Raw genomic sequence first — 43,917 nt, forward strand, 5'->3', positions numbered from 1 at the left:
GCCGCGTCGCAGGACGCGGCCGGGTCGGGGTCAGTAGACGTCACGCACGTATCTCCGTTCGGCGGACAGCGCCGCCAGGTAGGCGTCCGCACTCCGCGGGGCCATGTGGCCGTGTTCGGCGACGATACCGCGCAGGGCCTCGTCCACGTCGCGGGCCATGCGGGCCGCGTCCCCGCACACGTACACGTGCGCCCCGCGCCGGATCCAGTCCCACAGCTCGGCGGCCTGCTCGCGCATCCTGTCCTGCACGTACACCTTCCGGGGCGAGTCCCGGGAGAAGGCGGTGTCCAGCCGGGTGAGCACCCCGTCGGCGGCGAGGGCGTCGAGCTCGGTCCGGTAGTAGAAGTCGGTGGCCTCGTGCTGCTCGCCGAAGAACAGCCAGTTCGGTCCCGTCGCGCCGCTGCGTGCGCGGTCGTGCAGGAAGCCGCGGAAGGGAGCGATGCCCGTGCCGGGGCCGATCATGATCGCCGGTGCGTCGGCGTCCTCCGGCGGCAGGAAGCCGCGGGTCGGCTGCACGAAGACGTCCACCTCGCCGCCCGCGTCGAGGCCCGCGAGGTGCGTCGAACAGGTGCCGCCGCGGCGCCGTCCGTCGTGTTCGAAGCCCACCACGGAGACGGTGATCGAGACGCGGTCGGGATCCTCCCGCGGGCTCGACGAGATCGAGTACAGCCGCGGCGTCAGCGGTCGCAGCAGGGCCTCCCACTCGGCCGGCTCGGCCTCGACGGGGTGCGCGGCGAGCAGGTCGAGCAGTTGCCGGCCCCAGGCCCAATCGGCGAACGTCGTGGGCTCGTCGAGGACACCGCGCAGTTCGTCGCCCGCCTCGCACCGGTCCGCGACGAAGCGCAGGAGCTCCGGGGTGATCCGGGTCAGATCCTTGCGGTCCAGGTCCGGGGAGTCGCGGGACACTCCCGTGCGGGCGCAGAACTCCTCCACCACGGCGCCCGAGTTCACCGGCCAGATCCCGAGGGCGTCGCCGGCGCGGTAGGTGAGCGCGGCGGACGGGAGCGCGAAGGTGAAGCGGCGCACGTCCTTCGCCGACCCCTCGCCGGAGAGGGACTCGGACTGAAGCAGTCGGGTGCGCAGCGGGTTGGTCCGGGAGTGCCCCGTCGGCTCGGCCGCGGGCGGCCGCGGCGGTGCGGCATCCGGATCCAGCGCGGCCACCACGGCGGCGAGCCAGGCGGCGGCGGTGTCGGCGTAGTCGGGCTCGCAGGAGGCGCGAGGTGCCAGCCGGGTGGCCCCGAGGTGTTCGAGCCGGGCGTCCAGCTTGCGCGCGAAGCCGCAGAAGTCGGCGTACGACGGGTCGCCGAAGCCGAGCACGGAGAAGCGCAGATCGCCCAGTTCGCCGGGCTCCGCGGCGGCCAGCGCGTCCCACAGCGCGACGCCGTTGTCGGGGGCCTCGCCGTCGCCGGTCGTGGCGACCAGGAACAGCACCGTGCCGGAGAGTTGCGCGGGCGAGACCCGTTCGGCGCCGAGGACCGTCGCCGTCATGCCCGCGCCGCGCAGCGCCGTGGCGCAGTCGTCCGCGTAGGCCTCCGCGGTGCCCGTCTGGGACGCCCAGACCACGGTCGCCGTGGCCCCCGGGGCCCGCGCGTCAGCGGGGAGCGCGCCGTACACGCCGGCCAGGACGCCCTCGAGCCAGGCGCGGGCGGTCGGGGCGAGTGGCGCGTCGCCGGGCACCGTCGGCACGCCCGACGGTGGCGCGACGCTCAGGCCCGTGAGCAGGCCGCCGAGGAAGCCCGACGCCTCGGCGGTCAGCTCGCCCGGGCCGGAGGCGTACGGCGCGAGCGCCGCCGCGAGCGGGGACGCCGGAGTCTCGGCCGGGGCGGGCGGATCCGCCGGCACCGGCGTGAGAGCGACGGCGCTCACTTTGAACTCGGGCTGCAGGGACTCGGGGTCGACGGCGTCGTTGGTCACCGCGTTCACGGCCACATCCTCTCCGAAGGCGTCGGCGAAGTGCATGGGGGCGAAGCAGACTCCGGGGCGGACGGCGTCGTCCACGGCGACCGGCAGCGTCGCGCCGCCGCGCCGGCTGGAGACCCGCACCGACGCGCCGTCGGCGAGGCCGAGCCGCCCGGCGTCCTCGGGGTTGAGCTGGAGGAAGGGTGCGGGGTTGAGCCGGTTGAGCTTCGCGACGCGGCCCGTCTTGGTCATGGTGTGCCACTGGTGTGCGAGGCGCCCGGTCGTGAGGATCAGCGGATACTCGTCGTCGGGCAGCTCCGCGGGCGGCAGGTACGGCCGCGGGAGGAAGCGCGCCCGACCGGACGGGGTGGCGAAGACGGGGCCCCGCGCGGCGTGTGCGGGGTCGATGTACCGGATCGGGTTTCGGTCGGGCCCGCCCGGCGCGGCGGGCCACTGCACGGGTCCGCGGGCGAGGCGTGCGTGGTCGACGCCGCGCACGTCCCAACCGGTCCGCGGATTGTGAAAGACCTTGAGCTCGTCGAAGACCGCCGCGGCGTCGGGGTAGTCGAAGTCCGCGCCGTACCCGAGCTCGGCGGCGATGAGGCAGATCAGCTTCCAGTCGGGCAGGGCGTCGCCGGGCGGCGGCGTCGCGGCCGCGGTGCGGGTCAGGGAGCGCTCCGAGTTGACCATCACGCCGTCGGTCTCGGCCCACAGCGCCGCGGGGAGCACGACGTCGGCGTACGCGGCGGTCTCCGTGCCCGTGTAGGCGTCCTGCACGACCACCAGCTCCGCCGACCGAAGGGCGTCGATCACCGTGGAGCGGTTGGCCATCGACGCGACGGGGTTGCTGCAGATGATCCACGCCGCCTTCACCGACCCGCCCGCCAGCTCGCGGTACATCTCGACGGTGCCCTGCCCGGCCTCGGCGCGGATCGTGCCTTCGGGCAGGCCCCAGAGGGCCTCGGCGTGTGCTCGGTCGCCGTCGTCGAGGACGGAGCGCTGTCCCGGCAGACCCGGCCCCATGTACCCCATTTCGCGGCCGCCCATGGCGTTCGGCTGACCGGTGAGGCTGAAGGGACCCGCACCGGTGCGGCAGATCGCGCCGGTGGCGAGGTGCAGGTTGCACAGCGCGATCGTGTTCCAGGTGCCGTGGGTCGACTGGTTCAGGCCCATGGTCCACAGGCTCGTCCAGTTCGCGGCACCGCCGATGAGCTCGGCGGTGCGCTCGATATCGGCGGCGGCGAGGCCCGTGATCTCCGCGACACGGTCCACCGGGTAGTCCTCGAGAAAGGCGGGCATGGCGTCCCAGCCCTCCGTGTGGGCGGCGATGAAATCCGTGTCCAGCGCGTTCTTCTCGGTCAGTAGTCGGAGAAGGCCGTTGAGCAGCGCGAGGTCGGTGCCCGGCCGGACGGCCAGGTGCAGGTCGGCCTTCGCGGCCGTGGCGGTGCGGCGCGGGTCGACCACGACGAGCTTCGCGCCCGCCTTGACCCGGTCCATCATCCGCAGGAAGAGGATGGGGTGGCAGTCCGCCATGTTGGCGCCCATGACGAGGAAGACATCGGCGTGGTCGAGGTCGTCGTAGCTGCCGGGCGGGCCGTCGGAGCCCAGGGACTGCTTGTAGCCGGTGCCGGCGCTCGCCATGCACAGCCGCGAGTTGGATTCGATCCACTTCGTGCGCAGGAAGCCCTTGGCCAGCTTGGTCGCGAGGTACTGCGCCTCCAGTGTCATCTGCCCGCTCACGTACAGGGCGATAGCGTCGGGTCCGTGCTCGTCGCGGATGGCCCGTAGTCGCTCGCCGGTCGCCGTGATCGCGTCCGCGAGGCCGACGGGGCCGCGGGGCGCGTCCCGATCCGTGCGCAGCTCCGCGCGCGTCTGGCGGCCGCCGGCGGCGAGCAGATCGACGGTGGTGGTGCCCTTGGTGCACAGTCGGCCCCGGTTCGCCGGGTGGTCCTTCGTGCCGACGGAGCCGGTGACGGCACCGTCGCGCACCTGCAGGGTGAGGCCGCAGCCCACCCCGCAGTACCCGCACACCGTCTGCACATCCATGCCGCAACCGTGCCCGCGCGGTGTTTCCGGGTTCGGGCCGGATTGTTACGGCGACGTCACCGGCTGCGCTCGCACCCGGAGGCGGCGACGTGCGACGGGCTCGGACCACCGTCCCGTGTTTAGAATATGGAATGTTGATCGTGAAGATCATGGATTTCATCGGGAAGAGCCTCGTCGCGGCGTTCGTGATCGTGGTCGGGGTGGCGCTGGTCGTCGGCCTCGTCCTGCTCGTCGTCAACGGTTGGGCGGACTACTCGTTGCAGATCACCGTCCTGGCACTAGCGGCGTCGGTGCTCGTCGCGGGTGAACGGGTGGCGGGCGCGATCAGAGGGCGAGAGGATCGCCGCTAGCCCTGGCCCGATCATTCCCCGACTACCCGATCCTGCGGCCGATGCGCCACGCGCCGAGGAGGACGAAGACGAGGAACAGACCGGCGAACAACACCCAGATCGCCCACTCCGGGACCTGCGCGGACGCGATGTGGGGGATGAGTCCGTACTCCTCCTGGACCGTCGCGCGGGCCTCGTCGGAGGTGCCCACCAGGGCATCGAGCGGCGCGCGGGTGAAGGGCCCGCGCATCAGCGTCGCGGCCTGGTTCAGCGGGAGCAGATTCATGAACGTCACCACGCCGCTCGGCAGGGCGCCGACCGTGATGTAGGCGCCGGCGAGAAAGCCGCCCGCGGTCCCCACGATCGTCGCGACCGAGGTGAAGACGCCGGCGGAGCCGATGAACGTGACCACCAGGCTCCAGATCGCCGAGAACAGCAGGCAGAAGCCGACCAACTGCGCGAAGGCCTGGGCGAAGGCGCCCACCGAGAGCGCCGCGGAGTGGACGACGCCGAGGTAGACGTCCGCGAGCACGAACACCGTGGTGCTCAGCGCGACGGAGACCACGAAGGCGCCCAGGAGGTAACTCAGGATCATCTGGAGCCTGCTGATCGGGGAGACCAGGAAGTCTCGGAAGACGTTGCCCACCCTGTCGTTGACGAACACGACGAGCGCCGAAAGGCTGGTCGTCGCGGTGGTGATCATGACCAGGTTGGCGATCACCCAGGAGTAGACGAAGGCGTCCACGTCGTCCGCGCTCGCGGCGGGGAGCGACTTCTGCAGCGCGTCGGTCTGCACGCCGCCGAGGAAGGCGGAGAACAGCACGAACAGGATGATCGGTGAGAGCAGTGAGAAGAACACCGCCGCCGGATCGCGGAAGAAGACGACGACGTTGCGCCGGGTGAGATTCGCGAGCATCAGCGGCCACCGTTCCGGGTGATGGCCAGGAAGACGTCGTCCATCGTCCCGTGCCGGAACTCGAAATCGGCGATGTCGTGGTCGAAGTCGCGCAGCAGGGCCATGGCCTCCCGGCTCGACTCGACGGTGACCCGACGCTCGTTGCCGGCGCGCTGCGCGCGCGGGCCCACGACCTCGTCGAAGCGGCGGGGATCCCGCAGGGTGACCCGCAGTTCGTCCTTCGCGTGGGCGCTGCGCAGCTCCGTCGGCGTGCCGGCGGTGACGATCCGGCCGTGATCGATGATCGCGACGCGGTCGGCCCGCTCCGCCTCCTCCATGTAGTGCGTGGTGAGGAAGACGGTGAGCCGCAGCCGCTTCTGCAGGTCGAGGATGGTCGACCAGACGCGGTCGCGCGAGTCCGGATCCAACCCCGTCGTCGGTTCGTCGAGGAACAGGATGCGGGGCTGGTGGATCAGCGCCCGCGCGATGTCGGCGCGCCGTTTCTGCCCGCCCGAGAGGGCCTTGTACCGGCGCGTCAGGAACTCCTGGAGCCCGAGCAGCGACGACAGGCCCGCGATCCGCTCCTTCGCCGTCTTCGCGTCGATGCCGTAGAAGGTCGCGCGCAGCGCCAGGTTCTCCTGCACCGACAGCACCGGGTCCAACAGGGACTCCTGGAAGACGACGCCGATCGCGCGGCGGATGTCGAGGTCCTGCTTGCCCACCTCCAGGCCCGCGACGTGGATCGATCCGGACGTCAGGGATTTCAGCGTGGTGATGCAGCTGATCGTGGTCGACTTGCCCGCGCCGTTGGTGCCGAGGAAGGCGAAGGTGCTGCCGCCCGCGACGTCGAACGAGACGCCGTCCACGGCGCGCACGTCGCCGTAGCTCTTGACCAGGTTCCGCACGCTGATGACCGGCGGCGCACCGGGACCGGGGCCGGGCTTCGGGAGGCCGGCGGGTGCGGGGCGCCCCGGCGGGGGCGGCGGCACCACCGGGTTCTGCGTGGCCGGGTGCGGCGCGGCCGGGAGAGCCGGCGGGCGACCCGCCGCCTGCGAGGCCGGCACGCGCTCGGCCGGAGCCGCCGGAGCCGCCGGAGCCGGGGCGGCCTGGGCGGTCGGCGCGGACAGGTCCGAGGGAGCCGGGGGAGCCGGGCGTGTCGACGGAGCCGGGCGCGCGGACGGGGCCGAGGCGGCCGGTGACCGGGCGGGCAGCGCCGGACGGGAGACGGGCAGCGGCCGCGACGCGGTGACCGACGGGCGCGACGCCCGCGTGCGCACCGGGAGCGTGGCGGGAATGCCGGGCGGCACGGGCGTCCGCCGGCGCCGCTCGCGGAGCGTGGTGGTGGTCCGCTCCACCGGCCCGCGGGGGGAGGTGCCGCTCATGAGGCCGCGCTTTCCGGAAGCTCCAGGGACGACGGTGCGGGAAGGTAGCCGCAGTCGATGAACCACTCGAAGTAGCGGCGCAGCAGGGCGCCGTCGATCGGCGGGCACGCGATGCCGCTGCCGGCCAGGCCCTCCCGCACGTTCGCGTCGTCGAAGGTGGCATCGGGCATGTTGTCGAGCGGTGTCGCCGACAGGAACGGCGCCAGCGCCGCGGCGGTCTCGTCGCCGTCGCGCTCGGCCAGGTCCGCGGCGCGCTCGCACCACTGCCCGAAGGGCAGTTCCTCTCCGGCGTAGCCGAAGTCGGACATCCACCGCACCAGGTCCGGCACCGCGACGGTCTCGGGGGAGACCACGTGGAAGGTGCGACCCGCGAGTTCCTGCTGCCCGGCGAGGTGCGCGATCGCCCCGACCACGTAGTCGACGGGCGTGATGTCGGTCGCCATGTCCATCGTCGGGGCCGCACCGAGGGCGACGCCGAGCCGGATCGTCTGCCACAGGAAGTCCGACAGCTGGCACGCGCCGGTGCGGCTGTGGCCGGCAACGCGGCCCGTGCGGTAGACGTACGTCGGGACGCCGCGCGACCGTGCCTCGAAGACGAGTTGCTCGCCCACCCACTTGGACTGGGTGTAGCCGAAGGTGAACCGCGGGTCCTGGACGGGGCTGCGGTCGTCCTCGGCGAAGACGGTGTCCTGCGGGTAGGAGAAGCGGGAGAAGACGTACGTCGTCGAGACGAAGTGCACGGGCTTGACCGGGCCGTCGCAGGCCAGGGCGAGCACCTGGACCGTACCGGCGACGTTCGCGGACTTCAGCGTCGCGTACGGCCGCAGGAAGTTCACGTCGGCGCCGCAGTGCATGATGCCGTCGGCCGTGGCCGCCAGGTCCGCCCAGGCGGCGTCGCTCAGGCCGAGCCGCGGGCGGGTCAGGTCGCCCGGTACCGCGACGATCCGGCCCGCGTGGGCGTCGTCCCAGATCCCGTAGTCGCGCATCGTCGCGCGGATCCGGTCGAAGCCCTCCTCGGGTGAGCCGGCGCGGACCAGGCAGTGCATCGTGGCCGACGTCGTGGTCAGCAGCTCCGCGAGCAGGAACGAGCCGACGAAGCCCGTCGCACCCGTGACGAAGAGGTTCCGCGGGTCGGTCGCGCTCCGCACGGGGGCGCCCGGCGCGGGCCGGATGTGCTCCGGGAGCACCACCTCGTCGGCGAGGACCAGACTGCTCTCGAAGCCTGCGCCGCCCTGCTCGAGGATCGCCGCGAGCCGCTCGATCGTGAGCTCGCCGGCGAACAACGCCGGCAGCGGCACCACGCGCCCGAGCTTCTCCCGCACCCGGAACACGAGCTTGGTGGCGAGCAGTGAGTGCCCGCCCAGGAGGAAGAAGTCGTCGCGGACGCCCGGCGCCGTCCGCAGCGACAGCAGGTCGGTCCAGATGGCGGTGAGGTCGCGTTCCAGGTCGGTGCGGGCGGCGACGTGCTCCGTGCCGCTCGCGGCCGCGAGCGCGACGGGCGCGCCGCCGCGGGCAGCCAGGGCCTTGCGGTCGATCTTGCGGTTCGGCGTCAGAGGGAAGGCGTCGACGACCGCGAAGGCGCTCGGCACCATGTACGGCGGCAGGGTCTCCCGCAGGCCCGCGAGCAGGGCGCCCGTATCGCCCAACTGCTCGGCCGGGCACTCGAGGTAGGCGGTGACCGCGGCCCCGTCGGCGTCGACCGCGGCGATCGCCCGGACGCCGGGCAGGGCGGTCTCGAGGGCACTCTCGATCTCGCCCAGCTCGACGCGGAATCCGCGCACCTTCACCTGCGTGTCGATCCGGCCGCCGAAATCGATCCGCCCGTCGCGGAACCGGCGCACCAGGTCGCCCGTCCGGTACGCCCGCACCGGAACCGCGCCGGCCAGGGCCACGAACCGGTCGGCCGTCAGCTCGGGCCGATCGTGGTAGCCGAGGGTCACCCCGTCGCCGATGATGCACAGCTCGCCGAAGACGCCGTCGGGGACGGGCGCGGCGGTGGCGTCGGCGATCACGATCCCGGTGCCGCGGATCGGGTGCCCGATCGGGATCGCGCCCGTGGCGACGTCGGCGTCGGTGACCCGGTGCACCGTCGACCAGATGGTGGTCTCGGTGGGGCCGTACATGTTCCACAGTTCGTCGACGCGGGCGAGGAGCCGGCCGGCGAGCACGGCGGGCATCGCCTCGCCGCCGCACAGCGCCCGCAGCCCGCGCGTGCCGGACCATCCGGCGTCGAGCAGCAGGTGCCAGGTGGTCGGCGTGGCCTGCATGACGGTCACCGCGTGCTCCTCGAGCAGCGCCGCGAGGCGGTCGCCGTCGCGGGCGTCGTCACCGTCGGCGATCACGACGCGCGCCCCCGCGGCGAGCGGGAGCAGGAGCTCGAGGATCGCGATGTCGAACGACGGGCTGGTGACGGCCAGCAGCGTGTCCGCCGCCGTCATGCCCGGCTCGGCGCGCATCGCCTCGAGGAACGTGACGACGTTGCGGTGCGAGACCCGCACGCCCTTAGGACGTCCCGTGGACCCGGAGGTGTAGAGCATGTACGCCGTTCGGGTCGCGGGATCGCCGCCCGACGGTGCCGGGACCGGCCCGGCGGGCGCGTCGGCGACGTCGATCCACGGGAGGTCGAGGCCCGGCACTTCGGCCAGGTGTGCGGCGGAGGTGACGAGCGCGGGGATCCCCGCGTCGGCGCAGATGAATTCGAGGCGTTCGGCGGGGTAGGCGGGGTCGAGCGGCACGAAGGAGTAGCCGGCCCGCAGCGTCGCGAGCATGGCGACGACGACGTCCGCCGATCGCGGCAGCAGCAGCCCCACTGGCGTCTGCGGCGGGGCGTCGAGCCGTTCCGCGATCCGGGCCGCGAGGCGGCCGACGCGGGCCTCCAACGCGGCGTAGGTGATCCGCTCCGTCCCGACGACGATCGCCGTGCGGTCCGCGGCGCCGGCCGCCGCGGCAAGCACGTACTCGTCCAGCGCGGCGGTCGCCGGCTGAGCCGGCGGCGGTTCGATCGCGAGCGGCGCGGTCGAGAGGGGGAGTGTCGAGATCTCCCGTTCCCCGCGGGAACCGGGCCCGGTCAGTGCGTCGAGCACCGCGACGAAGCCGTCGATCAGCGCGTCGGCGGTCTCCTGGTCGAACAGATCGGCGGCGACGTCCAGGGTGCCCGTCATCGTCGTGGGCGTGGTGGTCACGTTGAGCAGCACGTCGAACTTCGCGCAGCCGTTGTACAGGTCGCGCATCGCCATCTCGGGCGCGCTGCGGTCCTCCTGCATGTTGAGGATCGCCTGGAACAGCGGCGGGCGGGCGGGATCGCGGCCGAGGTCGAGGGCCGACAGCACGCGGTCGAAGCGCGCGTCCTGATGCGCGAAGCCCTCGCGCACTTCCGCGTTCACCCGGGCGAGCAGGCCCTTGACGGTCGCGCCCTCGCCGAGGGTGACCGGCAGCGCGAGCGTGTTGAGGAACGGGCCGATCACGCGCTCGGTGCCGGGCCGGGAACGCTGCGCGACGGGGACGCCGATGACGACGCCGTCCTGCGCGGACCAGCGGGACAGGACCGTCGCGTACGCGCAGAGCACGGTGACGAACGGGGTGACGCCGTGCTCGGCGCTGAAGGTGCGGACGGCCGCGGCCCGTTCGGCGCTGAGTGCGAACTCCGTTCGACGGCCGCGGTATCCCTGGCGCGCCGGCCGGGGGTGATCCGTCGGCAGGGTCAGCGCGGCCGGCGCACCGTCGAGGCGCGCGGTCCAGTAGGCGATGTCCGCGGCGTCGGCGTCCACCTCCGCGTGCTCGCGCTCCCACAGCGCCACATCCGCGTACTGGAACGGAACCTCGGGGAGCTGCTGCAGCCGCCCGACCAGCCGGCCGGTCGCGAGTCGCCCGAGCTCGGCGAAGAGGATCCCGGTGGAGTAGCCGTCGGCCACCATGTGGTGCAGCGTGATCTGCACCCACGTGCCGCCGGAGGTGCTGCGCGCGAGCGTCGCCCGCAACAGCGGCTCCCGCGCGATGTCGAAGGGCGTCCGCGCGTCCTCGGCGAAACGCTCCCACATCCGTTCGTCGTCGATCCCGTCGAGGAAGGCGACCGCGGGCCGCTCCGCGGGGACGATCCGCGCCACCGGCTCGCCGTCCTCCATCCCGAACCGGGTGCGCAGCACCGGGTGCCGCTCGATCACCTCGGCCAGGCAGTCCGTGAAGACGTGCACCGGGACGTCGATCGGCAGCCGTGCGACGCCGGACATGACGTGCATGGCGGTGCCGGGGTGGAACTGCTCCAGGAACCACATGTTCTCCTGGGTCGCCGAGAGCCGGACGGCGTCGCCCTCGCGCACGCGCGCCGTGATCGGCGGCGTGGCCGGTGTGGCCGCCGGCGTCTTGCCCAGCCGGGCCAGCAGCGCGCGACGTTGCGCCGGGCTCAGTGCCGCGAGGCGGTCTTCGATCTCGGTCATCGGGGGCCTCCGGCGTTCGGTTCGGTGGTCTCGGACTGGGCGAGCAGGGCGGCGACCGCGTCGTCGTCCAGGTCCGCCAGCAGAGCGGCGAGGTCGTCGACCTCGGCATCGGGTTCGGCGTCGCCCGACGGGATGTCGAGGGTGGCGAGCAGCTCGGCGGCGATCGTCGCCACCGTCGCGCCGTCGAGGAGGAAGGCGATCGACGGGGCCGCGCGGAACTGCTGTTCCACCCGGATCCGCAGTTCGGTGGCGAGCATCGAGTCCACGCCGAGGCGGCCGAGCGGCTCGTCGTCGGGGATGTGCTCCTCCGCCATCCGCAGCACGCGCGAGACGGTGAGCCGCACCCCGTCGGTGGCGATCGGCGCCCGGTCCTCCGCGGTGGCGGCGCCGAGCCGCTCGAGGATCGATTCGCCCTCGTCGTCCCCGTCGTCCTCCCCGCGGCCCAAGTGGGCGACGAGGATCGGGGTGAGCGCGTAGCTCCCGATGACCGTGGGCCAGTGCGCGGAGACCACGCCCTGCTGCACCTCGCCCGAGCCGAGCAGCTCGGCGAGGAGCGTCATGCCCGTCTCGGGATCGATGAGATCGATCCCGCGCTGCCCGTACAGCTCCCGCAGCCCGAGGCTGGCGATCATGCCCGCGTCCCACGGACCCCAGTTGATCGACAGGGCCGGAAGGCCCTGCGCGCGACGGTAGTGGGCCAGCGAGTCGAGGAAGGCGTTGCCGGCGGCGTAGTTGCCCTGCCCGGGCGACGGGATCACCGCCGAGATCGACGAGAACAAGGTGAAGAAGTCGAGTGGCTCACCGGCGGTCGCCTCGTGCAGCGCCCAGCCGCCGAGCACCTTCGGGCGGACCACCCGCTCGACCTGCTCCGGGGTCATCCGCACCAGGATCTGATCGTCGACGGCGCCGGCGGAGTGGATGACCCCGCGCAGGGCCGGGACGCCCATCGCGTGCAGCCTGGCGATGCACTCGGTGAGGGCCCGCGCGTCCGTCACGTCGACGGCCGCCACGTGCACGGTCGCGCCCGCCGCCTCGGTGGCCCGGACCGCGGTCACGGCGTCGCGCTGCGCGGCGTCGGTGAGGGAGTCCCATTCGTCCCGCGGCGGCAGCCCGGAGCGGCTGGTCACGATCACGTGGCCCGCGCCGCGCTCCGCGAGCGCGACGAGCACGAGCCGGCCGAGCGCGCCGAGGCCGCCCGTGACGAGGTAGGCACCGTCGGGCCGCATCCGCGCGGGGATCCGCCCGCCGGACCGGGCCGACGGGTGGAGGCGCGCGACGAGCCGCGCGCCGTCCCGGAAGGCCACCTGGTCCTCGTCGCTGCCGGCGACGGTGAGCTCGTCGAACAGTAGGTCGGTGCTGCCGTCGCGGTCCTGCGGATCGAGATCCACCAGGCGGGCCTGCAGGCCGCTCAGTTCGTGGTGCAGTACCCGGCCCACGCCGAGCATCGAGGACTGCAGGAGCCCGGTCTCGGACACCCCTGCGACGGGCTGCGCACCGTCCGTGACCAGGAAGGTCGGCGCCGCGAGGCCGCGCTGCTCGAGCTCGGCCGCGAGGTGCATCACGGAGAGGACGGCGTCCTGCGCGGTCCACCGGAGCGGGTCGGCCGCGTCGGGCCGGGCGTCGAGCGACCACAGGTGGACGATGCCCCGCAGGCCACCGACCGGAACGGTCCGGTCCAGCGCGTCGGCCAGGGCGGTGCGGTCGGCCGGCGGTAGGGCACCGTCGGCGACGGCGCCCGCGCGGAGCAGGACGGGGGTGCCCCCGGCGGCCGAGAGCCGCTCGGCGAGGCGGTCCGCGAGACCCGTGCCGTCGGCGAGGAGCAGCCAGGCCCCCTCGGCGGAGGAGCGCTCGTGGTCGTCGGTCGGCTGCGGCTCCCAGGCCTGCTCGTACACCCAGTCGGTGCCCACCCGCTGCGGCGCCGCGCCGGCGTCGTCGAGGATCCGGACGGTGAAGCCCTCCACCTCGGCGAGCACGCGGCCGTGTTCGTCGGCGAGGACCACGTCGCCGCTGATCGTGGCGGGGTCGGGTGAGGTGCGGGCGGTGGCCCGCGCGACGACGGGCCCCTCGGGCCGGGCGTGGATCACCACCCGATCGACGCCGACGGGGATCAGCTTGGCGCCCTCGGCGCGCTGGAAGGCCAGCGGGAGGAGCAGTTGGAAGGCCGCGTCGAGGACGCTCGGCTCGAGGACCGGCGCGCGCTCCGCGACCGGCTCCGCGGCGACGTCGCGGATGCGGGCCGTCGCGACACCGTCGCCGACGGTCACGTCGTGCAGCAGGCGGTACGCGGGCCCGTACGCGAAGCCCGCGTCCCGGAAGCCCTCGTACAGTGCGTGTTCGGTGACCGTCGCGCCCGCGACCGGCCTGACGTCGAGGCGGGGCGCGACGGACGGCGCGGGGCGCAGTACGGCGGTCGCATGCCGGGCCCACCGGCCGGCCCCCGGCACCCTGCCGTGGATGGCGATCCGGCCGGAGTCGGCGTCGAGGCTCGTGTCGATGAGGTAGGTGCCGCCCCCGCCGTGCACGAGCGCCGTCTCGAACGCGACGTCGAGCAGCGTGCATGCGGTGGCGCCGTACTCGTCGCGCGCGACCTCCGCCGCGATCTCGAGGTACCCGGCACCGGGGAAGAGCGTGGCGCCGTGCACCACGTGGTCCGCGAGGGACCGCGGCGCGGTGCCGTCGAGCAGCCGCCGCCAGGACGGGAGGGCACCGTCGGAACGGTTGCCGAGGTAGGGCTCGACGGTGTCCGCCAGCCGCTCCCGGCGGCCGGCGTCGCCCTCGGACCAGTACCGGGCCGTCTGCCACGGGTACGCCGGCAGGGGCCGCATCGGCGCGCGGGGCGCGAGCGGGGAGAAGTCGACGTCGACGCCGCGCACCCACAGGTCGGCGAGTGCCGCGGCGAAGGACTCGGCGTCGTCGCCGTCGCGGCGCAGCGACGCGGTCGTCGTCACCGACCGCCCCCGGGCGGCGGCGACCTCGGCGATCGCCCGGCCCAGCACCGCGGTGGGGCCGATCTCCAGGAACGTCGCGGCGCCGTCGGCGAGCAGCACGTCCGCCGCGGCGCCGAACAGCACCGGGCGGCGGATGTTGCGCCACCAGTACTCGGCGTCGTGCGGCTGCGAGCCGTCGGCCGGGACCGGCGCGCCGGTCACCGTCGAGTAGAGCGGGATCGACGGTGCGCCGGGGTTGAGCCCGGCGAGGGCGGCCCGGACGTCCGCCTCGAGCGGGTCCATGGCGCGGCTGTGGTAGGGGACGTCGCCGGGGACGAGCCGCGCGAAGACGCCGTCGGCGCCGAGCCGTTCCGCGAGCGCCTTGAGCGCGGGGAGCGCCCCCACCAGCGCGACCGAATCCGGGCTGTTGATCGCGGCGAACTCGACCTCGCCGCGCGCGACCTCGGGCAGCTCGGCCGCGGCCGCCTCGCCGAGTGCGACGGCCAGCAGCCGGCCGCCCCCGCTCGCGGTGTGCTGGAGGCGGGCGCGGTGCACGATCACGGTGATGGCGTCCGCGAAGCTCAGGGCGCCCGCCTCGAGGGCGGCCGCGACCTCGCCGGCGCTGTGCCCCACGATGAGGTCGGGCCGGACGCCGAAGGACTCCCACAGCCTGGTCAGCGCGTACTGCACGCCGAAGTTCGCGATCTGCGCGACGACGGACTCGGCCATGCGGGAGTCCGCCTCGGGGGCCAGCAGCGCGGCGGTGAGCGACCAGCCGGTGAGCGGCGCGATCGCGGCGTCGCAGCGGTCGATCGCGGCGCGGAAGACGGTGTTGTGCTGCAGCAGGCCCCGGGCCATGCCCCACCACTGCGGGCCCATGCCGGTGTAGACGAAGGCGAGCGGACGGGCGTCGTCGAGCGCGGAACCGGACCGGGCGGCCTGGTGCGGGGTGCCGTCCGCGGCGGCGCGCAGCGCCTCCGCGGCCTCGGCGTCCGTGGTGGCCACCACCGCGAGCCGTGCTGCGCGGTGGGCGCTGCGCCGGTGCGCGAGCGCCCCGGCGAGCGGGACGGCACCGTCGGACTCGACGAGCCCGGCGTAGGCGCCCGCGAGCTGCGTGAGGGCGGGCTCGCTGCGCGCCGCGAGCGGCAGCACGACCGCGACGCCGTCGCGCACGGCGCCCCCGGTGGGCGCGCTCGGCACGGGGGTGTCGACGGGGACGGACTCGAGGATCGCGTGCGCGTTGGTGCCGCCGAAGCCGAACGAGTTGACGCCGGCCCGGAGGGTGCCCTCGGGGCGCAGGTCCGCCGGCTCGGTGGCGATCCGGATCCGCAGCTCGTCGAGGTCGATGGCCGGGTTGAGCGCGTCGAGGTGCAGATGCCGCGGTACCCGCCGGTGACCCAGCGCGAGCGCGGATTTGATGAACCCGACCACGCCCGCGGCGGCCTCGAGGTGCCCCAGGTTCGTCTTCACGGAGCCGATCACGAGCGGTCGGTCGGCGGGGCGGTCACCGCGGTAGACCTCGCCGAGCGCGTTGGCCTCGATCGGGTCGCCGACCGGCGTGCCGGTGCCGTGCGCCTCCACGTAGTCGACGGTGTCCGCGTCGACACCGGCGTTCGCGAGCGCGGCCTCGATGGCGCGCTTCTGGCTCTCGCCGTTCGGGACGGTGATGCCGTTCGTGCGCCCGTCCTGGCTGACGGCGGTGCCGAGGACCGTCGCGTAGATCCGGTCGCCGTCGGCGCGGGCCTGCGCGAGCGGCTTGAGCACGACGAGCGCGGCGCCCTCGCCCCGGACGTAGCCGTTGGCCGCCGCGTCGAAGGCGCGCGAGGTGCTGGTGGGGGAGAGGAAGCCGCCCGTCGATGCGGCCACCGTGAAGTTCGGGCTGAGCATCAGGTTGACGCCGCCGGCCACGGCGAGGTCGCTCTCGCCGTTCCAGATCGACTGGCACGCCAGGTGGATCGCGACGAGCGACGACGAGCACGCCGTGTCGACGGACATGCTCGGTCCGAGCAGGTCGAAGGCGTGGGAGAGGCGGTTGGACAGCATCGTCATCACGACGCCCGTCGCCGTGTGGGCGGCGACGGTCGGGGGCTCCGCGGCGGACGTGGAGAACTGCATCTGGCTGTAGTCGAGCGTGAAGCCGCCGGTGAAGACCGCGGTCTGCGAATGCTCCAGATCCTCGGCGCGCAGCCCGGCGTCCTCGAAGGACTCCCACGCGACCTCCAGCAGCAGTCGCTGCTGCGGGTCCATCGAGCTCGCCTCCACCGGGGAGATCCCGAAGAAGGCCGGATCGAACTCGTCGACCGGGTCGGTGAGGAAGCCGCCGCGGCGCACGCGGCTCTTACCCGGTGTGCGCTCGGACTCGTAGTACCGGTCCGTGCTCCAGCGATCGGCCGGGATGTCGACGATCGCGTCGCGCCCCTCGTCGAGCAGCGCCCAGAAGTCGGCGGCGGAGCGCACTCCACCCGGAAGGCGGCATCCGATCCCGACGACCGCGATCGGTTCGCGGTGCGTCCCGGCTCGATGCGCTCGCCCCTTGATGGCCTCGTCCCTCACGGCGATCCCCCTATCCCCTGGCCGAATACGATGCGACGGTCACTCCCCAGTCACCGTGCTGTCACTGTGTCGTTCGGTCCTTAAGGCCCACTTGTTACGCGCCAGTCGGTGCGGGGCGGCGTCGACGCGGGCGCGGACGGGTCCCGCGAGCCGGGCCCCGCCGACGTCCGATCGAGCGTCGTCGCACGAGTAGACCCCGGCGCCGGGGCGCCGCGCGCGAGTGGCCGACTACTCGAATCCGCCCGCGGGCGCTACCCGGGCGCCCGCCGATTCCGCGCACTCGCGCCCGGTCCGGTGCCCGCCCGCGGGCGCCGGTCGGTAGGCTGGAGTCGTTTGCCCCCGGCACACCGGTGGGTCGTTTTCGCGTGAGAGCAGGCAGGGACTGTGGCTGAATTCATTTACACGATGAAGAAGGTGCGTAAGGCGCACGGCGACAAGGTCATCCTCGATGACGTGACGATGTCGTTCTACCCGGGCGCGAAGATCGGCGTGGTCGGTCCGAACGGCGCCGGCAAGTCGTCGATCCTCAAGATCATGGCCGGCCTGGACCAGCCCTCGAACGGCGAGGCCTTCCTGGACCCGGAGGCCACCGTCGGCATCCTGATGCAGGAGCCGAAGCTCGACGAGACCAAGACGGTCAAGGAGAACGTCGAGGACGGCCTCGGCCAGACCATGGTCAACCTGCGTCGCTACAACGAGGTCGCCGAGCTGATGGCCACCGATTACACCGACGAGCTCATGGAGGAGATGGGCAAGCTGCAGGAGCAGCTCGACGCCGTCGACGCCTGGGAGGTCGATTCGCAGATCGAGCAGGCGATGGACGCGCTGCGCTGCCCGCCGGGCGACTCGACCGTGGAGAACCTCTCCGGCGGTGAGAAGCGCCGCGTCGCGCTGTGCAAGCTGCTGCTGAGCAAGCCCGACCTGCTTCTGCTCGACGAGCCCACCAACCACCTCGACGCCGAGTCGGTGCTGTGGCTCGAGCAGCACCTCGCGAGCTACCCGGGTGCCGTCCTGGCCGTGACCCACGACCGGTACTTCCTGGATCACGTCGCGCAGTGGATCTGTGAGGTCGACCGCGGCAAGCTGCACCCCTACGAGGGCAACTACTCCACCTACCTGGAGAAGAAGGCCGAGCGCCTCGAGGTGCAGGGCAAGAAGGACCAGAAGCTGCAGAAGCGCCTCAAGGAGGAGCTCGCCTGGGTCCGCTCCGGCGCCAAGGCCCGCCAGACGAAGAACAAGGCCCGCCTGGAGCGCTACGACGAGATGGCGGCCGAGGCCGAGAAGCACCGCAAGCTCGACTTCGAGGAGATCCAGATCCCCACGCCGCCGCGGCTGGGCAACGTGGTGGTCGAGGTCTCGAACCTCGACAAGGGCTTCGACGGCCGCGTCCTCATCAAGGACCTGAGCTTCACCCTGCCGCGCAACGGCATCGTCGGCGTGATCGGCCCCAACGGCGTCGGCAAGACCACGCTGTTCAAGACCATCGTCGGGCTCGAGGAGCCCGATTCGGGCGAGGTGAAGGTGGGCGAGACGGTCAAGCTCAGCTACGTCGACCAGAACCGCGCCAACATCGACCCGAAGAAGACGGTCTTCGAGGTGGTCTCCGACGGCCTCGACTACATCACCGTCGGCCAGAACGAGATGCCCTCGCGCGCCTACGTCAGCGCGTTCGGCTTCAAGGGCCCGGACCAGCAGAAGCCCTCGGAGGTGCTCTCCGGTGGCGAGCGCAACCGGCTCAACCTGGCGCTGACCCTCAAGGAGGGCGGCAACCTGATCCTCCTCGACGAGCCGACCAACGACCTGGACGTGGAGACCCTGTCCAGCCTGGAGAACGCGCTGCAGCAGTTCCCCGGCTGCGCCGTGGTGATCTCCCACGACCGGTGGTTCCTCGACCGGACCTGCACGCACATCCTGGCGTGGGAGGGCAACGTCTCCGAGGGGCAGTGGTTCTGGTTCGAGGGCAACTTCGAGGCCTACGAGGCGAACAAGATCGAGCGCCTCGGCGCCGAGGCCGCCCGCCCGCACTCGGTGACGCACCGCAAGCTCACGCGCGACTGATCCCGGTCCGCAGAACGTCGACGCCCCCGGCCCGTGCCGGGGGCGTCGTCGTTCATTACTCGCCCGTAGCCCCCACCCCCGCCGTAGTGTGGTGCCCGGAGCTCACTGGCTCCGTCACACCTTGGCAACGGCGCCGCGTGCTGACCCCGCATTTGGCGTGCCGCTGCCACGACCCCGCAGGAGGAGCACGCCCGTGGCGCAGTCCGCGATCGATCCGTCCGTCTTCACTCGCGTCGCGTCCGTCGTGGCCGCGCAGCCGCCCGGAAGGTCACCGTCGGACTTCGTGACCTGGCTGTCGGAGGACAACGCCCGGATCCTGGGATCCCGGGTCGACGGTGCCGGCACCGGCGTCCTCGCCGAACCCGACGCGAAGCTGCTGGCCGTCATCGACGCGATGCCCGCCCCCGAGCCCGGCGCGATCGCCGTGGTGGAGCTGGCGCAGCCGCTCGGCGATGCGGCCGGCTCGCCCTTCCTGCTGGCCGCTGCGCCCGCGGACGGCGGCCCGGTGGAGCTGTTCGCGATGGCGCTGACCGTGCTCGGCCTGCACCACAACGTCTTCGGCATCCCCATGGTCGGCGCGAAGATCGAGCGCGTGCTGGCCCGCATCGGCGTGGACCGGACGGACCCGGTCAATCAGCGCCTCATGGAGTACATCCAGACCTACCCCCGCCTGCGGCTCGTCGTCGCCGATGAGGACGAGCTCGCCCGCGTCTTCGGCGCCCTGCGCGACCTCGGCGACGACGACCTCGCGCTGTTCCTGCGCACCGACAAGCTCGCCCGGTTCGCGCGCGCGCTCGTGTACCTGCCCCGCGACCGGTACACCTCGCGGGCGCGCGGAGTGCTCATCGACGTGCTCGAGGACGAGACGGGCATGCACGTGGACCGGTTCACCGCCCGCGTCACCGAGTCGGCGATCGCGCGGATCCAGTTCGTGCTCCTGCCCCGCGGCGACGACACGGTGCCCGTCTTCCAGGCCGCCGACGAGGCCCGGATCCGGGCACGGCTCGGCGATGTGAGCCGGACCTGGGACGAGGACGTGCTCTCGGCCGCCGCGGCCGCGGGCGCCGACGCCGCCACCGTCGCCGCCTACCTGCCCGGCATCTCGCCGAACTACAAGGAGGACCAGACCCCGGAGGTGGCGCTGCTCGACATCCGGCGGATCGACGCGCTGCCCGCGCAGGGCAGCGACCTGGTCTTCTACGATCCGCCGCAGGGGCGCGGCGCCAACCTCGGCTTCACCATGTACATGACCGGCGGGCAGGTCACGCTCTCGCAGGTGCTGCCCGTGCTGCAGTCCCTGGGGGTCGACGTGCTCGACGAGCGGCCCTACACCGTCCGCCGGCCCGACGGTGCGCTGTGCTCGGTCTACGACTTCGGGTTGCGGGTCTCGCCCGTGCTGCGCGCGACCGCGGCCGAGGGCGTCTCCGAGGCCGACCTCCCGGCGCACCTGGCGCAGCTGCGGGGGTTGGCCGGCGAGGGCGCGGCCGCGGTGTGGCGCGGCGAGGCCGAGGTCGACCGGTTCAACGAGCTGATCTTCGCCTTCGGCCTGGACTGGCGGCGGGTGGCGCTGCTGCGCGCGATCGGCCAGTACCTGCGGCAGTGCGGCTTCGCCTACAGCCCCGGTCATATGGCGCAGGTGCTGCTCGAGCATCGCGATGCGGTCCTCGCACTCGGCCGGTTGTGGACGGCGACCTTCGACCCGATCGCCGCGGACGCCGACGCGGCGGAAGCCGCGGAGGCCGACCTCACGGCGGCGTTCGCGGCCGTCACCAGCCTCGACGCCGATCGGATCCTGCGGGCCTACCTGCACGTCGTGCAGGCGACGGTGCGCACCAACTTCTACGCCGACAAGCCGGTGATCTCCATCAAGCTGGAGCCCGGCCGCATCCCCGAGGCGCCCAAGCCGCGCCCGCGGTTCGAGATCTTCGTGTACTCGCCGCGCGTCGAGGGCGTGCACCTGCGCTTCGGCATGGTCGCCCGCGGCGGGCTGCGCTGGTCGGACCGGCGGGAGGACTTCCGCACGGAGATCCTCGGCCTGGTCAAGGCCCAGGCCGTGAAGAACGCCGTCATCGTGCCCGTGGGCGCCAAGGGCGGCTTCGTCGTCAAGCAGCCGCCGGAGCTCACCGGCGACGGCGCCGCGGACCGCGACGCCCAGCGCGCCGAGGGCGTCGCGTGCTACCGCATGTTCATCTCCGGCCTGCTCGACGTGACCGACAACCTCGGCCCCGACGGCGCGGTGCTCCCGCCCGAGCGGGTGGTGCGCCGCGACGCCGACGACACCTACCTGGTGGTCGCCGCGGACAAGGGCACCGCGTCCTTCTCCGACATCGCCAACGACGTCGCCGCCGGTTACGGCTTCTGGCTCGGCGACGCCTTCGCCTCCGGCGGCTCGGAGGGATACGACCACAAGGGCATGGGCATCACCGCCCGCGGCGCCTGGGAATCGGTGAAGAAGCACTTCCAGGAGATGGGCGTCGACACCCAGGCGGAGGACTTCACCGCGGTCGGCGTGGGCGACATGAGCGGCGACGTCTTCGGCAACGGCATGCTGCTCTCGGAGCACATCCGGCTGGTCGCGGCGTTCGACCACCGCGACATCTTCCTCGACCCGAACCCCGACGCGGCTATCGGCTTCGGCGAGCGACAGCGCCTGTTCGACCTGCCCCGCTCCTCGTGGAAGGACTACGACGCCACCAAGATCAGCGAGGGCGGCGGTGTCTTCAGCCGCGACCAGAAGTCGGTGCCGATCAGCCCGCAGGTCCGATCGGCGCTCGGCCTCGCCGACGACGTCACCGAGATGACGCCGCCGGAACTCATGCAGGCGGTCCTGCTGGCCCCCGTCGATCTGCTGTGGAACGGCGGCATCGGCACCTACATCAAGGCGTCCACCGAGACGAACCTGGACGTGGGCGACCGCGCCAACGACGCGATCCGCGTCGACGGACAGCAGGTGCGCGCCAAGGTGATCGGCGAGGGCGGCAACCTCGGCGTCACCCCGCTCGGCCGCATCGAGTTCGATCGCAGCGGCGGCCGCATCAACACCGACGCCATGGACAACTCCGCGGGCGTGGACTGCTCGGACCACGAGGTCAACATCAAGATCCTGCTGGACCGGCAGATCGCGGCCGGCGCGATCGCCGCGGACGAGCGGCACGACCTGCTGGTCTCGATGACCGACGACGTCTCGCGGCTGGTGCTCGCCGATAACGTCTCGCAGAACACCGCGCTGTCGGTGGAACGCTCGCTCGCCCCGAAGATGGTCGACGTGCACGCGCGGATCCTGGCGGACCTGTCCCGCAATCGCGGCGTCGACCTGCGCCTGGAGGCGCTGCCGACGCGCAAGGAGACCGACCGGCTGCAGGCCGCGGGGCTGGGCCTCAGCTCGCCGGAGCTGTCGAACCTCATGGCCCACGTGAAGCTGGCCGTGAAGGACGACGTGCTCTCCGGTGACCTGCCGGACAACGACGTGCTCGTCGCCAAGCTGCCCGAGTACTTCCCGGACCACCTCCGGGAGCGCGCGGGCGACGCCGTCTTCGCGCACCCGCTGCGCCGCGAGATCGTCGCCACGCAGACGGTGAACGAGATGGTCGACAACGCGGGCGTCAGCTTCGTCTACCGCCTCGCGGAGGAGACCGGCGCCGGCGCCTCCGACGCCGTGCGCGCGTTCGTCGCGGTGAGCCGCGTCTTCGACCTGCCCCGCACCTGGGCGGAGCTCAAGGCGATCCCCGTCTCGGCGAGCGAGACCGCGGCGCTGCTCGCGGAGAGCCGCCGCGTGCTCGACCGCGGCGCCCGGTGGATGCTCACCAACCGGCCCCAGCCGATCGCGATCGGCGCCGAGGTCAACCGCTACGCGGACCGGATCGCCGCGCTCTCGGCCGCGATGGGCTCCTGGGACCTCCGGTACGACCGGCACGCCTGTGCGTCGTCCGAGCGCGCGATCGCCGCGGGGGTGCCGGAGGAGCTCGCGTACACCGTGGGTCGGGCGCTGTACCGGTTCAGCCTGCTCGACGTCGTGGACATCGCGGACATCGCCGAGCGGGAGGACGACGAGGTCGGGCAGTTGTACTTCGCCCTCATGCAGCGCCTGCGCGTCGACGAGATGCTCGCGGCCGTCGCCGAGCTGCCGCGCGGCGACCGGTGGAGCGAGATGGCGCGGCTCGCGCTCCGCGACGACCTCTACGGCGCGCTGCGTGGGCTGACGGTCGAGGTGCTCAACTTCACCGATCCCACCGAGCCGGCCACGCAGAAGATCGGCGACTGGGCCTCGCACAACGCGCGTCGGCTCGAGCGCGTCGGCGCGCTGCTCGGCGAGATCCTCGATCCCGCCGACGGGAACAGCGCGATCGTGAGCGACGAGTCGCGGCTCTCCGTCGCGACCCGGGCGCTGCGGTCGCTGCTGCGCCACGTGGGGTAGGCCCTGCGCGGTCCGCTAGCGTGGTGTCGTGACCGATTACAGCTTCACCGCGGCGGGCGTCACGGGAGTGCGCGCCGTCTCCGACGACGGCGTCGCGAGCCTGACCGTGCCGGTGGACGTGCGCTGGTCCGATATGGACGTCTACCAGCACATCAACAACGCCCGCATGGTGACGCTGCTCGAGGAGGCGCGGATCCCGCTGCTCTTCGCGCCGGACGCGCCGACCCGCGACCTGCTCGACGGGCTGTTGCTGGCCACGCTCGAGGTCGAGTACCGCGGGCAGCTGCGGCATCAGGACTCTCCGCTGGGGATCACGCTGTGGACCTCCGCGGTGCGGGCGGCCGACTTCGTGGTGCACCACGAGGTCCGGCCCGCCGGCGCCGCACTCGACACCGCGCCCGCCGTGGTCGCGAAGGTGCGGCTCGCCGCCTTCGACGTCGCGGAGCAGCGTGTGCGCCGCCTGTCGGGGGAGCAGCGCGACTACCTGAAGTCGTTCGCGCGGTGAGCGATCGACGGTTGACGGTGGCCGGTGCGGGCCCGCGCTCGAACCTCGCGGCCTTCGTCACCCGCCTGCTCCGCACCGACGACTCCGCCGTGATCCGGGTGCGCCGGCGCGATGACGAGCACGTCGAGGTGTGGGGCCGTACAGGATTCGGCGTGCTCGCGGTCCGGGTGCTCACCGGTGCGGTCGCGCCGGAGTCGCTGGTGTGCAGCGCCGCCACGGTGCTCGACTCGGTGCGCCTCGCGCCGTCCGACGAGGGCGGCTACGTGGACGTGGGCTTCGCCCTGGACTCCGCGTGGCGCGGCGCGCTACCGCCCGCGACGGGCTTCGCACACGTGGACGACGTGCCCGCGCGGGCCCTGCGCGCGGTCGCGGAGCGGGGCGTCGAGGTGGGCCGCGAGGCGGGCGGCCCGGCGGGCCCTCCCGCCTCGCTGCTGGACTCCGAGGTGGTCAGCGTGAGTGCGGACGGAACCACCGTGCCGCTCAGCCTGCGGACCGCGTTCGCCCTGGAGGCCATGGGATTCGCCGCCGACGGCGCCGACGAGCCGGTCCGGGTCTCGGCGTCGGCGACATGGGTGCGCGTCGACGCGCGCTTCGGCTCGCTGTACCAGCGCCGTGAGGCGGGCCCGGGGCTACTGGTCTGAATCCCGGTCCGAGCGCTTGGCCTCCTCGTAGAGCACGGCGGTCCGGTTCTGCTGCGCGAGCCGGCGCAGGGTCTGCAGCACCTTGTCCGAGAGGACGGTGCCGACGATCGCCGTCCGCAGCGCCTGCGCATCGTCCTCGGTGAGGGTGTCGAGGTCGGACGCCGCCACGATCTCCGCGGCGTCCGCCCAGCGTTCCAGGGTCTCGCGGCCGCCCACGTCGCAGGTGTCGGCGAGCGCCTTGAGCTGCGCACCGAGCTGGGGTAGCAGCACGTCGCCGTCCTCGATCCGCCACCCCCGTCCCTCGACGAACGCCTGTGCGGCCGCGGTCCAGTCGGCGTCCGCCTCGAACCGTTCCGCGTCCATGAGCGCCTCCTGCGCGACCCCGAGCAGCTCGTGGCGCGGCACCGTCGGGCTGTCGAGGGCGTCGATGACGCGCCGGACCTGCGCGAGGGAGAGGCCGCCGGATTCGACCAGCGCGCGGATGAGGCGGACCCGCTCGACGTGCGCGGGGCCGTAGTCGGACTGGGTCCTGGTGACCGGCTCGCCGGGCGCGAGCAGTGACTCCCGCAGGTAGTACTTGAGCGAGGCGGTGCTCACGCCGGTCTCCGTGGAGAGTTCCGACAATTTCATCCCTCGATCTTGACACGGGATAGCTTCACTCTCCAATATGGGTAGTGGCACTATCCAAGCTTGCTCCGGCAGGGAGAGACTGATGAACCACGATCTGCAGACCGATACCCACGACGGCGACCTGGTGGTGTTCCTCCTGGGCATGCGCCCGCGGCGCACCTGGCGGCTGCGGCAGGCGGCGTTCGTCGGGCGCTCGCTGCGCCGGATGCAGGCCGAGATCGAGCGCGATCGGAAGCGCGGTGGCGCCCTGGGCTACCTCGGTGGCTTCAAGGCGATCGCGCCCGGCGGCCCGCTCCTCGTGCAGTACTGGCGGAGCTTCGAGGAGCTGGAGAGCTACTCGCACTCCACCGATTTCGCGCATCGGCCGGCGTGGCTGCAGTTCTACAAGATGGCCCATGGGGAGGGCCGCTCGACCGTGGGCATCTGGCACGAGACCTACCGGGTCCCGGCCGGCGCCCACGAGTCGATCTACGCGGACCTGTCGGCGCCGGTCGGGCTCGCCGCCGCCGTCGGCGCCCAGCCACTGGCCCGACGGGGCCGCACGTCCCGCGAGCGCATCGGGGCGTGAGGCACCGACGGTGCGCCGTCGGGCACCGTCGGAATCAGGCCAGCCAGCAGGCGGCGTTCGGCGGCAGCAGGCCGTCGACCAGCGGCGCGCTCGCGAGGACGACCTCGCCCCCCGGCAGCTCGACGGGGCTGTCCGAGGCGTTGAGCACGCAGGTGAGGCGGCCGTCGGTGCGCCGGAAGGCGAGTACGCCGGGGCGGGGCGCGCCGTACCACTCGATCGCGTCGCCACGGAACTCCGGCCGCATGCGGCGCAGTTCGATCGCGGTGCGGTACAGGGTCAGCGTGGAATCGAGGTCCTCCAGCTCGGCCTCGGCCGTGAGGTCCTTCCAATCGTCCGGCACGGGGAGCCAGGTGTCCGGGCTCGTCGAGAAGCCGTAGGGGGGCAGCGTCCCCTGCCAGGGCAGCGGCACCCGGCAGCCGTCGCGGCCGCGTTCGGTGTGCCCGGACCGCTCCCACATCGGGTCCTGCAGCGCCTCGTCGGGGAGGTCGACGTTCGGCAGGCCCAGCTCGGAGCCGTTGTAGAGGAACACCGTGCCCGGCAGCGCCAGCTCCACCAGGATCATCGCCCGCGCGCGGGCCGTGCCCAACTCGCCGCCGCCGTACCGTGTCACCTCGCGCGGCACGTCGTGGTTGGAGAGGGTCCACGTGGGGACGCCGTTCACCGACTCGACCGCGATGAGCGAGTTGTCGATCGCCGCACGGATCTCGCGCGCATCCCACTCGGCCTCGGCGAGCCGGAAGTTGAAGCCCAGATGCAGCTCGTCGGGACGGATGTACTCGCCGAACCGGTCGTTGTCCTTGACCCAGATCTCGCCGACGGTGACGCGGCCGGGGAACTCGTCCATCACCTGGCGGATGCGGCGGTGGATCGCGTGCACGCCGGGATCGTTGAACCGCAGGTCGTTCTCGTCGTTGTCCATGATCTGGTTGTTGACCAGGTCCATGTCCGGAAGTCCGGCGGGCTTGGCCATGCCGTGCGCCACGTCGATGCGGAAGCCGTCCACGCCGCGGTGCAGCCAGAACCGCAGGGTGGCCGCGAGGTCCTGGAAGACGTCCTCGTTCTGCCAGTTCAGGTCGGGCTGCTCGGGCGCGAAGATGTGCAGGTACCACTGGCCGGGGCTGCCGTCGGCCTCGGTCACCCGATGCCACGCGGGCCCGCCGAAGATGCTGGGCCAGTTGTTCGGCGGCTCGTCGCCGTTCGGGCCGCGGCCCTCGCGGAAGATGTAGCGGGCGCGCTCCGGGCTCCCCGGACCGGCCGCGAGCGCGGCCTGGAACCACGGGTGCTGATCGGACGTGTGGTTCGGCACGAGGTCCATCGTCACGCGGATCCGGTGGGCGTGCGCCGCCGCGATCAGCTCGTCCATGTCCGCGAGCGTCCCGAAGAGCGGGTCGATGTCCCGCGGGTCCGAGACGTCGTAGCCGTGGTCGGCCATGGGGGAGCGCATCACGGGCGAGAGCCACAGCGCGTCGACCCCGAGGAGCTCCAGATAGCCCAACCGGTCGATCACACCGCGCAGGTCGCCGACCCCGTCGCCGTTCGCGTCCGAGAACGACCGGGGGTAGACCTGGTAGAAGATCGCGTCCTTCCACCACGGGGTATCGGTGTAGTGGGGCGTGCGGACGGGTGGCGTCATCTCACTCCTGTTCAAGCGCCCATGGGGGTGTTCACGAGCATCTGCGCGGCCATCTCACAGTAGGCCCTGAGCTGGGCTTTGCGGTCGGGGCTCATCCGCGCGTCGTCGATCGACGCGATGGCGACGTCCATGCAGCGCAGCCACGCGTCGCGCTCGATCTCGGTGATCCGGAAGGGCACGTGCCGCATCCGCAGCCGCGGGTGCCCGCGCTGCTCGGAGTAGGTGCGCGGGCCGCCCCAGTACTGCTCGAAGAACATCCGCAGCCGAACCTCCGCCGGGCCGAGGTCCTCCTCCGGGTACAGCGGCCGCAGCAGCTCGTCGCGCGCGACCTCCTGGTAGAAGCGGTGGATCAACTCCGCGAAGGTGTCCGCGCCGCCGACGGCGTCGTAGAAGCTCTGCTGGTCCGGCGTGCTCACGCCCTCCAGTCTCGCACGGGCCGCCGCGGCGGCCGTCTCCGTGGTTCTGCGCCCGCTCGTCGTCGGGGCCGACGCGTTACTGTCGAGCCGGTGAGCAACAGTGCGGACGAGGGCGACCGGGATGCCGAGGTCCGGCGCCTGCGCGAGCGCGTCGCCGCGCTGACGGCGGAGGTCGACGAGGCCCGGCGCACGCTCCCGATGTTCCGGGCGATCGCGGCCGCGGCGACCGACCTCATCTACGTCAAGGACCTCGCCGGGCGCTACCTGTTCGTCAACGACGCCGTGGCCCGCCTCTACGGGGTCCGGGTCGCCGACTTCCTCGGCAACGACGACCGGCAGATGTTCGACCCCGCCGCGGCCGCGCAGTTGCGCGAGACCGACCGCGAGATCATGCGGCGCGGTGTCGCACAGGAGCTCGAGGAGTCGACCACCGTCGACGGGCTGGCCCGCACGTTCCTGTCCACGAAGTCGCCGTACCGGGACGCCGCCGGCGAGGTGATCGGCCTGATCGGGGTCTCGCGCGACATCACCGACGCCCGCAGCACCGCGGAGGAGGTCGCGCGGCTGCGCGCGCTGCAGGCCACCGCGACCGCCGCGGCGAACGCGCGGGCGGACGGTGCGGCCGACCTCGCCACGTACCGCACCTTCCAGGCCATCGCGGACGCGGCGCCCGACGCCGTCGTCGTCAAGGACCGTCGGGGTCGCTTCGTCTTCCTCAACCGCGCCGCGCTGCGCGCGCTGCAGGTCACCGAGCTGCCCATCGAGCAGGTGCTCGGGAGCACCACCGACCACTTCCTCGACGGCCCGGCGGCCGCCCGCGTCATGGCCGCGGACGAGGAGGTCATGGCGACCGGCATCGCGCAGGAGATCGACGAATCGCTCCTGATCGGCGGCCGCGCGCGGACCGTCCGCACGCTCAAGGCGCCGTATCGCGACGAGTCGGGGCGCGTGATCGGCCTCGTCGGGGTCTCGCGCGACGTCACCGCGAGCCGGCAGATGGAGGCCCGGTTGCTGCGCGCCGAGGCGCGGTGGCAGTTCGCGCTCGACACCGTCGGGGAGGGCATCTGGGACTGGGACCTCGCGTCGCGGGAGGTCTACTACTCGCCCCGCTGGAAGCGGATGCTCGGCTTCGCGGACGACGAGATCGGCGACACCACGCTCGAATGGGAGCGGCGCGTGCACCCCGACGACTTCGCGTCCGCGCTGCGCGCGATGAATCGACACATGCGCGGGGAGACGGCGGAGTACCACTGCGAGCACCGGATCCGGACCAGGTCGGGCCACTACCTGTGGGTGCGCGGCCGTGGCCGCGTCATCGAGCGCGCCGACGACGGCACGATCGTGCGCATCATCGGGAGCCAGACCGATATCACCGCCGAGGTCGCCGAGCGCCGCGCCCTCCAGGACGCGGCGGAGGAACTGGTGCGGCTCGCCGAGATCGACGAGCTCACCGGCATCGCGAACCGGCGCGGCTTCGCTCGCGCGCTCGACGCCGCACTGCGCGACGCGACGGAGTCGGGCGACACCGTGCACCTCGCCCTCATCGACGTCGACGGCTTCAAGCGCTACAACGACACGCACGGACACGTCGTCGGCGACGCCGTGCTCCGGGACCTGGCCGCCGTGATCGCGCGCATCCCGTCGCGCCGCGGCGAGGTGGCGGCGAGGTACGGCGGCGACGAGCTCGCCCTGCTGCTCGTGGGCGAGGTGGACCTCGCGACCGTGCTCGAGTCGGCCCGGCGCGACATCCTCGCCCTCGGCCCCGCACCGAGCGGGCTGCCGGTCTCCGTCAGCATCGGCGGCGTCTCCGCGACGGCCGCGACCACCGCGCCGAGGCTGCTGCTGGACGAGGCGGACCGTCGGCTGTACCGGGCGAAAGCGGCCGGCAGGAACCGGGTCGTGGCAGGTTAGGTCACTTCGCGTTCACCCGCTATCCGCCGATTCGCCGCGGGAAATGCGCGGAAATCACCGTGCGGATCGCGGTCGGCCGTGGTGCACTACTAGAGGCGAAGGACCTCGGCCGACCCGGCGGGGTCCGTGCGACGGTGAGGAGTGTCGATGAAGCGAACGCACGCCGCGGGTGGCCCCGCGACCACGGCGCTCGCCGACGACTCCCGTGCCGGTGGCGCCGTCTGGGGCAAGCGCCGGGTGCTGCTGCTCAACGCCACCTACGAGCCACTGACCGCGATCTCCATGCGGAGGGCGATAGTCCTCATGCTCAGGGATAGGGCCGATGTGGTCCACGACGATCCGAACGGTCCGCTGGTGCATTCAGCGGACCGTTCGCTGTCTGTGCCGTCGGTGATCCGACTGCGCACCTACGTCCGCGTCCCGTACCGGGCCCAGGTCCCCATGACCCGAGCGGCCCTGATGCACCGCGACCGGTTCCGCTGCGGGTACTGCGGCGGCAAGGCCGACACGATCGACCACGTGCTGCCCCGCTCGCGCGGCGGCGGCCACGGGTGGGAGAACTGCGTCGCGTGCTGCGCCTCCTGCAATCACCGCAAGGCCGACCGGCTGCTGTCCGAGATCGGTTGGACGTTGCGCACCGAGCCGCGCGCCCCGCAGGGTCGGCACTGGCGGCTGCTCTCCACTCTCAAAGAGGTCGACCCGATGTGGAGTCGGTATCTCGACCTCGATGCGGCATAGGCTAAGTTGTTCCACAGACCGACCAGCGCCGTCGGGCGTCCGACAGAGAAGGAAAGGGGCCCACAGTGAGCTTGCTCAACATCGTCGGCGGGATCACCGTCGTCGCGACGATCGTGATCGTCGTCCTGTGTGTCATCTCGATGGCCACCGGCCGCAACGAGAAGTACGAGCAGCCGGGCGAGTACAAGCTGGGCGAGCCGTGGACCCGCGAGCCCATGCTGTTCAGCGCGGTCGACGAGGCCCCCGTGGGCCCGCACGGCGCGCACCACGGCGACCATGACAACGAGAACCTGATCGGGGGTGCCGCTCGTGGCAAGTGGTGATCACACGCAGACCGTCGCCGTGCCGCAGGGCGAGCTGCCCATCGGTACCGCCATCACGTCGAGCGGCCGCATCTCGGCCGCGCGCCAGGCGAGCGACAGCCCGGCCAACCCGCCGTTCACGCGCGAGGAGCTGATCGGCCTCGACGAGGCGCTGATCCGCGCGACCCGGGACGCGAACGCCCGGTTCTCGGTGTACATCGGCGACCTGGGTGACGACGCGCACGCCGGCGCCGAGGCGGTGCTCCGCCAGGCTCCCGAGCCCGAGTACGCGGCGCTCATCGCCGTCTCGCCGAACACCCGTGACATCGTGGTGCTCACCGGCAGCGGCGTCGCCGACCGTCTCGGCGACAAGGTGGCACAGCTCGGCGTCACCGCCGCGATCCCGCCCTTCCAGGCCGGCGACCTCATCGACGGCCTCATCGCCGCGCTGCGCGTCATGGCCTCGGCCGTGAAGCCGCCCACGGCGTAACTCGACCACGACGAACGGCCCACCGGATTCGATCCGGTGGGCCGTTCGTCGTTGCGGGGTCCCTCCGTGCGTCAGCGCTCGGCGGCCGCCAGGCCCCGGGCCTCCTCGTACAGCTGCGCCGCCTCCTCGGGGGTGTCCACCTGTGGCGCGGAGCCGAGCAGGGGTTGGGTGGCGGTCTCCCGCATCGCGATGACCGCGATCAGGCCGACGATCGAGCTGACGACCAGGTAGAAGCCGGGCACCAGGTCGTTCTTGGTGGCGTCGACGAGCGCGGACGTGATCAGCGGGGTCGTGCCGCCGAACGCCGAGACGGCCACGTTGAAGCCGAGCCCCAGCGCGCCGTAGCGGACGGCCGTGGGGAACAGGGCGGGCAGAGTCGAGGCCGTGGGCGCCGCGAAGCAGGCCAGCAGCGCGCCGAAGACGATGCAGGCCACGACCGGCCCCCAGATCGAGCCGTGGCGCAAGAGCCAGAACGCGGGCACCGCGACGACCATCTGGACGACGGCCGCGGTGGCGAAGACGGCCCTGCGGCCCACGATGTCGCTCACGTGGCCCATCAGCAGGATCAGGGCGACCACGACCAGCATCGCCAGGAGCACCAGCATGTCCGCGGTCAGCCGGCTGCGGTGCGCCACCTCGGTGAGATAGGTCGGCAGGTACGCGGTGATCATGTAGTTGGTCACGTTGTACAGGATCACCAGGCCCATGCACACGAGTAGCGGGCGCCAGAGCCTCGTGATGATCATGAGGAGCTCGTGCTGCGGCTTCTCCACCGCCCGCAGTGCGCTCTCGTGTGCATCCAGTTGCGCCTGGAAGGCGGGGGTGTCCTCGAGCTTGAGGCGCAGGTACAGGCCGATCAGGCCCATCGGGCCGGCGATGAAGAACGGGATGCGCCAGCCCCAGGAGAGCATGTCCGCCTCGGAGAGCGTCGCGTTGAGGATCGTGACCAGCAGCGAGGCGCACGAGTAGCCGATGAAGGTGCCGAAGTCGAGCCAGCTGCCGAGGAAGCCGCGGCGCTTGTCCGGGGAGTATTCGGCGATGAAGGTGGTCGCGCCGCCGTACTCGCCGCCCGTGGAGAATCCCTGCACGAGCCGCGCGCACAGCAACAGGATCGGCGCCCACATGCCGATCGCCGCGTACGACGGGATGAGGCCGACGGCGAAGGTGCCGACCGACATCATGATCATGGTGGCCGCCAGCACCTTCTGTCGGCCGACGCGGTCGCCCATGAGACCGAAGACGATGCCGCCCAGCGGGCGGACGAAGAAGGCGGCGGCGAAGGTGCCGAAGGTCGCGAGCAACTGGCCGGTGGGGGAGAGCCCCTCGAAGAACACGGCGCCGAGCGTCGTGGTGAGGTAGGCGTACACGCCGAAGTCGAACCACTCCATCATGTTTCCCAGTGCCGCCGCGGTGATCGCGCGCTTGAGCATCGGCTGGTCGACGACGGTGATGGACTCCTCGGTGAGGGGTGGCTTGCGCCGGAAGAGTCGCGCGAGGGTCCGGCGGCGGGAGGATCGGACGTTCTCGACGCCCCAGCCGGCTATGTGCAGTTCGCCTGATTCCGTCCGCGTCCTGTCCATTTCTCCACGCTAACAAGATCCTCTAAGTATATTGCGCGGGGCTCGGAACGGCGGCTGGTATGCACCGGTATGAGGCGATATCGCATCGTCGGTCAGTCGAAGTGCTCCCCGTCGACGTAGAACCACCTGCCGTCCTCGCGCACGAAGCGGGACCGCTCGTGCAGCACGCCGAACTCGCCGTCGGCCACGTAGGTCGCGCGGAACTCCACGACGCCCGCCCGGTCGGTCCCGGTGCCGTCGACGGTGTCGACGATCTGCAGGCCGCGCCAGCGCACGCCCTCGTCGAGGTCGAGCTCCGCCGGGCGCGTGCTCGGATGCCAGGTCGCGAGGAGCCAGTCGGCGTCTCCGTCGCGGAACGCCGCGAAGCGCGAACGCATCAACGCCTCGGCGGTCTCCAGGGTGTGGTGCGCGTCCATGTGTGCAGCGTACGGCGATGGTCATCACGTTGTGTCCGCCGCTCAGTCGTGTTCTGATCGAATTGAAGTATTGAAGTTTCAATGAATGGACACCGTATGAATCTCAACCGGACGGTCCGCAACGCCGTCGCCGCGGTGCTCACCATCGGCGCCCTGGTGCTCGGCGCCGCCGCGCAGGCGAGCGCGGCCCCGTCGACCCCGAGGGAGGTCGTGACGGCCTTCTACACCGAGGGCTTCGTGCAGCGCGACATCGCCGGCGCGGCGCAGCGGTACATCGGCGACCACTACATCCAGCACAACCCCGAGGTCGCCGACGGCCGCGACGCCTTCGTCGAGGTGCTCGGCCCCGTCGTGAAGGACCCGAAGTACAGCACCTCGATCGTGCGCATCGTGGCGGACGGCGACATCGTCGTGGTCCACGCGAAGTCCGTATACGACGGCAAGGTGCAGGCGGTCGCCGACATCTTCCGCGTCGCGAACGGCAAGATCGTCGAGCACTGGGACGTCATCCAGGACGATCCGGGCAGGACCGTCAGCGGCCACCCCTTCATCGATTGAGCCGAAGCACACCGCGGCCCCGGGATCGCAGGATCCCGGGGCCGCGGTCGTCGGTGCGTCAGGAGCGGTCGAACGCGCGGGCCGCGAGCGAGCGGACGATGCCCGCGCGCCCCTCGAGGACCAGGCGGCGCAGTGCCGGGGGCTTGTCGCCCGCGAGCCACGCGTCCGCGGCGGCCACGGCCTCGTCGGAGATGTCCCACGACGGGTACAGGCCCACGACGACGGTCTGCGCGACCTCGGACGACCGGCGGGACCACACCTCGTCGATCGCGCCGAAGTAGCGCGCGGTGAAGGGCGCGAGCAGCTCGCCCTGTCCCGGCGCGACGATCCCGGCGGCGATCGCCCGGGTCATCGTGTTCGACAGCGAGTCGTCGCCGAAGACCTTCTCCCAGGCCTCCTCCTTGACCCGGACGTCCGGGCGGGCGGCCAGCGCGGCCGCGGCGGATCGCTCACCCGCGGCGGTCGGGTCGCGCAGCACCTCGGCGTCGATCTCGTCGGTGCCCACGGCGCCGGCGCGCGCCAGGGCGGTCAGGAGGCGCCACCGCAGGTCGGTGTCGACGGTGAGTCCGTCCAGGCCGACCGAGCCGGGCTCGGCACCGTCGTACAGCGCCTGCAGCACCTCGACCTCGGAACGGCCCAGCGCCGAAGCGGCCAGCGCGTTGACGAACGCGAGCTGGAAGTCGGAGCCGGCCTCGGCCGCGCGGGCCAGCCGCAGCAGGCCCGAGGCGAGCCGCGCGCGGCCCTCGGCGGCGGCCCACGCGGGATCGGCGTACGACTCGACGGCCGTCTGCGCCTGCAGCACGACGCGCTGCACCACGCCCACCTCGGTCTCGGCGCCGATGCCGCCGAGCACCAGGTCGACGAAGTCGCGGGCCTTCATCTCGGCCTGGCGTGTCATCTCCCACGCCGCGGACCAGCCGAGCGTGCGGGGGAGTGAATCGGCGATGTCCGCGATGCGGCTCGTCACCGTCGCGAGGGAGACCGGATCCAGCCGGACGGAGCAGTAGGACAGGTCGTCGTCGTTGATGAGCACCAGCTCGCCGCGGTGCACGCCCACGAGCTCGGGCACGTCGGTGCGCTCGCCGGCGACGTCGAGCTCGACGCGCTGCGTGCGCACCAGCTTGCCGTCCTGATCGGCGTACACGCCCACGGCGAGGCGGTGCGTGCGCAGCTCGCCCGCGCCGGGCTGCGCGCCTTCCTGAACCACGGTGAAACGCGTGAAGTTCCCCGCGTCGTCGAGCTCGAACTCGGGGCGCAGGATGTTGATGCCGGTCGTCTTGAGCCACTGGGCACCCCAGTCCGACAGGTCGCGGCCCGAGGAGGCCTCCAGCGCGCGCAGCAGGTCGTCGAAGGTGGCGTTGCCGAACTTGTGCTCCACGAAGTAGGTGCGCAGGCCCGCCAGGAAGGGCTCGAGGCCCACGTAGGCGACCAGCTGCTTGAGCACCGACGCGCCCTTGGCGTAGGTGATCCCGTCGAAGTTGACCTCCACGGCCTGCAGGTCCGGGATGTCGGCCGCGACCGGGTGCGTCGACGGGAGCTGGTCCTGCCGGTACGCCCACGACTTCTCGACGTTCGCGAAGGTGGTCCACGCAGAGGTGTACTCCGTGGCCTCGGCCTGGCTCAGCACCGACGCGAAGGTCGCGAAGGACTCGTTGAGCCACAGGTCGTCCCACCAGCGCATGGTCACCAGATCGCCGAACCACATGTGCGCCATCTCGTGCAGCACCGTCTCGCAGCGCCGCTCGTACAGGTAGCGCGTGACCTTCGAGCGGAAGACGTAGTCCTCCAGGAAGGTCACGGCCCCGGCGTTCTCCATGGCGCCGGCGTTGAACTCCGGCACGAACAGCTGGTCGTACTTGCCGAAGGCGTAGGGAATGCCGAAGTTCTTGTGGTAGAAGCCGAAACCCTGCTTCGTCTCGGTGAACAGGCGGTCGGCGTCCATGTACTCCGCGAGGCTCGCGCGGCAGAACAGGCGCAGGTCGATCGTGCCGTGCTCGTCGGTGTAGGCGTCCGTCCACACCGCGTACGGGCCGGCGATGAGGGCCACCAGGTAGGTCGACATCGGCTCGGTCGTGACGAAGGTCCAGCGGTGCGCGCCGGTCGGCAGCGGCTCCCGGGTCGCCTCCGCGCCGCCCGTCACCACGGTCCAGGCCGACGGTGCCGTGACGCTCACGTCGAAGACGGCCTTGAGGTCCGGCTGGTCGAAGCACGCGAACATCCGCTTGGCGTCGGCGGTCTCGAACTGCGAGTAGAGGTACACCGCGCCGTCGGTCGGATCGACGAACCGGTGCAGGCCCTCGCCGGTGTTCGAGTAGAAGAACCGGCCCGAGATCACCAGCTCGTTCTCCGCGGCGAGGCCGTGCAGAGCGAGCCCGCCCTCCTCGGTGTAGCCGGAGGTGTCGACGGGGCGGCCGTTGAGCGTGGCCGTGATGCCGCCGGCGATGAGGTCGATGAAGGTCTCCGCGCCCGGCGTCGCCGTGAACGTGATCGTCGTGGTCGACCCGAAGGTCTTCTCGCCGGGCGCATCCGCACCGTCGGTGAGGTCGAGGTCGATCGCGTAGCGCGAGACGGCCACGGTGGCGGCGCGCTCGGCGGCCTGGATCCGGGTGAGATTGGGCGCGGACAAAGGTGACGCTCCTTCGCGATGCGGCGGACTCATGGCAAATCACGGGCCGGACGCGCCGGCTCGACCCGTCCCACAATGCCACCCGCCGCCGCCGCGTGCCCGCGCGGGAAGGAGATCGGCGTGCGCGATGTTGCACGGGGGAGCAGGATCGACACCGTGACCGTCCCACGAGCAGGAGCCGAAGTGACCGATACCGCCCCGTCCACCGCCAAGGATCGCGTCGAATTCTGGTTCGACCCGCTGTGCCCGTGGTGCTGGATCACCTCGCGCTGGATCCTCGAGGTCGAGCAGGTGCGCGACATCGACGTGCAGTTCCACGTCATGAGCCTGGCCGTCCTCAACGAGGGCCGCGACAACCTCCCCGAGATCTACCAGGAGCTGATGAAGACGGCGTGGGGCCCGGTGCGCGTGCTCATCGCGGCGGCCCAGCGCCACGGCGAGGAGGTGCTGCCGAAGCTGTACACGGCCATGGGCACCCGGATCCACAACCAGCAGAACCAGGATCTCGCCGTGGTGATCGCCGAATCGCTCGCCGAGACCGGCCTGGAGTCGGACCTCGCCGCGGCGGCGAACAGCACCGACTTCGACGAGGCCCTGCGCGCGAGCCATCACGCGGGCATGGACAAGGTGGGCGACGACGTGGGCACCCCGACCATCCACGTCAACGGCACGGCCTTCTTCGGGCCCGTGCTCTCCCGCATCCCGCGCGGCGACGACGCGGGCCGCGTGTGGGACGGCGCTGTCCTTCTCGCGAGTTACCCGCATTTCTTCGAGCTCAAGCGCAGCCGCCACGAGGAGCCTCAGTTCGACTGAGCCCCGGAACGACGGAACCCCGCCGCACCGATCGCCGGTGCGGCGGGGTTCCGTCGTCGTGGGCCTAGGAGCCGGACGGGCCGTTCGGCGTGCTGCCGCCGGGCTGCCCGTCCGACGACTGACCGTCCTGCGCTCCGGACTCGCCCTGCGAGCGCTGCCACTGTGCGAAGTAGCCGCCCTCCGGGTACGGCTGGCTCTGCGCGGGCTGGTTCGGCGCGGGCTGGTTCGGCGCGGGCTGGTGCTGCGCCGGCTGGTTCGCCGGGGCCTGCGTGGGCCCGTACGGCCCCGTCGGGACCTGGTGCACGGGACCCGGCACGACGGGGGCCGACGCCACCTGCCCGGGAGCCGGCGCCAGCACCTCCTGCTGCGTGTACGTGGGCACCGGGCCCGCGGGCACGACCGCGCCGCCGCCGATACCGCGCATCGGGCCGCTGGGGGCGAACCACAGCGAGCCGGCCTTGGTGCGGTTGCGGAGCGCGGCCGCGCGCCAGGTGAGCACCGGGTGCGAGGCCGTGAGGTTCACCAGCCAGGTGAAGAAGCCCTTGTCGGTCGACGCGCGGTCGGCCAGCTGGTCGAAGTCGACCTCCTTGCCGAGGTACTTGCCCGCGCCGAGGACGCCCATGCCGCCCGGGGTGCCGGCGGGCTGGTTGAAGTAGCCGTAGTTGTCGGCGGTGTACTCCTGCGAGCGGGACAGCGCCGCGCCGATCACCGGCAGGTAGCCCATCGCGAACGACCCGACCTGCCGCCAGTAGGAGACGTGACCGGCGGCGATGTGCCCGACCTCGTGGCCGATGATGTACGCCAGCGCGTCGGGGTCGCGGGCCTCGCCGCCGACCTCGAACAGGTCGCTGTAGACCACCACGAAGCGGCGGAAGCCGTGGCCCGAGGCGAAGGCGTTGATCTGGCCGTTGCCGATCACCACGAAGGCGTCCGGGACCTCGCGCATGCCGTACCGCGCCGCGGCCTCGCGCACCATGCGGTAGCCCTCGGGGAACTGGGTGGGCGTCATCTGCACGCCCTGGACGCGGGGCGACGCCCAGGTCAGGCCTCGACCGAGCCACAGCAGGATCGGCACCACCAGCGCCAGCAGCAGGTACTCGTTGACCACGCCGAACGCGGCCAGGAGCAGGGCGCCGCCGTAGATCAGGACGGTCACCAGGATCACGATCACCAGCAGCGGGATCTCCCACGGATGGCGCCGGGGCGCGCCGGCGTACGACGGGGGCTGCGGCGCGGCCGCGGGACCGCCCGGGCCGCCGGGGAAGTGCCCGCCGGGGAAGTGGGCGCCCGGGAAGTGCCCCGAGCCGAACGGCGGACCGTCGGACGGCGCGCCGCCGCCGAGGCCCGCAGTGACGGACGGGTCGTGCGCGCCGAGCGCGGGCAGCGCGTGGTGCGCGCCGGAGCGGTGCCGCTCGGTCGGGAAGTCGGCGGCGGGGATGGCGGAGGTCGCCGCGTCGGACGGCGCCGGGGACGTAGCGGCGGCCGGCTCCTCGGGCTGCACGACGGGGAAGAAGCCCGTGCTGGGCATCGACGATTCATCCGGGTGGGTGCTGAAGGCCCCGCTGCGGGCGGACTCGATGGGGGAGGAGTCGTCCTGCGGCTCCTGGCCCGGTGTCTGCTCGGTGCTGTCATCCATGCCATCGAATGTAGGCTGTGCCGCCTTCGGATGCTCGCGCGGCGCGTGTCAGACTTGTCGTCATGCGCGTTTACCTCGGCGGCGACCACGCCGGTTTCGAACTGAAGTCCCAGATCATCGAGCACCTGACGGCCGGTGGCCACGAGGCCGTCGACTGCGGCGCCCACACGTACGACGCCGTGGACGACTACCCGGCCTTCTGCATCGACGCCGCAACCCGCGTCGTGGCGGACCCCGGCAGCCTCGGCATCGTCCTCGGCGGGAGCGGCAACGGCGAGCAGATCGCCGCCAACAAGGTGCCCGGCGCCCGGTGCGCGCTGGCGTGGAGCGTCGAGACCGCGAAGCTCGCCCGCGAGCACAACAACGCCCAGCTCATCGGCATCGGCGGCCGCATGCACAGCAAGGAGGAGGCGCTCGCCATCGTCGACGCCTTCCTCGCGCAGCCGTGGTCCGAGGAGCCGCGCCACCAGCGCCGCATCGACATCCTCGCCGAGTACGAGCGCACGGGCGTCGCGCCCGCCGTTCCGGGCGCGCCCGAAGCCTGACGGACCGCCCCGACGATGCCCGAGGGGCACACACTCCACCGGCTCGCCCTCGCCCATGACGCACTGTTCGCGGGCGAGGGCGTCCGCGTCTCCAGCCCCCAGGGACGGTTCGCGCCGGAGGCGAAGCGCCTCGACGGCCGCGTCTTCGAGCGCGCCGACTCGTGGGGCAAGCACCTCTGGCACCGCTACGGCGGCGGCCTGATCGTCCACGTCCACCTCGGGCTGTACGGCGCCTTCACGGATTTCGGCCTGATCGACGGTGCGCCGCCCGCTCCGGTGGGCCAGGTGCGCATGCGTATCGTCGGGCCGCACGGCGGCACCGACCTGCGCGGCCCGACGGCCTGCGAGCTCGTCACCGAGGAGCAGGTCGACGGGGTGCTCGCCCGCCTCGGCCCGGACCCGCTGCGGCCGGACTCCGACGCCGAGGACGCGTGGCGGCGCATCGAACGCTCCCGGCGGCCGATCGGTGCGCTGCTGATGGACCAGAAGGTGATGGCCGGCGTCGGCAACGTCTACCGCGCGGAGGTCCTCTTCCGCGCCGGGATCGACCCGCACCGCGAGGGCCGCGACGTCTCCCGTGACGAGTTCGACGGGGTCTGGTCCGACCTGGTGACCCTCATGCCGATCGGCGTCGAGCGCGGGCGCATGCACGTCGTGCGGCCGGAACACGACCACGGCGCACCGTCGTACGCGGAGGACCGGCCCCGGACCTACGTCTACCGCAGGACCGGCGACCCCTGCCGTGTGTGCGGCACGCCGGTGCGGGCCGAGGTGATGGAGGCGCGGAACCTCTACTGGTGCCCCACCTGTCAGAGCTGACGACGCTGTTAGCTCAGACACATCACTGGTTTCTTAACATGGATTTCAGCTCGTTCTCATCCGCGGGCGCAAGGGTTGTCCCATGAAGACGCTGACCGTCCACAGCAGGGCGGCCCGACGACCGGCGGACGCCGGCCGGGCCCGGATCACCGTGCTCGCCGTCGGGGGCACGGGCGAATCATGGATCGACGATCCCCGCACCGAGGTGACCGGCATGCTCAGCCACGTCGTGGCGGAGCTCGACGACCGCTTCGGCTCCCGCTGGGTCGGCTACCCGGCCTCGTACGGCCCGGTCCCGGCGCGCGACGGCATCTCGTTCGCGGAATCCGTGTCGATCGGCGTGGAGCGCCTCCTGACCGCGATCGCCGACGCCGACGGCCCCGTCGTCCTCATCGGATACTCGCAGGGGTGCACCGTGGTCCGCCGGGTGCTGGGCGCCATGGCCGACGGGCCCGTGCTCGCGCCGCACGTCCTCGCGGCCGGGCTCATCTCCGACCCCGAGCGCCCCCATGGCAGCGATCCGTCGCTGTGCGGCTCCGGCGTCGCGGGCGACGGCCCGTCGGTGCCCGACGGGCTGCCGCTGCAGTGGATCTCGCACCCGCAGGACGTGATCTGCAACGCCAGCGTCGACTCCTTCGTCCGCGACATCGCGGACGCCACCGCGTACCTGACGCTGCGCGATCTCGCGACGTGGGCGCCGCGCGCCGCGGGGGAGTACCTCGGGCACCGCTTCCAGAACGCCACCCGCACCGCGTTCGGTTCCCGCCAGTGGCGGCGCGACGTGAACCGGCTGCGCACGGCGGGCCGGGAGATCCTCGGGTACCTGCCGCGGGTGCAGTACCGCGGTCGCGACTACAACCGGCGGGGCGACCGGCACACCGCGTACGCGACGGAGCCGCTCGCGCGCCTGCGACACGAGGACTACGAACTCACCGGGTGCCAGGTGCTGGCGCAATGGCTGCAGGTCCAGGCCACCTTCGCCCTCCCGGCGGTGCCGGATCGCGACGCCCGGGCCCCGCAGAGCGGTGCGCCCACGGCCGCTGGTCTAGAGTCGGGGAAGTATCTGCACGCGGGCTGACCCGGAGGAAGAGCGAAGTGGCACGTGACACCGAGAGCATCGAACGCGACATCGAGCGCGCCCGGGAGCAGCTGGCGGCGACGCTGGACCAGCTGGGCGAGCGCGCGGACCCCCGCAAGCTCGCCGAGCAGGCGCAGCAATCCGTGATCGCCACCGTGACCAAGCCGCCGGTGCTCGCCGCCGCGGCCGGTGTCGCGGTCCTGGCCGCGCTCGTCATCGGCTCGCGCTTCAAGCGGGCCCGTCGCGAGAAGCAGCTCATCCGCGCGATCGCCGAGGGCAAGATCTCGCTCTGACCGGCATGGAACGAACGAACAGGGGCGGCGCCGGCATCGGCGCCGCCCTCGTCGTCTCCGCGGCGCTGCTCACCGCGTGCGGCGGGCCCGCGGCCGGCCCCGTCGCGCTGCCCGCGGCGTTCCCGGCGCAGCAGGTGCCGGTGGTCGGAGAGATCCGTCACGCCGAGACCATCGAGGTCGGGCACGCGATGTGGCGGGTGACCGTCGCGGGCCGCGACACCGTGGCGGCGGCCCGCGCGCTGCTCGCCGCCGGACTCGTCCCTGTCGCACCGGGCGTCCCGCTCGACGCGGGTCGGATCGGCGCCGTCTACCGCGGGCACGGTTTCACCGTCGGGATCTCGGCGAACGACGGGGACGTGACCTACGTCGTCAGCCCGACGCCCGGGACCTGACCTCAGGGATTCTCCCGATTCCGCCATCGCGGATCGGCGCTACGCTGGATCCATGGAGTTTCCGAAAGCACTGCTCGCCCCCGCCCGCGTCGGGCTGGCCGCGGCGGGCCTGGGGCTCGCCGCCGCCGAGACCTCGGTCGGGCTCGCGCGCGACGCCGTGTCGATGGCCGCGGACCGGATCGATCCCGGCTCGGGCGACGGCACCCGGCACGAGAACCTGATCACCGCCGCGCAGCGCGTGCCCCACATCGTGCACCGCGTCTCCGACCTGCTCAGCGACGACGGTGCCATCCACNNCNNCGTCGGCCCCGGCGGCGCGNCCGACCGGGTGGCCGACCTGTTCGACGACGGCGGCCCCGTCGACCGCGTGATCCGCCCCGACGGCCCGCTCGACCGCGCCACCCGCGAGGGCGGCATCGTCGACGCCTTCACCGCCGAGGACGGCGTGGTGCAGAAGCTGGCCGAGGTGACCGAGGCGATGAACCGGCTCACGCCGACGATCGCGGCGATGGGTCAGCGCCTGGGTGACATCGAGAACGTGGTCGGCGCCGCGAACACCGTCGCCGAGCCGGTGACCGACCTGCTCTCCAGCCTGCCGAAGTTCGCGCTGCGGACCGCGAACGAGGTCGCCAAGGCGGCGCAGCCCCGGCAGCCGCGCCCCGCGCGCGTGCCGGCCGCCCCGTCGGCCGCCGTGCCGTCCGCGGTCGCCCCGCCGGCGGTGCCGCCCACGGTCGTGGTCGCCCCGATCGTCGAGGTGGAGGCGGTCGAGATCCGACCGGCGTCGCCCGCGGCCCAGGAGCCGCCCGCGGCCCCGGAGTCGCCCGCGGCGCCCGATGACGGCGACGAGGCCGCGCAGGGCTGAGCGGGCTACGCGCCGCTCGGGTCGAACGGCGTCTCCTGGTAGACGCAGTAGTTCAGCCAGTTGCTGTAGAGCAGGTTCCCGTGACCGCGCCAGCGGTTGGTCGGGAGCGCGGCGGGATCGTCGCCGGGGAAGTAGTGGGCGGGCGGCGCGACCGGCAGCCCCTGCTCGCTGTCCCGGGCGTACTCGCGCGCGAGCGTGTCCGCGTCGTACTCCGGGTGCCCTGTCACGTAGACCTGGCGACCGTCGCGGCTCGCGGCGAGGTAGACGCCGGCTTCGTCGCTGACGGCCAACACGTCGACCTCGCCGGTGGCCTCGACGTCCGTCGCGTGGACGTCGGTGTGCCGGGAGTGCGGCGCGAGGAACTCGTCGTCGAAACCGGTGACGACGGGCGAGCGCGCCGCGGTGAGCCGGTGCGGGAAGATTCCGGAGAGCTTCTGGGGCAGTTCGTGTTTGCCGACGCCGTAGTGGTGGTACAGCGCGGCCTGCGCTCCCCAGCACACGTGCAGGGTCGACTGCACGTGGGTCCGCGTCCAGTCCAGGATCCGGGTCATCTCCGGCCAGTAGTCGACGTCCTCGAAATCGAGCCGCTCCACCGGCGCACCGGTGATGATCAGCCCGTCGAAATGCTGGTCCGCCACCTCGTCGAAGGTGGAGTAGAACGAGTCGAGATGCTCCGACGCGGTGGTCCGCGAGACGTGACTGGCCATCCGCAGCAGGGTCGCCTCGATCTGCAGCGGGCTGTTGCTGAGCAGGCGCAGCAGCTGGGTCTCCGTGGTGACCTTCATCGGCATCAGGTTCAGGATGGCGATCCGCATGGGGCGGATGTCCTGATGCCCCGCGCGGTCGTCGGACATGACGAAGACCTGCTCCGCGGCCAGGACGGCCCGGGCGGGGAGGTCGTGGGGCATGGTGACGGGCACGCGACCAGCTTAGTTGAGCGTTCGCGTCGCCCTCGTCCGGCCGGGGAGTGGCCGGACCTGAACGGCGACTACGTGTACGACTTCGCGCAGATCGTGTACACGGGGTCGTCGAAGAAGTAGCTGCGGTCCCACTCGCCGGAGCACCGACCGGAGTCCTTGAGGCCACCGACCACGGAGACGACGGTGATGGTGCCCGGCGCGCCGCACTGCCCGGCCGCCTTGATCCAGGTGCCGGGCACGGGCGCGGTGTAGCAGTAGTTCACGTTGAGGTTCGGCGTGAGGCAGTACCAGCGGCCGCGGGCGATCGACGTCTGCTCGGCGCGGCACTTCTCGCCTGCGGGCATCACCTGGGTCACCTTGTACGGCGATCCGCCGTCGTCGCAGTTGCCGACCTTCGGTGCCTCGGGCACGTCGTAGAGGCAGTCGTTGATGCGGAACACGGCGCCCGCACCGGTCGTGGCCGAGGCGGTGTCCTTCCCCGGATCGGCGCCGTTGGAATCGCTCAGGAGAGCAGCGACCACGATGGCCGCGATGAGGGCGACCACCGACGCGACTGCGACGAGGGCCACGATCACGTTCCGGCCGTTCCCGGGCTTCTGGGGCGGGGGA

Annotated in this window: 30 protein-coding genes and 2 pseudogenes; 18 read left to right on the forward strand and 14 right to left on the reverse strand. The window is 72.3% G+C overall.

Translation table 11 applies throughout. The features are described 5' to 3' along the window. Positions 1 to 30: 30 nt before the first annotated feature. Positions 31 to 3,945 (reverse strand): molybdopterin-dependent oxidoreductase, encoded by a 3,915-nt coding sequence (locus ACNAYW_RS21125; protein WP_415851603.1) that lies wholly within the window; start codon positions 3,943 to 3,945, stop codon positions 31 to 33. 131 nt (positions 3,946 to 4,076) lie between these two features. On the opposite strand from ACNAYW_RS21125, the gene ACNAYW_RS21130 reads away from it, so the two are divergent. Beyond that, on the forward strand, positions 4,077 to 4,295 hold the full coding sequence (locus ACNAYW_RS21130; RefSeq protein WP_415851604.1) for a hypothetical protein: 219 nt from the start codon (positions 4,077 to 4,079) through the stop codon (positions 4,293 to 4,295). A gap of 22 nt (positions 4,296 to 4,317) precedes the next feature. Here ACNAYW_RS21130 and ACNAYW_RS21135 read toward each other — a convergent pair whose 3' ends face one another. Genes ACNAYW_RS21135 through ACNAYW_RS21150 form a run of 4 tightly spaced genes read right to left on the reverse strand, consistent with a single transcriptional unit; the run spans position 4,318 to position 16,464 of the window. Then, positions 4,318 to 5,190: an ABC transporter permease gene (locus tag ACNAYW_RS21135; protein WP_415851605.1), complete on the reverse strand. Its 873-nt coding sequence runs from the start codon at positions 5,188 to 5,190 to the stop codon at positions 4,318 to 4,320. After that, entirely contained in the window at positions 5,190 to 6,551 is a 1,362-nt protein-coding gene (locus ACNAYW_RS21140) for an ABC transporter ATP-binding protein (RefSeq protein ID WP_415851606.1), read from the reverse strand. Before ACNAYW_RS21140 ends, ACNAYW_RS21135 begins: the two co-directional genes overlap by 1 nt. Further along, positions 6,548 to 10,984, reverse strand: a complete 4,437-nt coding sequence (locus ACNAYW_RS21145; RefSeq protein WP_415851607.1) for a non-ribosomal peptide synthetase — start codon at positions 10,982 to 10,984, stop codon at positions 6,548 to 6,550. Before ACNAYW_RS21145 ends, ACNAYW_RS21140 begins: the two co-directional genes overlap by 4 nt. Next, positions 10,981 to 16,464, reverse strand: a complete 5,484-nt coding sequence (locus ACNAYW_RS21150) for a type I polyketide synthase (protein ID WP_415851608.1) — start codon at positions 16,462 to 16,464, stop codon at positions 10,981 to 10,983. The genes ACNAYW_RS21145 and ACNAYW_RS21150 overlap by 4 nt, the downstream gene beginning before the upstream one ends. 384 nt (positions 16,465 to 16,848) lie before the next feature. Between ACNAYW_RS21150 and ettA the strand changes: the two genes are divergently transcribed. From ettA to ACNAYW_RS21170, 4 genes are all read left to right on the forward strand, one after another. After that, positions 16,849 to 18,522, forward strand: coding sequence for an energy-dependent translational throttle protein EttA (ettA, locus tag ACNAYW_RS21155; protein ID WP_415851609.1), 1,674 nt, complete (start codon positions 16,849 to 16,851; stop codon positions 18,520 to 18,522). Between the two features lie 193 nt (positions 18,523 to 18,715). After that, positions 18,716 to 22,936 (forward strand): NAD-glutamate dehydrogenase, encoded by a 4,221-nt coding sequence (locus tag ACNAYW_RS21160; RefSeq protein ID WP_415851610.1) that lies wholly within the window; start codon positions 18,716 to 18,718, stop codon positions 22,934 to 22,936. Positions 22,937 to 23,003: 67 nt separating this feature from the next. Then, entirely contained in the window at positions 23,004 to 23,441 is a 438-nt protein-coding gene (locus ACNAYW_RS21165) for an acyl-CoA thioesterase (protein WP_415851631.1), read from the forward strand. After that, on the forward strand, positions 23,438 to 24,082 hold the full coding sequence (locus tag ACNAYW_RS21170; RefSeq protein ID WP_415851611.1) for a hypothetical protein: 645 nt from the start codon (positions 23,438 to 23,440) through the stop codon (positions 24,080 to 24,082). Before ACNAYW_RS21165 ends, ACNAYW_RS21170 begins: the two co-directional genes overlap by 4 nt. Here the strand turns inward: ACNAYW_RS21170 and ACNAYW_RS21175 are convergent. Continuing rightward, on the reverse strand, positions 24,071 to 24,712 hold the full coding sequence (locus tag ACNAYW_RS21175) for a MerR family transcriptional regulator (protein WP_415851612.1): 642 nt from the start codon (positions 24,710 to 24,712) through the stop codon (positions 24,071 to 24,073). The two genes, ACNAYW_RS21170 and ACNAYW_RS21175, sit on opposite strands and share 12 nt — an antisense overlap. Before the next feature lie 82 nt (positions 24,713 to 24,794). On the opposite strand from ACNAYW_RS21175, the gene ACNAYW_RS21180 reads away from it, so the two are divergent. Beyond that, complete coding sequence (locus ACNAYW_RS21180; RefSeq protein WP_415851613.1) at positions 24,795 to 25,280, forward strand: DUF4188 domain-containing protein; 486 nt, start codon at positions 24,795 to 24,797, stop codon at positions 25,278 to 25,280. 34 nt (positions 25,281 to 25,314) lie between these two features. Here ACNAYW_RS21180 and ACNAYW_RS21185 read toward each other — a convergent pair whose 3' ends face one another. After that, positions 25,315 to 26,913, reverse strand: coding sequence for a glycoside hydrolase family 13 protein (locus ACNAYW_RS21185; RefSeq protein WP_415851614.1), 1,599 nt, complete (start codon positions 26,911 to 26,913; stop codon positions 25,315 to 25,317). Positions 26,914 to 26,924: 11 nt separating this feature from the next. After that, positions 26,925 to 27,329: a globin gene (locus ACNAYW_RS21190; RefSeq protein WP_415851615.1), complete on the reverse strand. Its 405-nt coding sequence runs from the start codon at positions 27,327 to 27,329 to the stop codon at positions 26,925 to 26,927. Between the two features lie 90 nt (positions 27,330 to 27,419). On the opposite strand from ACNAYW_RS21190, the gene ACNAYW_RS21195 reads away from it, so the two are divergent. From ACNAYW_RS21195 to ACNAYW_RS21210, 4 genes are all read left to right on the forward strand, one after another. Beyond that, complete coding sequence (locus ACNAYW_RS21195; protein WP_415851616.1) at positions 27,420 to 29,240, forward strand: PAS domain-containing protein; 1,821 nt, start codon at positions 27,420 to 27,422, stop codon at positions 29,238 to 29,240. Positions 29,241 to 29,387: 147 nt separating this feature from the next. Beyond that, positions 29,388 to 29,978, forward strand: coding sequence for an HNH endonuclease (locus ACNAYW_RS21200; protein ID WP_415851617.1), 591 nt, complete (start codon positions 29,388 to 29,390; stop codon positions 29,976 to 29,978). Positions 29,979 to 30,043: 65 nt separating this feature from the next. Continuing rightward, the gene (gene ctaJ / locus ACNAYW_RS21205; RefSeq protein ID WP_415851618.1) at positions 30,044 to 30,301 is read left to right on the forward strand and encodes an aa3-type cytochrome oxidase subunit CtaJ; all 258 of its coding nucleotides are present in this window, start codon (positions 30,044 to 30,046) and stop codon (positions 30,299 to 30,301) included. Next, entirely contained in the window at positions 30,288 to 30,770 is a 483-nt protein-coding gene (locus ACNAYW_RS21210; protein ID WP_415851619.1) for a DUF5130 domain-containing protein, read from the forward strand. Before ctaJ ends, ACNAYW_RS21210 begins: the two co-directional genes overlap by 14 nt. Positions 30,771 to 30,841: 71 nt before the next feature. On the opposite strand, the gene ACNAYW_RS21215 is transcribed toward ACNAYW_RS21210, so the two are convergent. Next, complete coding sequence (locus ACNAYW_RS21215; RefSeq protein ID WP_415851620.1) at positions 30,842 to 32,350, reverse strand: MFS transporter; 1,509 nt, start codon at positions 32,348 to 32,350, stop codon at positions 30,842 to 30,844. 92 nt (positions 32,351 to 32,442) lie between these two features. Further along, positions 32,443 to 32,766, reverse strand: coding sequence for a YchJ family protein (locus tag ACNAYW_RS21220; RefSeq protein ID WP_415851621.1), 324 nt, complete (start codon positions 32,764 to 32,766; stop codon positions 32,443 to 32,445). Between the two features lie 96 nt (positions 32,767 to 32,862). Between ACNAYW_RS21220 and ACNAYW_RS21225 the strand changes: the two genes are divergently transcribed. Next, on the forward strand, positions 32,863 to 33,324 hold the full coding sequence (locus ACNAYW_RS21225) for a nuclear transport factor 2 family protein (protein ID WP_415851622.1): 462 nt from the start codon (positions 32,863 to 32,865) through the stop codon (positions 33,322 to 33,324). A 58-nt stretch (positions 33,325 to 33,382) separates the two neighbouring features. On the opposite strand, the gene pepN is transcribed toward ACNAYW_RS21225, so the two are convergent. Next, a complete protein-coding gene (pepN, locus tag ACNAYW_RS21230; RefSeq protein WP_415851623.1) occupies positions 33,383 to 35,950 on the reverse strand; it encodes an aminopeptidase N in 2,568 nt (855 codons plus the stop codon). 183 nt (positions 35,951 to 36,133) lie between these two features. Here pepN and ACNAYW_RS21235 point away from each other — a divergent pair, with 183 nt between their 5' ends. Further along, positions 36,134 to 36,763: a mycothiol-dependent nitroreductase Rv2466c family protein gene (locus ACNAYW_RS21235; RefSeq protein WP_415851624.1), complete on the forward strand. Its 630-nt coding sequence runs from the start codon at positions 36,134 to 36,136 to the stop codon at positions 36,761 to 36,763. Between the two features lie 280 nt (positions 36,764 to 37,043). Here ACNAYW_RS21235 and ACNAYW_RS21240 read toward each other — a convergent pair. Then, positions 37,044 to 37,946, reverse strand: a pseudogene (locus ACNAYW_RS21240) (M48 family metallopeptidase); the annotation flags it as partial. A 515-nt stretch (positions 37,947 to 38,461) separates the two neighbouring features. Here ACNAYW_RS21240 and ACNAYW_RS21245 point away from each other — a divergent pair. The 6 genes and pseudogenes from ACNAYW_RS21245 to ACNAYW_RS21270 all read left to right on the forward strand — a co-directional run. Continuing rightward, the gene (locus ACNAYW_RS21245; RefSeq protein WP_415851625.1) at positions 38,462 to 38,944 is read left to right on the forward strand and encodes a ribose-5-phosphate isomerase; all 483 of its coding nucleotides are present in this window, start codon (positions 38,462 to 38,464) and stop codon (positions 38,942 to 38,944) included. Positions 38,945 to 38,959: 15 nt separating this feature from the next. Continuing rightward, positions 38,960 to 39,763, forward strand: coding sequence for an Fpg/Nei family DNA glycosylase (locus ACNAYW_RS21250; RefSeq protein WP_415851626.1), 804 nt, complete (start codon positions 38,960 to 38,962; stop codon positions 39,761 to 39,763). Between the two features lie 82 nt (positions 39,764 to 39,845). Continuing rightward, positions 39,846 to 40,841: a PE-PPE domain-containing protein gene (locus ACNAYW_RS21255; protein WP_415851627.1), complete on the forward strand. Its 996-nt coding sequence runs from the start codon at positions 39,846 to 39,848 to the stop codon at positions 40,839 to 40,841. A 17-nt stretch (positions 40,842 to 40,858) separates the two neighbouring features. Continuing rightward, entirely contained in the window at positions 40,859 to 41,134 is a 276-nt protein-coding gene (locus tag ACNAYW_RS21260) for a DUF3618 domain-containing protein (RefSeq protein WP_068526462.1), read from the forward strand. A 5-nt stretch (positions 41,135 to 41,139) separates the two neighbouring features. After that, the gene (locus tag ACNAYW_RS21265; RefSeq protein ID WP_415851628.1) at positions 41,140 to 41,526 is read left to right on the forward strand and encodes a hypothetical protein; all 387 of its coding nucleotides are present in this window, start codon (positions 41,140 to 41,142) and stop codon (positions 41,524 to 41,526) included. A 52-nt stretch (positions 41,527 to 41,578) separates the two neighbouring features. Beyond that, positions 41,579 to 41,824, forward strand: a pseudogene (locus tag ACNAYW_RS21270) (hypothetical protein); the annotation flags it as partial. Between the two features lie 569 nt (positions 41,825 to 42,393). Here ACNAYW_RS21270 and metA read toward each other — a convergent pair. Continuing rightward, positions 42,394 to 43,308 (reverse strand): homoserine O-acetyltransferase MetA, encoded by a 915-nt coding sequence (metA, locus tag ACNAYW_RS21275; protein WP_415851629.1) that lies wholly within the window; start codon positions 43,306 to 43,308, stop codon positions 42,394 to 42,396. 68 nt (positions 43,309 to 43,376) lie between these two features. Then, on the reverse strand, positions 43,377 to 43,917 hold a 541-nt coding region (locus tag ACNAYW_RS21280; protein ID WP_415851630.1), incomplete at its 5' end, for a hypothetical protein.

Origin of the sequence: Tsukamurella ocularis (assembly GCF_965138335.1) — a bacterium.
Taxonomy (GTDB): Bacteria; Actinomycetota; Actinomycetes; order Mycobacteriales; family Mycobacteriaceae; genus Tsukamurella; species Tsukamurella ocularis_A.

Excerpts from the sequence above, each read along its gene's own strand:
- ACNAYW_RS21215 (WP_415851620.1), bottom strand. The coding sequence starts at position 32,350 with ATGGACAGGACGCGGACGGAATCAGGCGAACTGCACATAGCCGGCTGG.
- ACNAYW_RS21225 (WP_415851622.1), top strand. The coding sequence starts at position 32,863 with ATGAATCTCAACCGGACGGTCCGCAACGCCGTCGCCGCGGTGCTCACC.
- ACNAYW_RS21145 (WP_415851607.1), bottom strand. The coding sequence starts at position 10,984 with ATGACCGAGATCGAAGACCGCCTCGCGGCACTGAGCCCGGCGCAACGT.
- ACNAYW_RS21200 (WP_415851617.1), top strand. The coding sequence starts at position 29,388 with ATGAAGCGAACGCACGCCGCGGGTGGCCCCGCGACCACGGCGCTCGCC.
- ACNAYW_RS21265 (WP_415851628.1), top strand. The coding sequence starts at position 41,140 with ATGGAACGAACGAACAGGGGCGGCGCCGGCATCGGCGCCGCCCTCGTC.
- ACNAYW_RS21125 (WP_415851603.1), bottom strand. The coding sequence starts at position 3,945 with ATGGATGTGCAGACGGTGTGCGGGTACTGCGGGGTGGGCTGCGGCCTC.
- ACNAYW_RS21175 (WP_415851612.1), bottom strand. The coding sequence starts at position 24,712 with ATGAAATTGTCGGAACTCTCCACGGAGACCGGCGTGAGCACCGCCTCG.
- ACNAYW_RS21220 (WP_415851621.1), bottom strand. The coding sequence starts at position 32,766 with ATGGACGCGCACCACACCCTGGAGACCGCCGAGGCGTTGATGCGTTCG.
- ACNAYW_RS21185 (WP_415851614.1), bottom strand. The coding sequence starts at position 26,913 with ATGACGCCACCCGTCCGCACGCCCCACTACACCGATACCCCGTGGTGG.
- ACNAYW_RS21130 (WP_415851604.1), top strand. The coding sequence starts at position 4,077 with ATGTTGATCGTGAAGATCATGGATTTCATCGGGAAGAGCCTCGTCGCG.
- ACNAYW_RS21135 (WP_415851605.1), bottom strand. The coding sequence starts at position 5,190 with ATGCTCGCGAATCTCACCCGGCGCAACGTCGTCGTCTTCTTCCGCGAT.
- ACNAYW_RS21255 (WP_415851627.1), top strand. The coding sequence starts at position 39,846 with ATGAAGACGCTGACCGTCCACAGCAGGGCGGCCCGACGACCGGCGGAC.
- ACNAYW_RS21250 (WP_415851626.1), top strand. The coding sequence starts at position 38,960 with ATGCCCGAGGGGCACACACTCCACCGGCTCGCCCTCGCCCATGACGCA.
- ACNAYW_RS21140 (WP_415851606.1), bottom strand. The coding sequence starts at position 6,551 with ATGAGCGGCACCTCCCCCCGCGGGCCGGTGGAGCGGACCACCACCACG.
- ACNAYW_RS21245 (WP_415851625.1), top strand. The coding sequence starts at position 38,462 with ATGCGCGTTTACCTCGGCGGCGACCACGCCGGTTTCGAACTGAAGTCC.
- ACNAYW_RS21180 (WP_415851613.1), top strand. The coding sequence starts at position 24,795 with ATGAACCACGATCTGCAGACCGATACCCACGACGGCGACCTGGTGGTG.